The sequence below is a fragment of the Marinomonas sp. genome (assembly GCF_965225885.1).
Classification (GTDB): Bacteria; Pseudomonadota; Gammaproteobacteria; order Pseudomonadales; family Marinomonadaceae; genus Marinomonas.
Window position 1 is genome coordinate 57,672 of sequence record NZ_OZ245329.1, and the last position, 57,671, is coordinate 115,342.

The following is a 57,671-nucleotide window of genomic DNA, read 5'->3' on the forward strand; positions in this document are numbered from 1 at the left end:
ACATTATTCAAGATATTATCGTAATCAATGACATGAACGCCCAAGTCGCAACCGCAACGGAAGAACAAAGCTCTGTTGCTTCTGAAGTCAGCGATAAGGTACTTATCATCAATAATGCCACCATCGTTATCACTGATAACGCGGCGAACATCGAACAATTGAGTGATCAGCTCGACTCTCTTAGCTCTAGCATTAACAATGATTTATCGAACTTTAAGCTTTAAACCATCTAAGTAAAAAAACACAGCAAGAACCGCCACGATAAATAGCGGTTCTTGCTTGCATCTGTATTTTTCCCAATCTTCCCCTGTGCTATCCTTACCCCACTAATTGCATTTGGCTCTCCATCGACTTGCTAGAGTTCTTTTGGCAACTCCGTGGAGCGTTTTAACGAAATTTATGCACGACATTAATAGTGCATGGATCTCCAATCATAGGATAAGTTGATTCTTTATGGCTCAGTTTGTATACAGCATGAACCGCGTTGGGAAAGTCGTTCCTCCAAAACGCGAGATTCTAAAAGACATTTCTCTTTCATTCTTCCCTGGCGCTAAGATCGGTGTATTGGGTCTTAACGGTTCTGGTAAATCGACACTTCTACGCATCATGGCGGGTGTTGATACCGAGCATAATGGTGAAGCACGTCCAATGCCGGGCATCAAAATCGGCTATTTGGAGCAAGAACCGCATCTTGATCCAGAAAAAAATGTCCGTGGTATTGTTGAAGAAGCCTTCACTGACGTTATCGAAGCGATGGCACGTTTGGATGCAGTTTACGCTGAATACGCTGAACCTGATGCTGACTTTGATGCGCTAGCAAAAGAACAAGGCCAGCTTGAAGCCTTGATCGAAGCGAAAGAAGGCCACAACCTAGAGCGCGCCCTTGAAGTTGCAGCCGATGCACTACGTCTGCCTCATTGGGATGCGAAAGTAGAACATCTTTCTGGTGGTGAGCGTCGTCGTGTTGCCTTGTGTCGTTTGTTGTTGAACAAGCCAGACATGATCCTACTGGACGAGCCAACCAACCATTTGGATGCGGAATCCGTTGCTTGGCTAGAGCGCTTCCTAAAAGATTACCCAGGCACTGTTGTGGCGATTACCCATGACCGTTACTTCCTAGATAACGCCGCTGGCTGGATTCTGGAACTTGACCGTGGCCATGGTATTCCATACGAAGGCAACTACTCTTCTTGGTTAGAGCAAAAAGACGCTCGACTACAAACCGAAGCGAAACAACAAGCCTCTCACCAAAAAGCCATTAAGTCGGAACTTGAGTGGGTTCGCCAAAACGCCAAAGGCCGTCAGTCTAAATCCAAAGCTCGTTTGGCTCGCTTTGAAGAAATGAACTCACAAGAGTTCCAAGATCGTAACGAAACCAACGAATTGTACATTCCACCAGGACCACGTCTTGGTAACAAAGTCATCGAAATCGAAGGCGTTAGCAAAAGCTTCGAACACAAGATGCTACTAGAAGACTTCAACATGGTCGTACCACAAGGTGCAATCGTCGGGGTTGTTGGTGGTAACGGTGCAGGTAAATCTACCCTATTCAAAATGATCGCCGGCATCGAGCAACCTGATTCAGGTACCGTCACCATAGGCGAAACCGTTCAGCTTGCTTACGTAGACCAAATGCGTGAACTAGACGGCGACAAAACTGTATTTGAAGAAATCGCTGATGGCCAAGACATGATCACGGTGCACAACTACAAAGTGCCGTCTCGCGCCTACATTGGTCGCTTTAACTTCAAAGGGTCGGATCAACAAAAATTGGTTAAGCATTTGTCTGGTGGTGAGCGTAACCGTTTACACCTTGCCAAGCTGCTTAAAGAAGGTGGCAACGTATTGCTACTGGATGAGCCAACCAACGACCTTGACGTAGAAACCTTACGAGCACTGGAAGACGCCCTACTGGCCTTCCCAGGCGCAGCGATTGTTATTTCCCATGACCGTTGGTTCCTAGACCGTATCGCGACACACATCCTAGCGTACGAAGGCGATTCTAAAGCCGTCTTCTTCGAAGGTAACTACGCAGAATACGAAGCCGACTACAAACAACGCACCGGCAACGAAGCGACACCAACACGTATCAAATACAAACGTATTGATGCGTAATTCTATTTAGTAGGATTGGTTGGTAAAGAATGGAAAGCCGCTGAATCGAAGCGGCTTTTTTATTTCGACACATCTATCTCTTTAAATGATGCTAAGTTATCTTTTAGTTGCCCCATTTGGCGTCCACTTAATGTATAAATTTGTGACAATAACTGATATTTAGCCATCTCATCATAGTAATAAAGATTTAGGCTTTCCCGTTGGTTTCTAGCTCGAGATTGCCTTCCTATAGCTAAATCTTGAAAGCATTTGAAGTACATATGGTCTGACTCACCTAGAGAGTGCCCAAATATTGACAAGCTTTCAAAATCCTTAAGCGCTTGCATAACTTGCTCACCATCATAAAGCGAACTACTGGTTTTTCTTAAAAATGAGTGTTCGTTATTTATACAAGCATCATCATCGACTCCGAAAATAATGTCGTCCTGTTTAACACTTCCATGCACATGAATAATTGATTTATCAATCTTGTACTTAGGCACACCTAAGTTATTCAAAATAACTTCAACTGAATTTGTATAGTTGAAATTAAGTATCAAGAACTGCTCTCCTTTAATATTATCTAGTAACCGATACGCATGTGAGCTTTGATCCACATCTTCAAGTTTAATAGATTTTATATAGGATTTAAGCTCTTCACATAGCTTCTTGTACTCCAATAAAAAAGCATAAGTCTCAACTTCACTCTTAGAATAACTTTCCAACTCTTTCTCTATATCAATCCAGTTGGTTTTATCCACTTTTTCCAAGTGTTTAAACAACGGCAGACTACTATCCACTAAGTTTCTAGTAAAAAACGTAGAACCGATGAAATCTCGATAACTGGTTTTCAACCTTAAATTTAAATCAAACCCATTACCTATAATCAGAACATGACTCACTTCTGTTGATCTCCTTTTAGTCATTTAACTTAGCTGTAAAATTTTCTTAGACGCTTCTGCCAAGAACCCAGAACGGGATTTGTATTTTGGATTCGCAGCTACCATTTTGTCGATTTTGGTAATGAGTAAATGTGGCAAGGTCACATTAATTTTCTCGCTTTTACCAAGTAAGGGTGTGATATCTATATTCACCACCGCCCATACACCATTGGCGTAGTCTGGGTTGTCTTTGTGAACAGAGATCGGGCTTGCGGTTGGAATGTCTTCACTGTCTTCCAACAAAAGCTCAAGATGAGAAAAGATTGCTTCTTCAGCCATTTCCAGTGCTTCATCAAATGTATCGCCAGCCGAAAAGCAGCCGGGCACATCTGGCACAGTCACGCCGTAGCTAACGCCATTATCGGTATGTAATACAATTGGGTATTTCATGGTTCACACCTCTGCTAAAGCTATTAATAAAGCTGAGCTTGTTTCTTTATGCTGTTAAAAGTACCAATCGGTAAATCTCTCTTTGGATGGGGAACGGTCACTGTGCCTTTTTTATTAGGATGCTTAAACTGCACATGACTGCCTTTTACTCTAACTTCATACCATCCGTCTTCGACTAGCATCTGGATTACCTCTCGGCTTTTCATATCAATCCTTTTCGCCATTCCTTTCCTTAGGAAAAATTATAATAACCCCAACAACCCTTAAAAACTCATTGCTTTTATATATAACTCCAATAACCCTAAAAACCAATCACTATGATACTAGAAACAAAAAAGCCGCATACCTTTCAGCAAACGGCTTTAAAAACAGAGTTAGACGCTACACAATATCCACACTAATTAACGTGCCATTTGATGCAACGACTTCGTTTTTACCCAAACAAATATCAGTTTCAATAAGGCCATTTAGGCTGCCAGTCATGAAAAAGAAATCATCAATATAACCTCGACGAACACACTCTTGTACGCCCTTCAACAGCACAGCCTTTTTCTGTTCGAAAAAATCGGGAGCGCCAGTTGAGTAATCATAGGTTTGTCCGCTTTTGAGAGAAAAGTCACTTGCGATAGGTTGGCTCGAAACCAAAATGCCGAAGTTGTAATAAAAGTCACAAGATTGATAGCTCTTGTCATTAATTTTTGGACGCAAGACTTCAAGAGCAACCAGTGGCTGGGCGCTGCTAACCGCGTATCCAATATCATTTGCTAAAAGCGGAACACTGCACTGATAGCATATTTCCACTTCGATGCCAGATAATTCATCCTTAGGTAACTGAACGCCCTTATTCTCAAAGATTTGAAAATCAAAAATAGGAGACAGTATAAAAACACCGGAATCCTCAACGACTTTCCAGCCTTTGATGACGGCACCTTTGCTGGTAAGTTCAGCGATCAACTGATCTTGTGCATGACAAATATCGTCGTAACTGTCTAGGATAGAAGTAAATACACCCTCCTTAAAAGCACTAAGGATGGCGGAGTATTCTGTAAAATTCATCAATGATCCCTTACAAAAGTTTCGCTATCAGACAACATCGCCTGAAGCCTGAGGACGTGCTCCACGGGTATTCAAACGAATACGATATATAGAAGTAGAAGCGGTAATATACAAAGTTTCCCCTTGATGTTCAGAGAAATAATCTACTGCAAAGGTACAGTTAGAGACTTTTTCTGGAACAAATATTTTGCCTAACAAGGTGCCGTCATCGTGATAAACTTGGATACTGTCTTCCGACGAAGTGTAGATCCAACCTTGTTGATCCACTCGAAAGCCATCGGCTAAACCTGGTGACACCACGGCAAACAACCTTTCGTTACTTAACTTCCGCCCCAGTTCGACATCAAACACTTTAATATGATGATTTCCCGAACCGTCTTCTCTTAGCGCCGCAGAAGTGTCGGCGATATAGAGTTTTGATTCATCTGGTGAAAAAGCCAAGCCATTTGGTTCTTCAATAGTATGACAAACAACGGATAGCTCACTGGTAATAGGATCGAAACGATATACGAAATTACCCTCTTGTTCAGGCTCTGCTTTATAGCCTTCAACATTAGATAAAATGCCGTAAGGTGGGTCAGAAAACCAGATGGTTCCGTCAGATTTCACAACCAAATCATTTGGTGAGTTCAAACGCTTACCAAGATATCGGTCAACTAAAGTAGTCGTTTCACCTGTTTTTAAATCCGTTCTCTCAATTGATCTACCACCGTGACTGCAATGTAATAGATGATCCTGAAGATCTAAGTAATGACCGTTAGTAAAATTGGCAGGAGATCTCCAAACACTTACTCCTTTTTCACTATTCCAACTTAATATTCTGTTATTGGGAATATCACTCCACAACAAAGTTTGAGAAGCTTCTAACCAGACAGGACCTTCACTCCATGTCGCGCCTGTACAAACTTTTTCTAGAACAGAATCTGTTAATAAAATACGCTCAATTCTATTATCAAATTTTTCGACAGCTAACATATTCAATATCCAAAACAGCATAAAAACTGAAATAAAGAGCCCCTTTTTTTAACATCTAAATAGAAAAAGGGGCTTTATTACTTATCAGAGACTATTTCCAAATCGCTTTATAATGTTCGCGATAATTATTGTCAGGATCGAAAATATCGTTTTGACCGCCATCAAACTGAATATTCTCCGGGGTAACCAAATGTACTGGGGTCGCAAAGCCGCTATCAGCAACGCCCGCAAAGGCTCGGTTTAGTTCATCAACAACTTGCCAACCGTGCATATTAAGTGGCTCTGGTACTGTCCCTATTTGGTTGAAGTTAGAACGAATGCGTGAATAAGCCGATTGACTTCCATCGCCAGCCGAGATGTTACGAGGAAGTTTATCTGCAGGTAGACCAGAGGCATTTAATGCAGAACCTATGTAATCAAAATAAAGGTCATTAATTCCCAAGGAGTAGGTCCACTTACCTTGATAGCGCTGCAACAAAGATGTTGTTAACTGAGGCATACGTGTAGAAGTATCTGATAACGGTGTATCCTCAACGGATATTAGAGTACAGCCACTACATTGCTTGATGACTTTAGCCATAGCATCCGATTTGGCAATCGCAACAGCATAAGCAGAATCAGTAAAGATAACGACTCCAGCTTTACCATCAGAACCTGCCACTGCAGCTAATGCTGCAATTTCAGCGACGTCATCAGCGCTAGTCGTAATGTTTGAGAATAAGTTCTTACTTGGAATAGGACCTGGATTTGGTGCAGAGTGCCACCCTACGACTTTAATACCCTGCTTCGTGGCTGTTTCAAGTGCGACAGCTTGTTCATTAACATCAAAGCCCCCTACTACAATACCATCTGGCTTTAACGCTATCGCCTGATTAAACGCTGCGGTACGGCCAGATACTGTTCCTTGACCATCCAGCACACGAACCTTCCATTTTGTCCAAACTGCAGCTTCTTCTACGCCATTACTTACACCAAGCACACCACCATTTCGCATATCAGAAGCCAAAAAGACAATCGTTTTTCCAGACACAGCTTTTGGACCCGAGGTTGGACCGTCCCACTTATTATAAGGTGCTGTTGCTGCTTGAACCTTCGCTTTAGCTATATCTAAAAAATCATCTGCTTTAGCACTGCCTGTTCCTATGGCTAGCAATATAGATAAGCTTAAAGAACTATATTTTAAGATAGATTTATATTTTTTCATGGTAACCTCATCTGTGTTTTTTGTTTTTATATCTCGAAGTTAAATTACAAACTCATTCACTCATTTCAATTGGCTTGCTACTCACTCTTTTTCATAATTCGTTTTATGCGGCCACCTCGACGCTGGGCATAACCTGCAATACCTATGGATATCAATAAGGTTGCGCCATTGAACAATGGCTCAATGTAAAATGCCCCGCCTAACTGCTGAATACCTGAAATACCCACGGCCAGAATAGACACACCAATAATGGTGCCAAGCACATTGACTCGTCCGGGACGGATGGTCGTAGATCCTAGAAAAGCCCCAACCAAAGCAGGTAATAAAAACTCCAGACCAACATTTGCCTGACCAATTCGTAATTTTGCTGCTAAAAGCACGCCTGCAAAAGCAGTCAATAAACCAGAGGTAACAAACGCACCAATAACATACTTGCGTGCTGGAATACCATTCAGCGCAGCTGCTCTAGGGTTAGCGCCAATAGCATATAAGCACCGCCCCAAAGGCAAACGCTCAGTGATAATCCACAACAAAATAGCAATCCCCAACACGTAAAATGCAGGCGCAGGCAAACCAAAGAAAAATGCATTCGAGAGTGAGTAGAAATCAGCATCTAGAGAGCCAATTACTTGACGCCCTCCGGTATACCAAAGTGCAACGGAATAGATAACAGTGCCAGTACCTAACGTAGCAATGAAAGAATCAATTTTAGCCATCTCAACTAAAAGACCATTAAGAAGGCCAAACAACATGCCACATACTAAAACGACGAATACCGCCATTTGCCAACTCATACCAAATTTAGTTTGAAGGCTGATTGCTAAAATATGCCAAAGTACAATGCCATAACCAACTGTCAGATCCATCTTGCCTGTTAACATAGGAACCATGGCAGCAAGCGCTAAAATCGCGATGATGGATTTATCGCTTAAAATAGAGCGTAAATTCAGCATGGTTGGAAAAGTATCCGGTAATAAAACAGAAAAGAACATGATCAATAGTAGGGTTAAAATAGGTAGACCATAAACTGGAAGATAGCGACCAACATGGGAAAAAAGCCCCTCGTTGGATGAATTTTTATCATTGTGATCCGGCTCTAATGCCGTGGATTTAATAGAAGTTGTCATTGTCTGCTACTCTCTATAATTTTTATTTTAGCTATTCAATAGGAAACACATTTTCATTCGTTACGAACGAGCAACTCGGTAACTATTCACCATCCGCCGAAGCGACTTTCAGCATATTGGCAAAGGTCATTTCCTCCTCTGCTAACTCTTTATGAATATGCCCTTTGCTGAATACATAACAGCGATTACAAATCTTCTCTATCTCTTCAAAGTCAGTAGAAACTACTATTACTGTGAGCCCATTGCTCACTGACGTTTTGAGCAAATTGTATATTTCAGCCTTAGCACCTACATCTACCCCCGCTGTAGGTTCATCTAGAATCAAAACGCGCTTTTTCAAATTTAGCCAACGAGCCATAATGACTTTTTGCTGATTACCACCACTTAAGTTCTCAATAGTCTGATTAGGATCTCTAGGGCGAACGTCAAAGCGATCAATCAAGTCACTCGCTATATCTTGCTCTTTAGACAGAGCATTGAGCGACAAGAAAGGCGTTTCACCTAATAAAGGATTAATAAAAAGATTGTCTTGAACAGACATAGACATTGCGAGATTCTCCGCCCTCTCGCCCGCTACATAACCAATACCAGCATTAATGGCAGCAGAAGTAGAATCTAAGTGAAGCAATTGACCATCCAGTCGGACTTGGCCACTAAATATTGGATAGTCACCAAACAAAGCACGCCCCACTTCACCTTGACCGCCGCCACGTAAGCCAATTAGACCAAGGATTTCACCTTGTTTTACATGAAAGGAAACGGGTCCCACATTTCCGGCTTCAAAATCCGAGACATCAAGTACAGTAGGAGAGCTAGGAGCAACATTAAGTCGATGGAAGTCTTTTTGAGCATTACCAACGATAAGCTCAACAAGCTCTTTAGATTTCATACCTTCTGTTAGACATTCAGCAACCAACAAACCGTCTCGCATAATGACCATGCTGTCGGATATTTCCATTACTTCATCTAAACGGTGGGAAACATAAATCATGCCCACGCCTTTTTTACGAAGATCGCGAATGACTTCAAATAATCGTTCGACATCGGCAGCAGGTAAACTCGCAGTAGGTTCATCTAAAACAAGAATTTTGGCTTTGCAATAAACGGCACGAGCAATGGCAATCAAGGATTGTTCTGCGCGAGATAAGCGGAATACTCGAGTACGTGGGTCTATATCTGCATTGACGCTAGCGAGTGCGTCTGCGGCTCGAGCATCAGTCGCTGGCCAGTCGATTAAACCAAATTTCTTACAGTACCCCATAGCTAACGCCATGTTTTCTGACACTGTCATCCAATCAACTAGACCTAAATCCTGATGGATAAAGGCAATTTCATCATGATGTCTATTCTTCTGATCTAACGGTACACCTTGATAAATAATCTCACCTTGATCTTCTTGGTAAATACCCGCCAAAGTTTTGATCAAAGTCGATTTTCCAGCACCGTTCTCTCCCAATAAGGCCACCACAGAATGTGAACCTACATTAAAAGACACATCGTTCACTGCGATGCTATTACCAAATCTTTTAGTAATATTCTTAAACTGCAAAAGTGACGTTTCTGACTTTTTCAGCTCACTGGTTTCCAACATACCTCACCCCACTTACATTATTTTTATTGTTAAGTAATTGATGTCTATTAACGCTGGTATCTCTTAATACTACTGAGCAAGTTGTTGGATCTGACTCCAGATTTCAGGGTGAATATCGATACCGCCGGCTTTTTCATGCTTGTCGATAAAGGCTTGTATTCTTGATCCCGCGATCGACACTTCACCACTTTCAGCAGGCTCTGACGCCAGAACATAATCGCGAATACGCTGCATTTCGGTTGCAAACTGAGCTTTTTCTATGGTTTTGCTTAGATCAATAGCAATGAGAAATTGCGACACACCAAATTCACCGTCTTGGTCTTCTGTAATGGCAGGAACAGAGCGTCCACCAGTAATAGCGGTCAGCATCATATCGAGAATAATAGACATGGAAGAACCTTTCCAGAAGCCCATTGGTAAGACACGCTTGTTTTCCCAAAGAATATGAGGGTCCTTGGTCAAATTACCTTCATCATCATAACCACCCACTACAGGTAATTCTTTATCGGCTAGAACGTGATTTTGTAACTGACCATAAGAAAATTGAGACATTGAGCAGTCAACCAATACTGGTGGATCACCTGCTATCGCCATAATTAACGGATTGGTTCCAATACGGTGATCTTTCCCCCCCCAAGCAGGCATCACAGCAATAGAGTTGGTCGCCGCAATACCAGCAAAGCCTTGGCGAGCCATTTCTAATACGTAAGCTCCACCACGCATCCAATGATTTGAATTGCGCATACCGACCATGCCAATGCCATACTCACGCGCCAATTCCATCGCTCGATCCGCGCAAATCAACCCGTTCAAAACACCTGGACCATAATGACAATCCCACTGTTCTAAGGCGCCCATCTTATTAACACATTCTGGGATAGCATTGAGCTGAATCTGCCCCTTGTCTACTTGACCAATAAAGACCGGAAAACGATTGATACCATGAGAGTAAACCCCTTCGTTCGCCATATCAGCAAACCCAATAGCTAAACGCTTAGCCATTTCTGGCGACATGTCACGAGCAAACAAAGCTTTTTCGTACGTGTTTTGAAGTAATTCTAAAGAAATGATGGGCATAATAAGTCAAACCTTAAATTCCATAATACGGAATATGTCATTATTCTATTTCCGTATAATGACACAAAGATAAGATATGTGAAGTTTTTTTGATCAGTTTTTTAATTTTTTTATTCTGAAGGAGTAAAAAGCAAAGTTAATCGTTTAACTTATAAGGAAAAAAACGCTGCTATGGCTATTTATAAAAATAAGATTTACAGATCAAGACAGAAGAAAAATAAAGAGTATTACAGTAGGTGGTTTGGATAGATGGCAGGCAGCACTTCCGTCGAAGCAACCGCCTGCACCAGAATACCCAGTAATATCATCACGAATATACGCAGGTTTTATTGTAACCAGAGATAAGTGAATTTTTAACGAGGCATTAAAGCGCTAAGCCGGACTCATGAGCTATGCGTTCAAGTGTCGCTTTGGCCTGAACAATGTCTTCGTACCAATTGTCATTCTGCGCCCACATTTCAATCACAAATGGCGCAGCGTAATCTATCTCGACAAGGGTTTTAAAAATGGCATGAAAATCAACTTCACCTTCGCCAATAACCAGATCTCGAAACTGTCCTTTACTATCTGGAGATACTCGCAATGTATCCTTTAAATGGATCTGCACAATATGGTCTTGTCCTAACTTTAACTCAGTAGGTACATGATGATTCCAACCAGAGATATTGCCAACATCTGGATAAGCCATGAAATATGGCGACGGAATTTCTCGCTTTAGTACCTCAAACTTGCTCAAAGAATTCAAGTAAGGAGTATCCATGATTTCTACACCAAGTAGAACGCCTGCACGCTCGGCCATTTTGGTAGCTCGCTGCATACCTGCAACAAAACGCTGGTGTGTTTCTTCTGACTGGGACTCGTAATACACATCATAACCCGCCATTTGAATACAACGGATACCGAGCTTGTAAGCGAGTGCTATGGCTTTCTCCATAATGTCAAAGGCTCGCTCTCTAACTTTGTCATCCATGGAACCAAAAGGATATTTACGATGCGCGCTCAGACACATTGACTGCAATGGCATATCAAGTTCTATGCAAAGATTTCTCAGGGTGTAAATTTCGTCATCAGACCAATCAAGGCGAGCTTGACGATCTTCAGTTTCATCAACGGATATTTCTAGAAAATCAAACCCCAGCGCCTTGGCATTTTCTAGACGCTCACGCCAACTCAAGTCAGCTGGCAATGCCTTTTCATAAATACCTAAACGAAACGTCTTTGCAAAATGAATCATTACTTCACCTCAAAACAACTTTTCCTCAATTAGCTTGGCAGTCTTTGTAATTGTGCCAGCTAGGGAATCAAAGCCTAATCGAGCCATCTTGGGCGTCAATGAAGACACACTAATGGCATAAATGGGCATTCCGTCTTTATTAAAAACAGGAATGGCTACACAGGATATACCTGCTTCGTTTTCTTCATCGTCAATAGCATAGCCACGCTCTTTTACCCGCTCTAGTTCCTTAAAAAAGGCGCCTTTATCCAAAATAGTATTTTCAGTTAGCTGCCGCATAATATTGTTATTACGTTGCCAATAGGCTTCACGTATCTGATCTGAGGCGAACGCTAAAAAACATTTTCCGGCGGCTGAACAATAGGCAGGTGAATGCAGTCCAACATAGGTTCGAGTACGAAACGAAGCATTGCTCGGCTCCAACTTATCTTTAAAAAGGATATTGTCCCCATCAAAAGCCAAGAAGTTCACCGTTTCATTAATGCTACCTAACAGCTGAGTTAAATAAGGTTTCACAAAACCAGTCACATCTGAATTTAGCGCTACCTGGCCTACATGTAACAATTTCATCGTCAGTCGATAATCACGACCACTAGATAGTTGAGTTACATAACCCGCGCTTTCATAAGTAGAAAGAATGCGGTGAGCTGAGGACTTGGTCATTCCTGTTTGCTGTGCAATGGTCTGTAATGACGCCCCATTAGGAAATTGACCTAGAAACTCCAATACACTTAACGATTTCAGAAGTGACTTTATTTGTTCACTCATTAATACCTACCAATATTTTTCAATTTCATTATGGAAGGATTCAGCAATCGAACGTCCCTCAGCACTCACCAATGCACGGCCAGCAATAAAAGACTTTACTTTAAGATCTTTAAACAAATGTAGATCTTCGGGCACAATTCCACCCGTGATAGATAATTCGATTCCTAAATCAGATAACGCCTTCATTTTTGTTAGATCTTCTTCTGTCCACGTCACACCCGCTAATTCAGCATCTCTTGAGCGATGATAAATAGCTTGTGTAATGCCTATATCAAACCAATCCTTAGCATCCTCTAATGTCCAATGACCATAGAGTTCAATTTGAATCTCTCCGGAGAATTCCTCAGCCACTTGATAAGCAGCACGAATCGTCTCAATGTGTGCAGCAGCACTTACCGTCACCCAATTCGCCCCTTCTGCCAATGCAATTTTAGTTAAAATAGCACTAGCATCAGTAATTTTCATGTCGCAAACAATAACATGTCGAGGGTATTTTTCGCGCAGCAAACTGACACTTTTCACCCCATGAGCGAAAGCTAAGATAGTACCTATCTCGATAACGTCAACATAATCCGCAATATTCTCTACAGATGCTATTGCTGCCTGTATATCGGTTGCATCTAACGCAATTTGTAATAAAGGTTTGGTCATAACGCTTCCTTAAATATTTAAAGTTAAAACTCTGTCCCTTCAAAGTTTTTGCTCTCAAATTCTTTGAATAGGTTCACCAATTTCAAATAACGTCGATACTTACGCTGGTAAGCATGATAATGAGCAGGATTCGGCTCAATGCGTTTCGCATCAATCGCCATAGCAGCGAGACCGGACTCAATACTTTCATATTGCCCAACGCCCACCATGGCAACTAAAGCAGCACCAAGAGACCCAGTTTCATCAAGACTAGGTATATCAACTGACATGCCTGTTAAATCAGCGAGCATCTGCATCCAGACTTCAGAAGTAGTTGTACCTCCTGTTACCCTCAGAACAGAAGCATTAGGGAAACGAGTACGCATTCGATCCAAATGAACATTATGACAAAATAGAATGCCTTCCCAAATCGCTTGAATTAGATGACCTTTAGTGTGATGGGACTGCATGCCATAAAAGCCGGCCTTAATACCCAACCCCATGTTGGAACCATAAAGGAAAGGTACAAAAAATAACTCGCTAGCTGCAGTGGGCAACTCAGAGACCAGCTGTTGATTAGTCTGATGATCTATTTCACCATTCTTGCCCAAATAATCATGAAACCATTCGTAGTTACTAGCCGATGTAGGACTGGCATCATGAATGATATATTGCTTATCCAAAACATAATGACCATATACGTAATTGTAATTCGACTCATTTATGTCTGACTCAGAAGGAATACCAGTCGCAATACCTGAGGTCACTGCCCAAGTACCTGTCACATAATTAAGAGTATCCTCATTAGCATTAATACCAGAACAAATCGCGGTAGAAACCACATCAAATAAGCCGCCAAACACTGGCGTTCCTGCTTCTAACCCTGTTTCTTCAGCAACTTTTTGGGTGACATAGCCCGCAAGCTCATCTGGTTTAATAATCGGGGGTAGCGCAGAGAAAACCTCTTCGATACCAAACACTCTCAGCAATTCGGGATCATATTCACCGCTAGTAGCATTAAAGAAGTTGCTCTCTGAAATGTTGGTTAACTCCGCAGCAATGTTACCAGTCAAGCGATAACGCAAATAATCATGCGCCATTAAAATTGACCCGATCTGTTGGTAATTTTTCGGCTCGTGATCTTTTAGCCAACGAACAATGGAAACAGGATGCCCTGTCCACAAGGTCTGTAAAGTAATTGGATAAATAGCTTCGGGGATTTTTTCTTCTTGCCATCTTTTAACGATGCTTAGTGAGCGGGAGTCTGAGGAGATAATTCCATTACGTAAGTTTTCTCCCTTTTTATCTAACAGATACACCCCTTTGCCTTGTGCTGAAATACTTAAACCTTTTATATCTGCCGCATCAATATCAACGGATTTAAGTAGCTTAATAAGCGCTGATTTCGCATCGTTCCATAAGTCATCTAGCTCGCGTTCCACCCAGCCCTGTTGCTCGTTTAGCACTTTGGCCGACACTTTTGTAATCGCTATTTGCTTACCATTACTGTCTAGCAAAGCGGCCTTCATGAAGGTGCCGCCTGAGTCTAAACCAATAAAATAATTCATTTGCTTTCTCCCTCGGTCAGAAAAAGCTGATCAATTAAGTCTGCTAAGGCAAAATCATCGTCATTAGTAGCTGTTGTCACCCTATCTGCCAGTCGTTGAATATTTTCATCAGCATTAAGCATAGCGACGCCCATTCCAGCTAACGTCAGCATAGAGATATCATTATGGTGATCCCCTACCGCAACAATACGATCAGCACTAATACCTATTTTTTCGAGGTATTCTGTCAGCGCTGCGCCCTTAGTGTTCCCAATACGAGCAAAGTCGATGCGATTCGTCCAAGAATACTCCCCATTAAAGTGCTGCTGAATAAAAGGCGATGCAGCAAAGTGATCTACTTCTCTTCCCTCTAAAACAAATTTCCAAACGAAGGAGTGACGCTCAATCTCTTGATGAAAATTATCGACCTTATATATCTGTGGACGACTCCCTATTGGGAAGGTACTTGCCCATTCAGACAAAGCTTCAACATAAGGTAAAGGGCGATGTTTTGAATGCAACATGGCATTAGTGACATACATAACAGCAGTCACATCGTGCTTTTCTGCTAGCGAAACAAACTGTTTAGCAACATCTTTTGACAAAGCGTTATGCTGGAGTACTTGCTCATTTTGATAGTCATAAACGTAAGCACCATTGCAGCAAATAATTGGTGTTTTCAAGCCAAGCTCTAAATAGTAAGGACGCGCCGTCGTATGATGGCGTCCAGTTACTATCATCACTGGAATACGTTCAGAAAGTTCGCGGATTTTGGCGATCAGAGTAGGACTAATAGTACGATCTGATTTGAGTACAGTGCCGTCCAAATCGAGTGCTAATAATTCATACATAGAATTGCCTTATTTCTTCTGACCGTAGTACGCATTATCACCATGCTTACGCATATAGTGTTTATCCAGCAATTCATCCTGTACTTTGATCTGCTGATTCAAAGCTCGAGTTCCAATTGCCATCGCGGATATTTCTTCCAATACAACCGCATTGTGTACCGCATCAAAGGCATCTTTTCCCCAAGAAAAAGGCGCATGACCAGAAATAATAGTCCCTGGCACCGCTGTCTCACTGATTCCTCGCTTGCGAAATTCTTCAATAATCACTATGCCTGTGTTCTTCTCGTAATCTTTAGAGATTTCATCCGCACTCAACATTCTGGTGCAAGGAATATCACCATAAAAATAATCGGCATGGGTGGTTCCTAATGCAGGAATATCTAAACCAGCTTGAGCCCATATCGTGGCATGGCGGGAGTGCGTATGCACAATGCCTCCGATACTTGGAAAGGCTTTATAGAGTTCAATATGAGTTGCTGTATCACTAGAAGGGTTTAGCTTTCCTTCTACACAATTCCCATCAAAATCAATGACAACAATGTCATCTACTGTCATATCGGTGTATTTCACACCAGAAGGTTTAATGGCTATCACCTTTCTGTCACGATCAATTTCTGACACATTGCCCCATGTAAAGGTCACCAGACCATATTCAGGCAACTGCAAATTGGCCTTCAATACTCTTTCTTTTAATGTCTGATACATGATAATTCTCGACTAGTAATATCTGCTTATCATGGCTTTAACATGATAAGCAGATGAACAAAAAGTAATTTAAAAATAAAAACTGACACTCACTAATTACCGATAAGGCTCGAGTGCTAGAACTATTTAGAAGCCGCTAAAATGTCGTTCACCATCTTGTCACCATGCTCTTTGATAAATGCTTCCCAAACTGGTTTAACTGCTTCTTGAAATGCTGCGCCATCAACATCACGATTGACTTTCATGCCATCTTTTTCCAAGTCTGCAATCATTGAATCTTCTTTCTCTATACTCAGTTTACGCTGCATATCTACCGCATCTTTTGCTACCTGAGTAATAATTTCCTGATTAGCAGGACTCAATTTATTGAAAGATTTAAGATTCATCGTGAACGCAAGAGGAGAATAAGCATGCTGAGTTAAACTCAGGTATTTTTGCACCTCGTAAAATTTGAACGACAAGGTTACGCCAATAGGATGATCTTGAGCATCTACCACACCAGTTTCCAAGGCGGTATAAAGCTCTGAAACAGGAATCTGTGTTGGATTAGCACCTAAAAGGTTGAACATATCATTCAACGCTTTAGAGCCATTCACTCTCATACGCAGACCTTTCACATCGGCTGGCGTTCGAATTGGACCTCGACTATTGGTCATATTACGATAGCCATTTTCTGGATAACCTAGACCTTTTAGATCAAAGGCCTCCATTTGTTTAGATACTGACTGCCCCACCTCGCCATCAAGCACTTTGTAAGCAGCACTGCGATTTGGGAACATAAAAGGTAGGGTAAAAGCAGCAGATTCAGGTAAAAGACCAGAGTAGTTATTCAGCCCAACAATAGAAAAATCAACTAAGCCGAAACGAGTACTCTGGATCATCTGTTGGTCGTTACCAAGCTGACCTTGAGGAAAAATATTCACCTTAATATCACCATTGCTTCGAGCTTCCACTTCTTTTTTAAAGAACAAAGACATATCCTGCTGCAAATCAGATTCTGGGGCAGCATGAGCTAGCTTCAAAGTTGTTGCTGCTTGTGCCAAATTTGATAACACGGCACAAGACACTACAGACACAAGACCTACTTGCTTAAATAACCTTGTTATTTTTTTCATTATTTTTCTCCTTGGGTTATCCAATAATAAATTTCATCGGGACAGTAATAATGCTGGGGAATACTATGAAGAGTATTAACAGAGCGACATAGGCTCCTATAAAAGGCAGAATTCCTTTCACAGAAGTAGAAATAGAAACTCGGGATACACCACACACAACGTTTAAAACCGTGCCAACAGGTGGTGTAATCAAACCAATAGACGTGTTGATAACAAACATCAAACCAAAATAAACAGGGTCGATTCCTGCCATTTTGACGATGGGCATTAACAAAGGAACCAGAATCAAAATGGTAGGGCTTAAATCCATCACCATTCCGACTAGAAACACCAAGAGCATAATGATGGCCATCAGCAAACGAGGGCTGTCTATCATAGGCGCTAAAATCTCTGCCAATTGCTGAGGCAACTGAGCCACTGTAATCAGCCAAGCAGCAACCATGGCACACCCCACCAAAAACATGACCATCGCTGTGGAACGCCCAGCACGACCAAGCACATAGTACAAACGTTTGAAATTCAGTTCTTTATAGATAAAAGACGACACAAGAATGGCGTACACTGCAGCGACAACTGCTGCTTCAGTTGGCGTAAATATGCCAAAACGAATCCCCCCTAAAATGATAATGGGTAAAAACAACGCCCAAATACCATCTTTTAACGCGACCATTTTTTCCGAAAAAGTCGCTTTTTTCTCAATATCTAATTTTTCTTTTCGAACAATAAAGCCCCACATGAACACCAACGTCATGCCCATTAACAAACCTGGCACAATACCGCCAATGAATAGGTTCTTAATGGAAATACCACCAGCAACACCAATCAAAATTAGAGGAATAGAAGGCGGTATAACTGGAGCAATAATCCCACCAGACGCCAGTAAACCTATAGACGAACCCTCCGGATACTTAGCGTTTTTCATCATTGGATAAAGGATACTGACCAAGGCTGCAGCATCGGCCACTGCTGAGCCAGACAAGCCAGCCAATAAAATAGAAGTAAAAATAGCAACATAACCTAGCCCACCTTTTCGGTGACCTACAAAAGTATTAGCAAGACGAACAATGCGTTCAGACAATCCACCTGTTGCCATCACCTCACCAGCAATCAAAAAGAAAGGAATCGCTAATAAAGTAAAACTATCAACACCACCGATCAGTGCTTGAGACAAAATGTCTGCACTAAACAAATCCATATGAAGCATCAACGCCATGGAAGACAACAATAAAGCAAAAGAAACCGGTAACCCAAGCAGAATAGAGGCGATCAATACCCCAAGAAAAATCGTCAGAGTCATTCGTCATTCTCCTGTTCCAATAACCAACTGGGATTAAATATTCGAACCAAAGAAATCAGCCCAATAAGCAGACCTGAAATCACACCTGCCAATGCAAATAGCGCTGTAGGAAGACCAGTTAAAGGAGAAATGTTATGCCAGTTTGCCAGGGTTTGATTCAACGCCCCAACAAACAACATGCTTGACGAGATGAGAATAACCAACCAAATAAATCGATTTAAAATAGGCACAGCCGAAGGAAAAAAACGTTCGGAAAATTCTGTCACCACAAGATGTTCGCCTCGACGTAGTACCACAGCAGCACCCAGCAAAACAATCCATACCAGACCTAAACGAGACAGTTCAACAGAAGAGCGTATTCCAGAAGAAAAACCATATCGTAGAACGACATTGGTAAATACCAATACAACCATTACGGCAAGAATAACGGTGATCAACACATCAATACCCTGCCACATCCATTTTATTATTTTTTTCATGCTCTAAAACCTCTGTAAACTCTTTGGGAAAGCCCAATGGTTTCACTTTTTTATATTTATAAATGTCACTTCCTTGCGCTTTAAGATCACTCAAAAAAAGAGATATTAAAAACACAACATTCCGTAATACGAAATATTAATAAACACTATTCCCGCATAATGACATAAAAATAAATAAAATGAAGCTTTTTTGCACAGTTTTTTTTAGAAAGTTATTTCACCTGTAAATCTGAGTAAAAAAAACCGCCGACCTTCGAATCGAAGATAGGCGGTTAGATAAAACACACTACAATATTTACATCAGCAGCCGCTATTCAAAGCAATAAACCAACAAAACTACCGCTTTTTAAAGATCCCGCTGGCGATAACGACACCAACACTAACGAAGATTAGCCCCGCGATGGAGTAACCTTCTAGGTGTTCGCCAAGTACGGGGATGGCGATGAGCGCGGCGAGTACTGGGGTAAAGGCGCCGATGGCGGCCATGTTTTCAGCGCCCAGCTTTTGGATGGCATAGCCGTAGGAAAAACCCGTCATCAAGCCGACGAGTAGACTTTGCACGAGAATTTGACCTGCCAGCATATCCCAAGAGGCATCCGCTAAACCGCTAGAAGCCAGTCCCGTTGCCCATAAGAAAGCCAGTGCGATCAGTGAAACTAAACCCATCAATGCCGTTGATACCAAAGGCGGTAAGCCTGCAATCCGTAAACTGACGGTATACACCGCCCAGAAGAAACTCGCAGCTAGCAGTAATAGATCACCTTTCCAGGTGTTTTCTGGCGCGGTTAGTAATGACAAACTGAGCAGAACAATCACGCCAATACTGACTAAGCTCAAACCAATCTTGCGTTCGCGGCTGACTTTTTCTTGATAGAAAAGCACAGCCAACAAGGTCACAAAGAAGGGAAAGGCACCAAGAATCAATAAACCTGCGTGAGACGCTGGTGCATATTTCAAACCTGTCGCACTTAGGTAGAAAAATGGCAAGCCTGCACCACAGATGATACCTAACAAAAGTATGGGAGAAACCGCTTTTACTTGTGCTCTGGCTCGCCACAAGAAAGGAAACAGCAATAATGCTGGCGGAGAAAAACGTAAAATCCCCAAGTCGAAAGCAGTCAAAGTATTGGTCATTCCGGCACGCATACTGACTAGCCAAGAAGCCCAAATCAAGATACTCACAAAAGCAGCTAATAAACCAAGACGAAAGCCCCAGCCAGTGGCATATTGTTTGTATTTTGGTGGCTCTTGAGCCGACATTGATACTGTCTGTTGTGTGACTGTTTGGGGCATAACCACCTCGCGGGAAATCGATAGCTTTATTATCTGCTCTCATCCGCGAGCATGTCCTTGCTATTTACCCTCAAGAAAGGCTAATTTTTAGCATATAACACTCAATTCGACTCTATAAATTACTAAGTATGCCAATATGGATAAAACAGACCTAGATATTCTCTCTCATCTGCAATCAGACGGACGTCTGACTAACGTGGCATTGGCGGAGGAAATCCACTTATCGCCCTCGCCTTGTTTACGCCGCGTTAAGCAATTAGAAGACTCTGGTGTGATCGAGGGTTATCACGCTCGCATTGATCGTCAAAAGGCAGGATTTTCCATGACAGTATTTGTGGAAGTGCGTTTGAAGAGCCATGCAGGCGACAAGCACATTGTGTTTGAGAATGCGATTTTAGAGATGGAAGACATCATCAGCGCCCATCTTGTCTCCGGCATTGCAGATTATCGTCTAGAAGTAGTCGCGGTGGATTTGCAGGACTACGAGCGTATTCTAAAAGCCTTACAGTCCTTACCTCATGTAAAAGACATTCAAAGCCATTTTGCTATTCGCTCGGTCAAAACGGCGGCGCCATTGCCATTAAAAAGAATGTCTTAAGCGACTTATCTCAGACTATAAATGAAAAAACCGCTTATCTTTCGATAAACGGTTTTAGTTTACGTTACGCGGTAGACCTAAACTTTAAAACTTCCAACTTGCTGATCAAGGTTTTTATACAGCTTAGTAATGTCTTTGGACTGCTGTTGGATAAGATCCGATACAGACTGAACAGAATCAGTTTGGTCTTTCAACGACACCATGTTTTGGTTGATGTCATTAGCAACAATGGATTGCTCTTCTGTCGCTTGAGCCGTTTGTGCCGCCATCTCCTGAACTTTTGCGAAAGATTCCTGCAAACTATTGAACACCTTGGTTACTTCGTCAAAATTCTCCACAGTAAACCCAGCGTTATCACGGCTGTTCTGTATCGCTTTAGACGATTCTGCTACGTTGATTTTTAGTTTCTCAATCATAGACTCAATTTCATTGGTGCTGTCTTGAGTTCGTGTTGCTAAGGTACGAACCTCATCGGCGACCACTGCGAAACCACGACCTTGCTCGCCAGCACGCGCGGCTTCAATTGCGGCGTTCAATGCTAGCAAGTTGGTTTGTTCTGCAATGTTGCGAATCACTTCTAAGACAGAGGCTATGTTCTCAGAACTCTTTTGTAGTTCATCAGAGCGGCCTAATGCCAACTCTATATCAGAAACCAGTTCAGTAATCGCGTGCTGTGATTTATTGACTGCAGTCATACCATTTTGCGTCAAACTATTAGAAGTCTTCGCTTCTTCTGCAGTATCACGTGCTACCGTCGCCATTTGTTGGTTAGACATGTCCATTTCATGACCAGCGCTAACAATAGAGGCAGAGGCATTCGCTAATGCGGTCGTAATTCCAGAAGTTTTCATTGCGACGCTATTTAACTGACCTGTCATTTCTCCCAACGCGTCAGACTGTTTATGAATATTAGCAATAATAACTCTTAGGCGACCGACAAAATCGTTAAATTCATTAGCAAGATCCCCCAATTCATCTTTAGTAGAAAATTCGATACGTTGAGTTAAATCGCCATCGCCTTCAGAAATTTCACGAATACGTTGTCCCAAGTAACGCACTTGATTAGTAAGTGTTTTCGGTGTTGTGTAGCTGAACCAAGCGGCAATCAGCAAACCGATAAGCACAATAACAATCGCCACTTTTTCAAACGCTTTTTCTTCTTCAATAATGCGCTTTTTAGATTCTTCCGCATGGTTATTTACCGCCTCACCCGCTTTATCAAGAATGCCTCTAAGAGCACTAAAATCTGCGTTAGCTTTTTTCTCTGCAGCGGCGAAGGTCGGCGCATTCTTATCTAACGTCACAAAGGCATTGGAAGCGTTCAACCAAGTCGTAAAGGCTTTATCAAAGTCACCCAGTGAATTATAAATCTGAGGTTCGGCGGATAAGTACTGACGAAATAAATTAAAACGATCTTTTACTTGTTGAGCATTTTCAACACGATCCTTTTCTTCATCATCAAGCTTGCCAACACCAACGACAATACGTTGCTCAGCAAGCTTAGCTTGGTAAAGATCTCGATCAGCATTCAGGATAACAGCAGAGGCTTTCCCATATGAATCTACTTGCGCGTCTAAGGCAGCACTTAATTGATTAACAATGTATCCCATTGCCGTCATGGCAATGGCAAAAGTGATACTCATGACAACAACAGGTAACGAACTTTTTACCCTAATGGAATTTAAACGCATAATTTTGCCTCCTAACAAAAACCACCGTGTCTACGGCATATAAGATGATAGTAGAGTGGCTTAACGCAATGAATCAATCTGCATTAACAATTACCTACATTTATACTGCACTTCATAACCTATAAACACTGTCTTCTTGATATAGCGCAATAAAACAAAACATGATCCTAACTGATTGATGAGACTCTGTTTTTAAATACAAGTATAAAAATATTCGAGAAACACCTCGTGGCTTTTGCCTTTACTGGCAACATCAAGTAAAACAAAGTAATAAAGAGGACAATGGAGTGCATACGAATCTATGAAAAGAGCAACGCGATAACATGACTTTCCCAACATTCAAAGCCAAACTTGCCCTAGCAGCTTGGTTAGAAACGCATACCGAGTTTCGACTGTCAGCTCACGCAAACGATCTACCTAGTGCGCTAAAAGAACTAGAAACATCACCTAAATCCACCAGCTACCTAGCTCAATTTACACAGCTAAAGCGTTACTTTAATCGTGGAATTTTAGGGTTGCTGATCGTTTCTTTGTTGCTGGGTTTTATGGCTGTGCCACCCGCTTTTGCGACAGGCCAATCCAATCAGGTGAATATTTTTTGGTTGTTCATTATCTTGCTGGGATTTCATGCGCTAAATTTTGTCGTTTGGTTTGTTACCATGATAGCCACCATGAAACAACACACAGAAAGCAAAGGTATATTGTTAAGCCTGCTGATTTTTCTGAATCGTAAGATAAGTAAGCACTCACATATCAACACAGACGTGAGTGCGGCTTACATCCATTGGCAATGCCCTGCTCATTCGAATAAATGGTTAATCAGCAGTCTTTCTCATGGTGCATGGGGCTGTTATTTATTGGCAGGTTGGGTCATGACTCTGCTTTTGCTACTGACCAATCAAGTCAACTTTGTCTGGGAAACCACGCTATTAAGCGACGATGCTTTTATTCAACTGACGCAAACGCTCAGCGCTATTCCACAGTGGTTTGGTATTGCTCTTCCTAACCAATTAGACATTCTCGCCAGTCGCGTCGACCTTATTTCACAAACCGCTGCCACCAGACAGCATTGGGCGAACTTTCTACTCGCAAGTATTTTTATATACGGCGTGCTGCCGAGGCTAATTTTTACCGTCATCTGTTTGGGGATGTACCACTTTAAGCGAGCCATTCAGCCACTCAGTACGCAAGAAAAAATCATTCAGAATCGTTATCGCCAACAGGAAAGCCAGAGCCGCAATATCTTAGATGCAGACCATCATAAAACCTCTCGCTCGCCGATGAATTCGGACGGTACAAATAATGATTCTCTTGCAAACGGCGCCTTTTCTCAACGTTGGGCTTTGTTTGAATGGAGCGGTGCTAAGCCTGATTATTTACACTCTGCAAGCTCTCTATCTTTACTAAACAGCCGAGAAGAACAAGATCAGTTTTTGGCATCGTCCAGCGACGATCCTATTTATATTCTGGTCAATGCTGAACAGAGCCCAGATCGAGGCACAAGACGCTTTTTCTCCCGAGCAGGTATGACGTATCCTTCATTAGTGATGGTGATATCGGGTAATGAAAACGCTAGATTCATTGAGGATTGGCAGCGACTTGCCAGAGAAACACGTCTTCACTCTACTCAACTCAAACAAAAGGACTAAACCGTGTCGATTTCCCTTTTGGTCGTTGGCCACGCAAACACTGGCAAAACCTCGCTTATCCGCACCTTGTTGCGTAGGCAGGATTTTGGTGACGTCAGCGACCGAGCCGGAACCACTCGGCACGTTGAAAGTGTAAAGATCAAAATCGGCCAACAATCAGTCATCACCTTAACCGACACACCAGGGTTTGAAGATTCCATTGGCCTTTGGCAAATCCGCCATTCAGAAGCATTCCGATCTTACCAAGGCGCAGACTGGTTACAGCCATTTTGTGAAAGCCACTTTGCACAAGACGAGTTTGAGCAAGAAGCGAAGATTCTTAAGCAATTAACCAAGGCAGATATCATCTTATACGTGATTGATATTCGCCAGGCACCTCTCGGCAAGTATCTAGATGAACTGGCGTTATTGGCCAGCGCGAATAAACCCATTGTTCCTATCTTAAATTTCAGTGCCTCCCCTAGCGCTCACTTAGAAGCTTGGCGAAAAGTCTTGGCAGAGCGTCATTTACACGCGGTGATAAAATACGACACGGTGGCGTTTTATTTTGAAGACGAAAAACGCTTATACCAAAGCATTCAGAGCCTGATGCCGGAAGATTATGACGCCATCAAGCATCTTATTGAATCCCGAGAAGAAGCCGCGCAATTACGCCGTACCATGGCGGCGAATCAATTAGCCGAATTAATACTAAAAGCCGCCAGCACTCGTATTGAATGCTCAAGCTATCCGCCAAAGGCCAGCGAATCTTCTGCTTTCGAAGACAAAATACGTACATTGGAAAGTCGATATATCGCAGGACTATTACGTCTTTATGAGTTCCAAGAAGACGATTTGAAAGCCACGCCACTGGCGATTAAAAATGATCGCTGGCAACAGGATATTTTTGATGCCGATACATTAAAAGAATGGGGAATAGAAACGGGAACAAGCGCATTAACGGGCGCAGCGATTGGCGCTGGCATTGATGTGATGTCGGCAGGCTTAACATTAGGCACTGCGACGACGATTGGAGCGATTTTGGGTGCCACCTGGAAAACGGGCCAACATTATAAAGACACCCTAAAAAGCAAATTCACTAAGCGTTATTATTTGTGTCTTGATAAAGCCACATTGACGCTTTTATGTCTTCGAGGTTTAACTGCCATCCGGCATTTACATCAGCGTGGACATGCATCCCAGCAAGCATACGAGCTGGCGAATCAAGCACAAGACGATGAGCTTATTGATCAGATCAAACCTTACTGGAAACAAGCCCAGCAACATCCAGAATGGAAAAAACAAGCTTTGCCAGATTCTCATCCAAGCAAACTGGGCTTGCAGAAAGTGTTAAAAAAAGCATTTAGCTCAGACAAGAGGTCTGATAAAAACTCAGACTAACCTTGCTTATTCAATAGTTCCTGATCCAAGCGCCGCTGAGTTTCATGCATCTGCTCTTCACAGGACTTTAATAAACTCACCACGTCGGTTTCATGTAACCCGGCTGTGTCGATTGGCGGCAACATCTCAACAATCACTTTACCATTATTCCAGCGATTCAAGTCCACTTGTCCATGAGTACTACTGCAAACAATGGGTACAATGGGAACACCTGCTTGAACGGCAGCGTGGAAAGCACCGCGTTTAAATGGCAACCAGCCTCGTCCGCGACTTCGTGTGCCTTCAGGAAACATCCAAATAGATAAACCGGTTTTTTTCATGCTAGAAACGATTTGCTCAATGGTCGCAATGGCTTGTTTACGGTCTTCTCTATTGATCAAAAAGTTACCACTTGCCCAATATAAAGCACCAAAGAAAGGAATCCAGCGCAAGCTAGTTTTACCAACCGTCACCACGCCTTTGGGAACCACTGCCGCTAACGTGAATAGATCGAAATTATTTTGATGATTCGCCACGTAAACGGCTTGGGGAATTTGTTTTGCAGATTCAGCGACTCGACCTTCGACCGATAAGCCAAACAAAGGAGCAACTTTGGCAAACACGCGACCTAAGTAGTACACGCGGTTTTTTGACCATAAGGTAAGCAGACAAAACACAATACCCAGAAGTGTTACGCCTACCACCAGCAATAATAGCAATGTCATCCGTATCAAAAGCAACATATTGGAATAAACCTCACATTAACAACCTGTAAGATTGATCTATCATGGTCATTTAGAACTTATTCTTTATGAAAAGTCTCACGCCACTTAAAAAACTCTTCTGCAACCAACGGTTTAGAGAAAAAATAGCCCTGTATTTTATCACAATGATACTGTCTTAAAAGCGCCACACCGGCGGCATTTTCAGCACCTTCTGCGGTCACTTTAAAACCTAAGCTCTGAGACAGCTCAATGGTCGCCTTAGTAATAAATTCGTCACCTTTATTGGTATCAATAAATTGAATAAAGGCTCGGTCTATTTTCACTTCATTAACGGGTAACTCACGCAAATAAGCCAATGAAGATTGACCTGTACCGAAGTCATCGATAGCAAGGTGAATGCCCATTTCCTGAAGCGCTTTTAGCACATTAATCACTTTCACTCGGTCTTTCATCACCGCACTTTCTGTCACCTCTAGTGCAAGCGCACGAGTCGGTAAACGATTCGCTTGCAACGCCTCGGAGACAATAAAAGGCAACTGTTCATCTAACAGATCATGCGCCGATAAATTCACCGCGACGCGTATTTCATGGCCTTGCGCCCACCACTTGCTCAGTTGAGACAAGACAGTATTCAATACCCATTTCGTTAATTGTTGAATGCTACCAGCGTGTTCTAATAAAGAAATAAATTCATCTGGTGGAAGGAAGCCAAGCTCTGGATGAATCCAGCGAATCAGCGCCTCGGCTTCATGACAATCGTCGCCCGCCAAACCAACCTTAGGCTGATAAACAACAAACAACTGACCGCCTTCTAGTGCGGTCGGTAAATCGCGAATAATCGTCAACTGACGGCGGTGATTTTCATCCTGACCGACTTCATAAAAAACACATAATTCACTTGATTCTCGTGCTTCATCGGCAACAATATCCAAGCGACGCATAGCACTATTAACACTCGCCGTGGCGTGTTCAAATGGCAGTACAGCAATACTAATATCAAGACGAATACCAGAGCCTGTTTCTACTTCAAATTCCTCACTGAACAGATACTTTAAATTGCTACAATCTTGCTGTGTGATGGGGCGGTCAAAAATTAATAAAAACTTATCGCCGCTTAATCGGGCCAACATATTGGCATCATGTCCCCATGTTTGAAGACGTCCCGCTACTTTTGATAGCAATATATTTCCAACATCAAAGCCCAACATATTGTTGATATCTTTAAAATGACGAATATTAACAAGCACCAAACCACCCTGCTCTTTGGGTAATTTATCACTCAAATACTGCTCTACCGCACTCTGATTAAACAAGCCTGTCAGCTGATCATGGGAAGCACGATAAGTCAGCTCTTCTTCCCTATTAATAATAGAATCTTGCATTGTCTTCATGGTATTGGATAAAACGCCAAATTCGCCCACCATATCCGGCGCACTAATCTTTTCTTTGTTGCCACCCAGACCAATTTGCTTCGCATAATCCACCAAGCGGCTAATTGGCTGAGTCATATTACGAGCAAGGGCCACACCAAATAACAACGCCAGCGCCAGTGCGCCAGTAAAAATCAACACCAACTGATTACGGGTGTTATTGTAACTCTGCAACCAAGGCCCATAAGGCAAATGAATAATGCCCCATTGATTTGGCATGCCAAGATCTACGCCAAGCGATAGATACTTTTCATCATTGGAAAAAGCTGGGGATTTAAGAATACTTTCAATGCTGCCAATATCTTTAAACAGCGTTTCTTTTTCTGCTAGCGGCAACGTCGATCCGCCGGCAAGAGTATGTGCATCATCCACTTCATAGACAAAACTGATGTCTAATCCCGTGACATTTTTAATCTGTTCGGCCAAGGCTTGGTCTAACAAAAAAGCCATACCCACCCATGCCACCACGTTGGGTGCTTTAATGGGAACTAAAACCAATTGATAAGCTTGATTATCAAAGGCAATCATAGTGCTAATGGATGAGCCTCCTGAACGACGTGCAGCAAAGACTAGCTCTGCAATGGTATTGCTAATATTCAGTTCTTGAGTAGCTGTAATTAATTCGCCTTGAGGGGAAACAAGAAGTGAGATATCCGCGTTAATTCGCGCACCGTGGTTTTGCAAAACAGAACGGATCGTGCCAGTTTCTCTGGTCGCTACCGCTTGCTTAAAACCAAAGTCAGAGGTCAAAATTTCAACGCCCTTGGTTAGCTGTTCGGCGCGTGCTTCTAAAAATAAATCGAAGACATTGCGTGACACATCGATGGAGTGAACACCTTGCTTGTAATTATCTTCTTTTAAAGATGACAATACAGCCAGTGCCGTTCCTAACTGAACCAACGCAAGCAACACTAAGACAAACAGAATGAGTCGTGCTTGAAAGCTTTTTAACACCTTAAAACCTCTTTAATGCTAATTCCCCAGGCGGCTTAACTTAAATCCCAAAAACACAACGATGATCAAGAATAATAGGGCTTATGCTGTTTTTATACCATATCCAACAATACACCTAATTTTGCCAGTAATTATCTTTCCAATAGTCGATTTGATCGTCACCGAGGAAACTCCACGCAACAAACCGACTGATTTTCTGGCCTTGCGCCATTTCAATCGTTTTCACTTGGCGAGCACCGACTTCTTTTAATGTCCGATAAATCGCCTCTAAATTGCCCTGACGCGCCACTAAAGAGGTAAACCAAAAACAACGATCTGCGTACTGCACACTTTCTTTTACCATGCGCGAGACAAAACCTGCCTCGCCACCATCACACCATAATTCTGCTGCAGTGCCGCCAAAGTTCAGCACTGGCTTTTCCGTTGACGTTTTACCTTTTACGCCACGCCATTTACGCTGAGATTCGTCTATCATCGCCGACTCGCTGGTATGAAAAGGTGGGTTACATAAGGTCAAATCGAAGCGATCTTTTTCCTTCCACACACCCTCAAAAAGCTTAGCAGGTTGAGTTTGTAAACGGGCACTAATCGCCCCTTTTAAACAAGCGTTGGATTTAACAATGGTGTCGCACGTCGCCACAGCAACGGGATTCACATCGGAACCAACAAACTGCCAGCCATATTCTTGATGACCAATAATCGGATACACGCAGTTCGCGCCAACTCCCACATCCAAAACTTTTACGCCTTTGCCACGAGGAATCACGCCAGCATTGCTGGCTGCTAATAAATCGGCTAAATAGTGAATGTAATCCGCTCGTCCAGGAATCGGCGGGCAAAGATAGCCGGGGGGAATATCCCAAAAGGCAACACCATAGAAATGACTAAGCAAGGCACGATTTAAAGTTTTCACTGCGTCAGGGTTAGCAAAGTCCACTGACTCATTACCGTATTGATTCAGTTGGATAAAACCAGACAATTCAGGGCAAGAATCCGCCAATAAAGCAAAATCATAACGCGCACGATGCGGGTTACGAGGATGAAGTTCTAATTTATTGGTGCGTTTGCTTTTCGTATTCTTGCTTTTTAAGACCACTGTAATGCCATTGTTTTAAACCAAAACGCGAGTATAACCGAATTCCTCTGCTTGGACTAAATACGCTGAAATATCACCAATCTGGAAAGCTGGAAGGTCACGGTTCAGGGTACGGAATGAGGCCTTTTGCCACTTCTTCCGTGAGCTTTCTAAACCATTCAACGGCTGGGTCTCGTTCAATACTTTTAGGCCAACTTAAAAAATATTTTGAGTCGGGAAACTCAACGGGAAGCGGCTTCATAGTGAGGTTAAATTGCGCACAAAATCGTTCCGCCAATAAACCGCTGGTACTGATTAGCAACGAAGTTCGTCCTACCGTTTCTAGCGCAGATAAAAAATACGGTGTACGAAACGCAAAGCGTCGCTCATGCGCCCTGTCTGCCAACACAAAATCACTTACCACACGTCGAGTTCCACCCATGCTAACCAGCACATGTGAAAAGCTTAAATACTCATCCAGGCTAATCTTGTCTTGTTTAGCAAGCGGATGATTATTCGACATGATGCAGCGGAACTTCTCACGCCCCAACAAAACTTTGCGGTATGTATTGGGAATTTCAATGTATTCGCTGCATAACACCACATCGACAGAATGCTCGGTTTGACTGACTAAGCTGGTTTCAGTAATGGTCGTCGTTTCTAAAGAGGCAAATGGTGCTTCTTGATAAAAGCGCTCGGCTATCGCCGGCACATACGCTTGAGCCTGGTAATGCGTGGTTTGTAAACGAAACACTCGACGACTACTTTGCGGTTGAAAATCAGGAGGTGACTCCAGTCCCGCCATTTGCTCCAGCATAAGCTTTAATGGCGCTTCTAATGCTAAGGCTTTCGACGTTGGCACCATGCCTTTTGAGGTACGAATAAACAAAGGATCATCAAAGGCATCACGTAATCGATTAAGCAACCGACTCATAGCAGATTGACTCAAATACAGACGATCCGCCGCCCGCCCAACATTACGCTCTTCCAATAAATATAAGAGGCCAGTCAGGGATTTAAGGTCCAAATGTTGTAGCGAGCTTGGGATCATGACTAAATCTCGATTTATGCATAATGATTAGAACTATTATGCATTGGATTTAATGAAGAGAGAAAGCCATTATGACCTTTCTGATTCACTTAATTTTAAAAGGTCACTGCCATGCCAACCGCAAAACAGACTTTCTTGTACGGCCTATTTTTTAGTTCTGTTACCGTGCTGTTTTGGGGAATGCTGCCCATTGCCCTCAAACTGTCTGGCGGGTTTTCCGATCCTATTACTCTGACTTGGCTACGCTTTTCGGTGGCTGGGATCATTTTGGGTTTATGGCAATGGCAACGCGGCAAACTGGGCGAGTTCAAATCCCTGTCAAAAAATGACTGGCTGAGACTTTTCGCCGCAGGAACGTTTTTGATTGTTAACTACACAAGCTTCGCATGGAGCTTGAACTTTTTATTACCAGGTTCGGCGCAATTAAGCTTTCAAATCGCACCGCTGTTTCTCGCCTTAGGCGGCTTATTCTTTTTGAAAGAGAAAATTAACTGGCAGCAATGGTTATGCTTTGTAGGAATCGGTTTGGGTATGCTGGTATTTTTTCATCCTATTTTTGGACAAGGCGGTCAAGGGTCAATCTGGATTGGTTTCGCTATTGTTCAGATGTCTGCGGCGGCATGGTCTATGTATGCGTTACTGCAGAAGTCTTTGTTCAAACACCTAGCGCCGTCAAACATCTTACTAGCAATTTATATCTATGCTTTAGTCGTTATGCTGCCGTTTTCATCGCCAAGCGAGCTACTGAAGATGTCACCTGATGATGCTTTGATTGCGGCATTTTGCTGCCTAAATACACTTATCGCTTATGGTGCTTTCGCACAAGCCATGCGCTATTGGCAAACTGTTCAAGTCAGTGCTTCAATCGCGTTAACACCTGTGATGGCCTTCATATTGACCGAGTTTTGTGTCACTTTTGGCTGGTGGTCAGGCAGCATCAGTTCGTCACATGCGGATTTGTTAAGTTTGTTTGGCATGCTGATTGTCATTGTTAGCGCGATTAACGTGCAATTAATTAGCGCCAGAGTACAGCGTAAAGCCGCCTTACTGACAAAGTCATTAAGTGAAGCGGCTTAAATTGACTATCGAAGCTTTAGACCGTTAAAGCCATAATGTGAATGGGATGATTGAAATACTTAAAATAAGCAGCACAGCGATTAGCGTAAAAATAGCTTCCGTCGGGTTTTGACGAGCATGCTGTAAGTAACCCAATATCCACTGCCCAAAAGTTATCGGGCGCATGGTTTGAGCACGAGCTATTTGATCTTCGCGAATCAATTCCCGCGCTCTTATCGCTTGCTCTTTATCTTTTACCCAAAGCCCTGCCATGGAAATTTGCCAGCGCCCTGCGGTGGTTTCGTAGAAGGCAATATCATGATCGGCTAATAATTGACGAATATCATCCGCTTCCTCTTCAGGAACGTATTTCAGCCGAAAAACCAGAGTTGCCATATTGTAAAAACCTTGAGCTTAGAAATTGAGCGGTAGAGAGTAAGAGAAGCCAGCCAAGAATACAATCTTGTCGCGTAAATGGCTTTTTAAGGAAAAGCGTTTTCTTCAAACCAAGCAATCACTTGCTCTTTTGGTAAAGGCCGACAGAAGTAATAACCTTGCACTCTGTCAACGCCAAGCTCTCGAACCGCATTTAATTGATCTTCGCGCTCAACACCTTCAGCCACCAACTCCATATTTAGCTCTTTTGCCAATTTGGTAACCGACGTTAAGATTTGGCGAGTAAATTGGTCATCTCTCAAGCTGGCAATAAAAATTTGATCCAGCTTCAATGTGTCGTATGGGAAACGACGAAGAAAATCCAAGCCCGCATAGCCAGTACCAAAATCATCAACAGACAAACCAACACCTAACGCTTTAATGTGTTCAAAACGACTCACCATCAAAGGCAACTCAGCAGAATCTAATACACTGGTTTCTGTCACTTCCAGACCGAGTCGACCCTTTAATTCAGGATACTCTTCAAGGATATCAGCCAATCTTGGCGCAAAACATTCTTTAAGTAGGCTATGCCTGTCCACGTTCACGGATATTTTAATGTGTCTTAGTTGCTCAGGATATTCTCGATAAAAATCCCCAACCTTACGGATCACCATCCAAGTCAGATCATCAATCAAACCCAATCGGTCTGCCATGTCTACAATCACCAGTGGCGAGACTTGGCCATGGCGAAATGATCGCCACCGAATAAGCGCTTCCATTTCATGAAATCCGCCCTCTTTTAAGGAAACAATCGGCTGAAAATGCACGTCCATGGCATTATTTTTAATCGCTCGTTTGATACAGTGGCGCAACGAGCGACGGTAATAAATCAGCACTAAATGCCCAATGTAAAATGCTAAAAACAAAAGTACCCAACTAGCCACAATAAAAGGTGAAAGCGTCCCTAAATGACGCCAGTATAAACTAGAGGGTAAAAACACAGCCAATGACATTGACCAATCCGCTAAAGACACTTCTTGCTCAGCTAATACATTCGAATCAATATTTTCTCTATTTGAAGAAAAGATTTGCTTTCCAATCGTCAATTCATAGAAATAATCAGGCAATAAAATTTGATCGACACTGACAGCAATTCTTTCTGGTGACGCTAATCCATTTATACCAAGGCCATCTGGTCTTTGATAAAACGCAAAGAAAGTCGATTCACCCAACGTATTAGAATCCACTAAAGAGACTGTTTTGCGATCCGCACTATGGGTAATTCTTGATGCTATCGAATTATAGATTTTAAAATTAGTTGGACCTAAACTTGAGCAATAAACGATAAAATCTGAGTTGAACAAGCCCATTTCTTTCAACGTCGGAGAGTAAAAGGTTGCGCGTCTTAAACGCTTCAAATCAGGCTTTTCACAAGCCAGACTACTTTCATCAGCAACCTGTTTTAACTCAGTAAAAATACCATTCATTCGATCGGATAAAGCGTTTTTGGCAGCATCAGTGCGCTTATCTAAGTCATTCAATAAAGAAAAATAAAGGCCGAGGGTAAAAATAGCGGAGGTGATAAACAAAGAAAGGAAGCTATAAAAAAAGATGACTCTTTTTCTCGAAGTCACTATTCCTGTGATATTTTCAAACACTAAACGACCTCCTTTGTGTTTAACCTCAGACAAAAAGCACTTTGTGCAAAAATATCGCATATAATATTGATAATTACATAGATATCAAAATGTACCAATAAAAAAGACCACCCGAGGACAGCCTTTTATATATAACATAAGTAATAAGTACTTTACTCGATATATCTATCCAACTAAATCATAAAGCATCGCGAGCTATATCGCTTTTCAAAACACAATAAATCAACTCTTTATTATTGAGAGGCTTTTTGAATGACTATCGACAAGTAACCGACTTCGAAACCAAATTTTGTCATAATGGATTCGTTCATCACCACGCCGTCTTTCACCATGTACATTCGGTCATCTACATTAACTTCAATCAAATCGTCGTCGTAAGGCACTTCTAGAACATACTTCATAAACAAGGCATTACCGGCAATATTAATCTCACCCGTTCCGATTACATCATTTGCCGTTGCGGTGTACTTACCTTGTGTGTCCGGTGTCATTATCCAAGTTCTTTTTTGTACTTCACCATCATCGAATACAAAGACTTCAGCAAGGGTTCCAACACCCTTATCCCAGCTTCCCTCTAAGGTTGCATTGAAATAGCGAATCACTTCACCACTGCGATTTTTCAAGGTACCGTGAGCCGTTAAAGAACCCGAAAAGAACGTCTGTAAATCAAACTTAGGTTCATTCTTGGCGTATAAAGACACATCAGGTGTCGAACAAGCTGTGAGTAATATAAGGCACAATAAGATAGAAATTTTGCCTGAAATAGATCGCCATAAATGACTCATATTATTTCCCCTAAAACCAAAAAACGACTACATGTAATGGTATTGAATATCGACCGTTTGATATTTACCTTGTTCGTCACAAATATTAGCTCGGCCGGTAAAGCGCAATAACCTTTTATCAGCTGGATCATACGCAACCACAATAGGATCTACTGCCAAGCTAACAAACCAAGAAACAGGTTTAAGCGCAAAACACATAGCACCCTCTTTTGTGCCATCAACACAGGTGACTTGACTAAAACGAAAGCTAAATGTTGATTGCTTACTTGGTACCAGATACTCAATATCCATCTCTTTTCCAGAGATCAAGGTATCCCAATACTGTTTTACAAAAGCATCAAAGCCCGCATCGACAACCATGCCAGCTTCTAGCTTCACTGATTCTTTTTCGACTTTTGCAGCGCTATTTTCTTGATAGTTTACTTGGAGTTGGTCACCGGTCTGAGTGACATCAATTTTTTCACCGTTACGTTCATTAAGTTGGGAAAAGCTTGGCGTAATTCGTGACTGGGATAGGTCGATGGTTTTATTGGCAAAAATACGTCCATCAGGTTCTGAGTACTCAACTTTATAAACGTCTTCGCTGATTTTTTGATGGGTTTCTCGGTATAACAAAGTTCCTGTTTCTATACTGTAGGCACTACCGACAATTTTAGAAAAAGAAGTATCGGCCATACTAAAGGAACTACATATAAGAGCCAAAACAGCGATGACAAGAAGTCGCTTTTTCGCTGACAAAACAAGAAAATCTTTCATAACCTTATCTACCTTTATTCTGAAAATAATGCCCATTTTTGACAAAGCCATACGCCCAACGGTAACACCATAGACCAAATAATAGCGACCGTTAACAAACTCAAAACAATCGGTTCAGCTAACGTAATCCCTGCCAACTTCGCCCCTGCAAAATAACTCATGGTTGGACCAATCGCACCCAGTAGAGCACAGAAGACATAACGAGAACGCAAAAAAACCAGACTATGAGCAAACAAGGTACCAACACAAATCCAAAGACAAAGCAGCCAAACCGGTGGAAATTTAGTATCGCCTAAGGTATCAGTATTAGTCGAGAAAATACCGATTTGAAACAGGGCTCCGTCAACAACTAAACCAAGAACAAGAAAGGCAAACAGCAAACGCCACTCGCGTCGAGACGTCATAAAGTAGCGATCATGCAAAAACAAGTACAAAACCGTCGCAATTAACGCCCAAGTGCTGCCAGCCAATAAACAGATAAACCAAACAGTCTGAAATAAAATGGCATTTATCAATGATTTCATGCCATCCACTCCTTTTATCTCTGCTCAATCGATAGACGATGATCGGGCTTGGCAAACACAAACTGCCCAGTACTTATTGCACGTTCTTTAAAACCACCTTCACAATAGGCGAGATAAAAATCCCACATACGGCAAAATACATCATCAAACCCCATCTCAGTGACTTCACGACGAGCGGCATGAAAACGCGTTCGCCAATCAGCAAGGGTTTTCGCGTAATGTTCTGTGATGTCCTCTAAACCAACAATTTGCATATCGGTTTTCGACGCTATTTTATGAGCTATCACTTGGTTAGAGGGCAAACATCCACCGGGAAAAATGTAACGCTGAATAAAATCCACAGAGCTGCGTGCATAATCATAGCGTTGATCAGCAATGGTTATGGCTTGAATCACCATAACACCGTGCGGTTTCAATAGCGCACTGCACTTAGAAAAATAACTGTCGTAGTATTCGTGTCCCACCGCTTCGATCATTTCGATCGACACCAGCTTGTCATATTGACCTTGAAGATCACGATAATCCTCAAGCAATAAAGTGATTTTGTCTTGTAAGCCTTCGGCTTCGACCCGCGTTTTGGCAAATTCGTACTGCTCTTTTGAGATAGTCGTCGTGGTCACTTGGCAACCATAATGCTTAGCAGCATGAATCGCCATGCCGCCCCAACCAGTACCAATTTCTAGCAAATGATCGTCTTTGCTTAGCTGTAGCTTTTGACAAATTCGATCTAATTTATTCACCGACGCCTCTTCCAAAGAAGAATCAATCTGAGGGTAAACCGCAGAGGAATACATCATGGTCGGATCTAAAAACAAAGAGAAGAAATCATTACCCAAATCATAATGAGCAGAAATATTGTCCTTTGAGCCCTTTTTAGTATTGGCGTTTAGCTTATGAATAATCTTGGCACCAATACGACTCCAAATCGGACGTTTCGCGTCCATTTTGTTAATCAGGTTCAAATTAGCAACCATCAAGCGGATAACACCAACAACGTCTGATGAAGACCACCAGCCTTTCATATAGGCTTCGCCCGCACCAATACTACTGTTTAAGAACACATCGCGGTAGGCATGAATATCGTGAACATGAATGTGAGCAATATATTGAGTATTATCTTTCGCTTCACCAAAAGAATAGATTTCGCCATCCTCTTCCAACGTAAGGTGCCCCACTTCCAATTTACCTAGCATGGTAAAAACCATTTTGCGGGCGACATTATCAAACCATGTTGTTGTACGTTTTTTTCTCACTTTTTGATTATCCATACTGACGGAGTTCATACTTGTTAGTCTCCTAATGCGTTTTGCTACTTAATTTACTACTGACTACTTATTACTCTTTTTAGTAGCAGCGGTAGACGATGAATTCGGATGTGAATAAAAAGGGACCCTCTTCATCCAAAGCTTAAGTGCTTGCCAATAAATACCGAATGCGACTTGCATCGTCATGACCGGATAACCAAACAGTACCCTAGCCATAGAACTTGATGTCAGTGTCATTCGAGTCAGTGATAATGTGGCGTCAAACACACACTGTTCCCCCTCTAACTCTTTGTTCTGCATGTGTACCGTTAACTTCTTATTCGGAACATTGCTGCGCCAATCATAAAAATGTTCCATCGGATGAAAAGGCGACACATGCATTGCCTTATTGAATTGAATACGCTGCATTTGATTGCTTGGATCACATTTTAAAACGTAAGGTATTTTCTCGTTCCAAGGGGTATTAGTAACTTCAAGCAACATGGCTTGCAGCTGCTCATTTTCATCAAAGCAGTAATAGATGGTAATGGGGTTAATGATGAAGCCAAAGTAGCGGCAATTGGTCAGCATGCGCACAGAGCCTGATAACTTCAGCCCCAGACGATCATTCACTTCCGACAACACCGCTTGTTTAATGGAAAGAGATTGGTTCCCGAAATAATCCTTCCGAGAGAATCGAGCGAGAGACCAATTCTTCATTGACCACCAAGGACTCATCGCCAACACATCGTCCAACTCGTCTAAGTCGAAATACATCATAAAGACGCGATAACGAAAGACATGCGAACGCGGTGTAAAACGACGATGCCGCACCATGCCGTGATAAATAGCACTGTGCTTAGGAACAAAATCTACCATGAAATACCAAGTCCATTAGCGACACGAACACCGCTCCAGCAACCATCTTCATGGAATCCGTTGCGCCAGTAGGCACCACAGAACCATGTTTTGTTCACACCATTTATATCAGACCAACGATCTTGAGCCTTGATGCCTTCCAAGGTAAAGGTAGGATGAGAATACAGAAATCGCCCAACTATTTTGTCTTCTGCGATCATCTCGGTCTGATTCAAAGTGACCACATAAGTCGTATCACTGGAAAAATGCTGCAGAATATTCATATTATAGCTAAGCGTCGCAGGCTTGGTTCGATCCGCACCTAAATGATAATTCCAGCTCGACCAAGCTAATTTTTTCTTTGGTAACAATCGTGTGTCAGTGTGAAGCACCACATCGTTATTTCGATACGGAATTGCTCCCAATATTGATTGTTCGTCTAAAGAAGGATCCGCCAGCAAAGCCAAGGCTTCATCACTATGGCAAGCGAACACCACTTGATCGAAAGTTTGCGTAGAGCCATCAGCAAAGTGAATCACGACCTCGTCTTCAGCACGATGAATTTTTGCGATATCAGCCCCGAGCACAATTCGATCTTCGAACTTTTCCACCAATGGTTTCAAATACGCCGACGAACCACCTTCGATCACTCGCCATTGTGGACGATCATTCACGCTCAACAAACCGTGATTTTTAAAGAAGCGAACGAAAAACACCAATGGAAAGTCCATCATTTCATCCAAGGTAGACGACCAAATCGCGCTCCCCATAGGAATCAGGTAATGGCTCGCAAAGCGACTGCCGTAGCCTTTTTCTTTCAGATATTCGCCAAGCGTCACACCTTCTTTTAACTGACCGCTTTCTAGGTCCAAAATGGCTTCTTTATTAAAACGTAAGATGTCTTTTAACATACCAATAAAAGAGAAGTTCAATAGGTTTCGACGCTGAGCAAACAAGGTGTTTAAGTTGTTTCCGCCATACTCTAATCCGCTACGCTGACAGCTCACGCTAAAGCTCATTTCTGTTGCTTTAGACTTCACTCCCAGCTCGTCCATCAAGCGAATGAAGTTCGGATAAGTCCAATCATTAAACACAATAAAACCAGTATCAATTGCCCGAGTTCCGCCAGCTTCCTCTACTTGTACCGTCGCAGTATGACCACCAATACGCTCTGCAGATTCAAATACCGTCACATCATGCTGTTGCTGCAAAAGATACGCACTGGTGAGACCGGAAATCCCTGATCCAATAATGGCAATTTTCACTCACTGTCCCCCTTAAAACATATTTTTTATGACCAGCCAAACTGGTGTTTTTATTTGATTTTTATCGCTATTTCTTTGGCGCTAATTTGGAAAGCCATAACTTCGGAAAATGTCGCCCAACCCATAACATGGCGGTTAAACGCTTAGGAAAAGCGAATTCATACGGACGGGATGCCAATGCCTCAAACATGCGTTTTGCAGCGTCTTCCGGCGACATTAGAAATGGCATATCAAAAGTATTTTTCTGTGTTAATGGCGTGTCGACAAAACCCGGTAATAGACAGGTAACATCAACATTGAACTGTTTCAGATCCATCCGTAAAGAAGATAAGAAATATCGAATCGCGGCTTTACTTGCGCCATAGGCTTCGGCTTGAGGAAAAGCAGCTTGCACGGCTTGTGAACTCACTCCCACCAAATGCGGACGTGGTGCTTTTTTTAGCAAAGGTAAACACACTTCAACACTGTTAACTAAGCCAAAAAAATTAACCGACATAATGCGATCCATCATTTTCCAATTTGGCTCATTAATATCTAAATATTCACAGGTTCCTGCATTCAATACAGCACAATCTAAATGAGCAGAATAGGAACTTAATATGTTGTGGATAGCATCAATCTGGCTGTCATCTGTCATATCAAAAGGCACAAACGTTAAGCTATCAAACGCTTCCATTAGACCATCAAGTTCACCAGAGGTTCTCGCACTGGCCAAAACTCGCCAGCCGTCCTCTAGATAGCGCTTAGTCAAAGCAAGGCCAATTCCTGAACTCGCTCCGGTTATCCAAACGACTTTTTGATTTACCGCCTGACTCATAAAATTCTCCCTTACGTTAATTCGCTAGGCGCTTTTTTAAACCTTTCACCACAGCGCCCAACAAAGGCACATGTTCATAAATCAACTGGCCAAGGTCATAAACATCTTCATGGAAATAGATACGCTCGTTAAATTGCACCTGACTGATACCACGCACCGTGATGGTTTGATTGCCTAGTTTTGGATGCTTAAAATGCATGTTCCATTTTATGTACGCCGTATTCTCGGACACAATTTGATCCAAATATTCAAAACGGCCACTGTGAACGTTGACACACATTTCAGACAGATAAGCGTGCAAGTTTTCCGCACCACGTAACTCATGGACAGGATCTTTGAACAATACATCTTCTGTATATACGTCATCTATTTTGTCGAGCTGTGGATGTTTCACATCAAGATAAAACGCTTTAAAACGCTCTATTAACAAAGAGTTGGGATCCATTTTAGAGTCCGCCATGCTCATCACTTACCTTAAATACTTATATAGGAGGAATTGATCGTAAATCGATTCGTTTCATTTATTACCATTAAACGCAATTAACCAGATTCTGGATCACTCTTTCTTACTATTTAAGCCCGCGGCTTTTTTACTGTTAAAAAAATCAAATGTGATCCATCCTTCTAATCAGCACGTATATTTGAAAAAAGACATGTCAGCTTTCCTTTTTGGAGCAATAAATGGAACGCGCAACACAAATAGAACCAGATGAACAACGCGTAGCGGATATGCTTGCTATTGCGGAGCAAAGAGATCAAGCGGCACTCGTTCGACTGTTTGATCACTATGTTCCGAAAGTAAGAGCTTTCTGTCTCGCCGCACAACCTGGCGCGAATTTAATGGCCGATGACATAGCTCAAGAAGTGATGATTCGCATCTGGAACAAGGCTCATACTTACAAACCTGAGTCCGCGTCTCTCAACACTTGGGTTTTTACTCTAGCAAGAAACGCACGTATTGATTATTTGCGTAAAAACAGTCGCCATCAATCAGATATTGATCCTGAATATCTTTGGCAAAATGTGGTCGACGAGAATGCAGACCCGTTTAAAGACGCACAACAAAAAAGAGATCAGGAACGGATTCAACAAGGCTTAGATAAATTACCTGCGGATCAAAAACAGGTTTTAGCTAAAGTTTATTTAGAAGGCAAAACCCATAAAGAAGCAGCAGAAGAGTTATCTCTTCCTCTCGGAACAATAAAGTCTCGAGTTCGCCTTGCTTTGCACAAACTCACTATTTACGTTAAGAGGTAGTATCGATGATTAACTACCATCCATCGATTGAAATACTGACCGACTACGCTGCCGGCTCATTACCATTAGCTCACTCTTTATGTGTGTCTACACATTTAGAGCGTTGCCAAGAATGCCAACAGCAAATCCGCAAGCTGGAAATGCTTGGCTCGCACCTTTTTGATCAGACTAAAACCGATAGTCGTCAGCTGAGCAATTTAAAAGATAGCTTTTTTGAAAAGCTAAACCGACAAGTCGAGCAAGAAAGCGATGATCTGAAGGCTGAAGAAGAGCCAGCAGTGATTGATTGGGATAACTACGCTATACCTAAGAGCCTTCGTCAATTTATTAAAAAAAGTTACGATGACCTCAATTGGATGCGTTTATCCCCCTCGTTTAAGATCGCTACGCTTTATAACGAAGAAGGCGGTGCACAAATTGCTTTAACAAGAGTAAAAGCTGGCGCTCACATGCCAACTCACACTCATACCGGCGATGAAATCACCTTGGTATTAGAAGGCGCTTTTTCTGATGAAAGCGGTGTTTATCGACAAGGCGACTTTATCAATCGTGACGCCAGCCACAAACATAAGCCAATCGTCACCAAAGACGCGGAATGCATCTGTTTGACAGTATTAGACGCTCCGATTGAATTTACCGGCTGGTTAACGCGATTATTGAATCCAATCATGCGTCGCTACCATCCACATTCGAGTTAATAAAAGCGGCTGTGCCTATCAGCAGAGCCAACGATAGGCACACGATTGCAGACGTTAGCCAATAACAAGCAAATTTTGTGAAAATCTGATATAGTCGTTGTTCAAACTAAAAACAAGGACTATTTATCATGGCAACTAAGAAGAAACAGCCAGCAGCTTCGGAGACGTCTGAATCCATTGAAAAGCAAATGCAAGAGTTTCTAGCTCGCGGTGGACACATAGATAAAATCGATTCAGGAGTTAGTGGGCAATCTCAGCTAACAGGATCACGCCACATTTCCCTAGGAAATAGCAAAACGAAAGCACAATAAGCTTTAGGGATACTTACTACTAGTAAATATCCCTCGCTATTTTCGTTTGTACGCCAACTCTATAGACGCTGTTTTAAGATTACCTTATTAACGCAAATTAGGTTGGCGAATCAAATAGTTACCTGATATTTTTCTATTTATACATAAAGCCTAAAATAATAATCTAACTTTATATAGATGCAGGAACATTATGCTTACCGAATCAGATCGCGCTTTTTTCCGTCCTAAATGGCGTCGAGTTGCCGTCACACTATTCTGTGTGGCATGGGCAATTCTGGAATGGGTATCAAATGAACCTATCTGGGCCATGGTTGCAGCGGGCATCACGCTATATTGTTTGTGGAACTTCTTCTATAAATTTGAAGAACCAACAGACGAAGACAATACACCAACCAGCTAACCAACAAAGCAAACCTCTAGGCCATTTACCTTATTTACTGTTTTCCTCATACACATTGACGAATAAAATAGTTGTGAAAGTTCTTTACTAACTGGTCATATTTTCGCCACACAAACGTCACGACCCTGTCATATTGACGCTCTAACCTCTGTAATAAGATACATAAAAACTTATTAGAGCGGAGCACCACTGTGATACAAGTCGAGCAAATGATTGCCAGTAAATCCCCTCAATTTTTCGACAAAAGCCCATTTATCACTCGCCCGACGTTAAGCGTGTTAAAACGCTTATTCCACGAAAGTGAAGTAAACCAATTCCTGGAAAAAAACAACGGCTGTGTCGGCTTCGAATTTATTGATCGCGTTCTGGATCACTTCAACTTTAGTTATCAAGTGAGTCAAGTGGACCGTCGAAATATTCCCGCTAGCGGACGAGTGATGATCATCGCCAATCACCCTCTTGGTGCCTTAGATGGTCTCGCTTTACTTCGATTGATCGGTGAAATCCGTCCAGACGTAAAAATCGTCGCCAATGATTTATTAATGGGATTTGACGGTTTAAAACAACTCGTACTTCCCGTCGATAATCTCGGTGGAAAAACCGGACGCCAGCAACTAAAAGCCATCATGAGCTGCTTACATAATGAAGAAGCGGTGATTATTTTCCCTGCTGGCGAGGTATCTCGTATGTCGCCAAGCGGCGTAAAAGACCAGCATTGGAATCAAAACTATCTAAAACTGGCGCAAAAAACCAACAGTCCGTTATTGCCAGTTCACATTGGCGGCCGAAATTCCATGCTGTTTTATACCAGCTCTCTTTTGTATCGCCCACTCTCTACCTTGCAGCTTGCTAACGAAATGTTCCGCCAGCGTAATCGTAAAATTCCGATGCAAGTTGGCCAAGCTATTCCGATTCAAGAGCTGGCACAGTTGCCTTTAAGCGATAAAGAGAAAAACAAACTGGTGAAGCGCCATTTGTATCGTATTGCTAAAGGCAAAAAACCGCTGCTTAAAACAGAAAAAACCGTTGAGCATCCGCAAAATAGACAGATGATCAAACAAGAGCTCAAAATTGCCGAGCATCTTGGCAGCACCAAAGACAACAAACAAATTTACCTATTTGATTACGATCCGATGTCGGTGACGATGAAAGAAATCGGGCGCTTGCGTGAAATCGCCTTTCGTAAAGTCGGTGAAGGCACAGGCGAGCGCTCTGATTTAGACAAATTCGATCAATACTATCGCCATTTGATCTTATGGGATGAGGAAGAGCTAGAAATCGTTGGCGCTTATCGCATCGGTGAAGTTGCACGCTACATGAAATCAGACACACCAAATCGTATCTACAGCGCCGAGTTGTTCCAATACTCTTGCGATATGGAACCTTATTTCGAACAAGGCATCGAGCTAGGACGTAGCTTTATCCAGCCAAAATATTGGGGCAAACGCAGCCTAGATTATTTGTGGTACGGCATTGGAGCGTATTTAGATAAACATCCTGAAATTCGCTATATGTTTGGTCCAGTGAGCCTAAGCAACAGCTACCCACAAATAGCGAAAGATTTTATTGTTTCTTTCTACAAGCTTTATTATGCCGACAAAGAACACTTGGCGCGTTCTTTCACGCCTTATCAAGTCAACGCTGAACATGCTGACATCATATCTGGCATGTTCAGTGGTGATGATTATGAAGAAGATTTTAGAGTGCTAAAAGAACAGCTTAGCCACTTTGGTGCCAGCGTACCAACACTGTTCAAGCAGTACAGTGAATTGTGTGAACCGGGCGGGGTTCGCTTCTTAGACTTTGGTGTCGATGCCGACTTTGGCTACTGTGTGGACGGTTTGGTCCTAGTAGACCTAAATACAGTCAAAGAAGCGAAAAACAAACGTTACCGCGGTCATAACGATGGCACTCAGCCATAACTAGCGATCACGAATCGTGGTGATGTCGGCGATAGTGACGGCCGTGAGCATGACGAACATGAGAGTGATGGCTATGGGAATGGTCATCATCTTGTTGTTCTGGGCGCTTAAAGACAACCAGATACACAATCTTAATGATCAGCATAATACTTAACACAATAAGAACGATCATTTGAATATCCATAGAAACACCTCGTTATTTTTGTTGGTGTCATTTGAGTATAGGACATGAAAGCGGTCTACAATGTGAATTTACTGTTTAAAATACAGACAAAAATCGTAAGCTCTGAAATGACGCATTAAGCGTCGCTTTAAACAATAAAACGGATCAAAAAAATACACCCGAAAAAGATCTTAGCGCTTTTTTTCTTTTGGATTAATCAGTTAAAAAATATGGCGTAAGCTTTGCTTCACCTTTTAAAGAATCTTTTTCGAGAGCATATTTAAAGAATATGTTTTATCTACCCTCGGGCTTTTGCAGTAGCCTTACACATTTGTCTATCGCTAGACCATGGAGCTGGAAATGATTGAGAAAACCTATTTGAAAACCAAACCAGAATGCAAAGTAAAATTCGCCTTGCCTGCTGAAGTGATCGGTGATGCAAAAAGCGTCGCTGTCGTTGGTGATTTTAATAATTGGGACAGCACAGCCAACCCGATGAAAAAACAGAAGTCTGGCATTTTTGTGTCGACTCTTAATTTGGATATCGAAACCTCGTACCAATTTCGTTATGTTCTGGACGGCACAGAATGGCTAAACGATGACATGGCTGATGCCTATGTTCCAAGCCCAATAAGCTACGACACCAACGGCGTGATCAGCTTGTAATAGCGCTTCTTAGCCTTTACTTCCACAAACAGCGCGTCTCACTTTTAGACTTTGAGTTGAGACGCTCGCCTCTCTCAATGCCTTGTTTGAGGGATCTTTTACATACAATCATCCTGTAATCAATTTCCTTAAATAACCTCGTTCCATAGCGTCATCTTTTTGCCCCAAACGACTAATTCATGGATTCGAGCTGCAATTTATAGTCAAAATATGTACAATTGTTTTTATTAAACGCGCGTTTAATAAAAACTCAAATATCTCAATGCCCTCCAAACAGAGCATTGAAACAGACATAAAGAGGCACATCATGGCACATCAGCAGCAATACATTCATGGCCGCTACCATGCATCCACCAGCGGTGAACACTTTGAGACAATCAACCCAGCCACAGGCGAAGTGATTGCAACAGTCGAGCACGCAGGACAAGCTGAACTAGATGCTGCTATCGAGTCTGCCAAACAAGGTCAAAAAGTGTGGGCCGCAATGAGCCCTGTAGAACGCGGCCGTATTCTAAAAAGAGCAGCGGAACTATTACGTGAAAACAACGAAGAACTTGCTCGTCTAGAAGTATTAGACACAGGCAAGCCACTTCAAGAAGCTATTTGCGTAGACATTCAAACAGGCGCTGACGTGATCGAATATTACGCAGGTCTAACCGACAAGATCCAAGGCGATTACCAAGACCTTGGCAATGGCAACTTCTTCTACACTCGTCGCGAGCCACTTGGCATTTGCGCTGGCATCGGCGCGTGGAACTACCCGATTCAAATCGCTATGTGGAAATCTGGTCCTGCGCTGGCTGCCGGTAACGCGATGATCTTCAAACCTTCAGAAGAAACACCGCTTACAGCGCTTAAACTGGCGGAAATATACACCCAAGCGGGCTTGCCCGATGGTGTTTTCAACGTCATTCAAGGGGACGGTCGCACAGGTCAAATGATCACCAACCACCCAGACATCGACAAAGTCTCTTTCACTGGCGAAGTGGGAACAGGCAAAAAAGTCATGGCCGCTTCTGCACAATCTTTGAAGCAGGTAACCATGGAACTTGGTGGTAAATCACCAATGATCATCTTCCCAGACATGCCTGTCGATCAGGCTGTTTCTGCGGCGATGCTAGCCAACTTCTATACACAAGGCGAAGTTTGCACCAACGGTACTCGTGTATTCGTGCACGCTGACATGTTGGACGCTTTCACCAAAGAATTAAAACAACGTACTGAAGCCATGATTATTGGTGATCCAATGGATATGAACACGCAAGTCGGCGCGTTGATTTCCAAAGATCACATGCAGAAAGTCTTGGGCTACATTCAAGCGGCCAAAGACGCTGGTGCGACCTTGTTATGCGGCGGTTACCAAATTACTGAAAACGGCTTAGACAAAGGTGCCTTTGTTGCTCCAACTGTTTTCACTGATTGCACCGACGACATGCCACAAGTACGTGATGAAATCTTCGGCCCAGTCATGTCTGTGCTTAGCTTCACCGACGAAGACGAAGTGATTGCTCGCGCTAACGATACTAAACTTGGCTTAGCCGCTGGCGTATTCACCAAAGACTTTGCTCGTGCACATCGCATTATTGGTCAAATGCAGGCCGGTATTTGCTGGATCAACGCATGGGGCTCTTCTCCGGCCGAAATGCCAGTGGGCGGTTACAAAGAGTCTGGTATCGGTCGTGAAAACGGCATCGAAACCTTGTACCACTACACACAAACAAAAAGTGTTTTTGTCGATCTAAACGACATTCAAAGCCCTTACTAGTCGGCTCAACACTTTACTTTAACGAGCCTCTTTTATTAAACGAGGCTCTTATTAAACGAGATAAGCATGGCAAACGAAACGTACGATTACATCATCGTCGGTGCTGGCTCCGCAGGGTGTGTGCTAGCAGACCGACTGACAGAAAGTGGCGAACACAAGGTGTTGCTATTGGAAATGGGCGGCTCAGATAAAAGCGTCTTTATCCAAATGCCAACGGCCTTGTCTTACCCAATGAACACGACAAAATACGCGTGGCAATTCCACACGGACAAAGAGCCTGGTCTTGATGGCCGTGAAATGCATTGCCCACGCGGCAAAGTACTAGGCGGTTCATCGTCTATTAACGGCATGGTTTATGTGCGTGGTCATGCGTGTGATTTCGACCAATGGGAAGAAAACGGCGCCAAAGGTTGGAACTACCAAACTTGCCTGCCTTACTTTAAAAAAGCCGAAACATGGAAAGGCGGCGCGGACTTATACCGTGGCGGCGACGGCCCATTGTCGACCAACAACGGCAACGACATGACCTACAACCCGCTTTACCAAGCCTTTATCGATGCAGGCGAAGAAGCCGGTTACGGCAAAACTGACGACTACAACGCGTTTCGTCAGGAAGGTTTTGGACCAATGCACATGACAGTAAAAAATGGCGTGCGTGCTTCTACGTCTAACGCCTATTTACGTCGTGCTATGCAACGCCCTAACCTAACACTCAAAACAGGCGTTCTAAGCCACAAAGTGTTATTTGAAAATAAAAAAGCCACAGGCATTGAGTTCAGCAAAAACGGCCAAACTCAACACGCCACTGCCAGCAAAGAAGTCATTCTGTCAGCTGGCTCGGTTGGTTCACCACAGTTGTTACAACTGTCTGGCGTAGGTCCAAAAGACGTACTAGAAAAAGCCGGCGTTCCTATGGTTCACGAACTGCCAGGCGTTGGTGAAAACCTGCAAGACCATTTGGAAGTCTACTTCCAGTACTACTGCAAACAACCTGTGACGCTAAACAGTAAGCTTGGCTTGATCAGCAAAGGTTTGATCGGTACTCGCTGGATGTTGTTTAAAGCCGGACTAGGCGCAACTAACCACTTTGAATCTTGTGGTTTCATTCGCTCTCGTGCAGGTCTTAAATGGCCAAACATTCAATATCACTTCTTGCCAGCGGCCATGCGTTACGACGGCCAAGCAGCGGTTGAAGGCCATGGTTTCCAAGTACACGTTGGCCCAAACAAGCCAGAAAGCCGTGGTAAGTTATGGATAGAATCCGCTAATCCAGCGGCGAAACCACGTATCTTGTTTAACTACATATCGACGGAACAAGACAAGCAAGACTGGCGCGACACCATTCGCCTAACCCGCGAAGTACTTCAACAATCGGCGCTAGACGATTACCGTGGAGATGAAATTCAGCCCGGGATGAACATCCAGAGCGATGAAGAAATCGACCAATGGGTAAAAGATAACGTGGAGAGTGCTTATCATCCATCTTGTACTTGTAAGATGGGCGACGACAACGACCCGATGGCCGTGCTGAACGAGCAATGCCAAGTCCGCGGAATCGAAAGCCTACGCGTGGTGGATTCGTCTATCTTCCCGACCATCACCAACGGCAACTTAAACGCACCAACTATCATGGTAGCGGAAAAAGCCGCCGACATGATTCTTGGCAAAGCCGCCTTGCCGAGCCTAGATGCACCCGTTTGGATTCATCCAGAGTTTGAAACCAAACAGCGTTAATAAAAGGCAAAAAAGCTCACAAAAAACGCCTGCTAAATCCTAGCAGGCGTTTTTTTGTTTAGGCGCTTCGTTCTATTTCAATAGCCGTTATTGCAACTCAGCTATTTCAACTCAAAGACGGCAAAACCATTTTCATCTAAAGACTGATAAACCATGTTTTTACCAGCGGCTTCTTTTGCTTTCGGCGAGCTTGTAAACAAGACTTTTGCTTTACCAAACTCGGTAAACGACCAATTGCCGTCAGCCGCTGGATTTATGGTTGTTTGGCTCAGTAGGTAATTCGCCACTACATCACGGTTCTTATCTGGCGCATCAATCACGATGGTTTCGCCATTCAGGTTAGGGAAATGACCGCCGCCGCCAGCGCGATAGTTATTGGTTGCTACCAAGAACTCATCTTTCATTCTTAATGGTTCGCCGTTAAACATCGCCTTGGTAATACGATGCGCGTCTTTATTCACCACTTCCCCATCTCCGTTGTAGCGAGCAGGCTGGGTGACATCGATACGGTACGAAATACCGTCGATCACATCAAAGTTATAAGTTGGGAAAGACGCATTCACCAATTCTTGTGGCTTAGCAGATGTCGTATCGATTTGATTAAACTGCCCTGCCGCGGCTTCTAACCACTCAACCACTTGTTCGCCACTTAACTTCACGACTTTTAAATCGTTTGGATAAATGTACAAATCACTGACGTTTTTCAGCGCGATATCGCCTTTTGGCACATCAGTATAATATTCTGGGCCACCGCGACCACCAGCCTTGAACGGCGCTGCCGCAGACAAGATTGGCAAACCTTCATAAGATGTACCACGAACGATATTTTCCACATACCAAATCTGCGCATTGTTCACGATCTGAATGGATGGATCATCTTGCACGAGTGCAAAGAAACTATTGATGTCCGCCGTAGATTCACCGACTTTACGACGCATGTAGGCCAAAGTACCTTCGTGCTCGGTTTCTACCGCGTCATTGATACTCGCATCGGCTTCAACCAAAGCTACAGTAGTTCGGCCTTCACGGCGAGAAATAGCACGCACTTCGGCTTTGCCATCAGCGACTTTCCAACCATTGCCAGCTGGCTCAAGTTTCAGGTCAATTACCCCAAGGTGAGAACCCCAAAAGCCGGGCATAGTTGCTGGTTTTCCAAATACCGTGCCTTTTTCGCCATCCACACCTTCAAAGGCGTCTAATGCTTTGTCGCCAGGAAAAATGCGATGAGAGTGACCAAATAAAATCGCATCAATGCCGTCTACTTTTGCAAGATGATAAGACGCGTTTTCTTCGCCTTTCATGTAAGGCGAGTTCATCATGCCACTGTGCGGAATCGCGATAATCACATCCGCGCCTTTGGCTTTCATTTCAGGAATGTATTTATTGGCTGTTTCGATAATGTCTTTGGCAATAACTTTATGAGTTAAATTGTCTTTATCCCAGGTCATAATTTGCGGTGGTACAAAACCAATGTAACCGATTTTGACCGTTTGTTTTTTGCCGTCAGAATCGACGAAAGTTTTGTCTTTGATGATATAAGGTTGGAAATAAGGCTGATCGTTAGACGCATCGTTGTCGCCATCGTCCACATACACGTTAGAGTTAACGTAAGGGAAATTAGCGCCACTTAAACTCTTCATTAAAAAGTCTAAGCCGTAGTTAAACTCGTGGTTACCGATATTACCCACATCGTAATCTAATAAGTTCATCGCTTTAAATGCAGGATGCGTCTCACCAAAGCGCAGCACTCGACCCTTGGCAACATAATCGCCCAACGGTGTGCCCTGTAATAAGTCACCGTTATCCACCAACACAGAGTTGGTTACTTCAGCACGCGCCGCTTTGATCAAAGTCGCCACACGAGACAAGCCCACCGCATCACTTTGCTTATCGCCGTAGTAATCGTAATCCACCAAATTCATGTGAATATCCGTGGTTTCCATGACCCGCAAGTCAATGGTAGAAGCCTGCGCCATCGCAGCAAACAACAAAGAAGAGGCGAAAAGCGTCGCGCCCTTAGGAACAAAAAACGTCATGCAAAAACTCCATTCATACAATCATCTTGCGTATCAAAAATACTAACCAAAAAGTCAGCTTTCATGGTAAGACGATTTTATGCGAAGTTCATGCCTTTTTTGTGACGATTTCTTTATGGATTTTGTTAAATTGCTTATTATTCACCAGCACGCTAAAACATATAAAAACATACAGGAAATTTGGGAGTCATCATGGATGCAATAAGCTTCACCGCCGCCAAGGCAAACTTAGCTGAGACAATGGAGAAAGTGTGTAATGACCACATGCCAAATCATAACAATCAAGCACCAATGTTGATGATGTCTTAAGAAAGCTATCAATAACAGACATACCTGATAGATTTTTAAAGAAATCTGCATATTAAAACAAGATTCTGATACAATTTTTCTTTTTTAAAAAGAGAAGAATTTTCAAATTCTACTAATAAAAAATGTGTAACTGAAAATAACAAATACCAGCTAAAGTTGCGGGAATCTATAAAAAATATCACTTTAATGAAAGATAATAGGTATCAATAAAATTATTGAAAATAAATATTAGAACGGCTTATTGAATTAAAAAAATTTGGACGATTTATGAAAATACTCTATATAAACACATCGTCTGCTGATTATGTTCAGGATTTGACATATAGCGGATTAGTAAAAAAATTCGGAATGGAGAATATTTTAGACTACAGGTGGAATCTAAAATATCATATTCCTTACAAAAAATACCCTAAAAACCTTGGTTACGTGAGCGGTTCGTTTTTTAGTTTTTTTCGCTTTGTGGATTTTAAAAAAATTGATTATGTATTTTTAGCTTCAACAAAAATAAAGAGCTTTGAAACATACATAGAGATAGCTAAAAAAATACCAAATAATGTGCCTATCATTTTTATTGATGGTGGTGATAGAGAAGGAATAGGCCAAGACCTTGAGGGATATGGAAATGCCAATCTTTATAATGAAGCCTTATCTATCAGACCTTTTGATTTTATCTTTAAAAGAGAGTTTTTTGAGGACAAGGTATATGATAAAAATGTAGCTCCTCTACCAATGTCATTTAACTTTGATAGACTACCAAAAATTTCGAAGAATTATAAATATGATGTCTCTTTCTGGGCCGTAGAATCACATCCTTTTAGAACTGAAGTACTAAAGAATATTGAAGATAAATATGACTGCAGTCGAAACGGAACAACACGAAACCAAAAATTCAGCAAATATAAAAGGAAGGGGGATTTTTATCTACAAGAGTTAGCTAATTGTAAAATAACTATCAATGTAAGGGGTGGCGGATGGGATACTATGCGCTACTGGGAAGTACCTGCAGTCGGTGGTTTTATGTTAAGCCAAAAACCAAAAATTGTCATTCCAAATAATTTCGAAGATAAAAAAGAAATAGTATTTTTTAAAGATGATTTGACAGATTTTAATGATTTATGTGAATACTATTTAAAAAATGACTCCAAAAGAGAAGCTATTGCCAAAGCAGGGCTTAGAAAAATAAGAGAATACCATACAGATGAAAAAAGAGTAGATTATATATTTGAAAAAATAAGTAAAAGGAATTAAAAAACATCAAAAATAACTACTTCTACGTATAAAATCGAGAAGTTTATTTACCCCTGAATTATGGCGTTTCATGCATGAAGCGCCATAATTTTTCTCTGACTTTCCTGTGAAAAACGCATTTGAAGCAACATCAGCTTTAAAATGGCTCAAAATATTAGGTGTAATAAAGCGTAGGCGTCCGGCAACCCACTCGTTCTCATCCTTCAAATCCTCTAAAGCTTTTTGTTTTCTCCTACAGGAACAACAAACCTATGCTTACCGCGTATTCCCAACTTAACCTAACGTCACGCTCACTTGAGGCCCTCACAGACAAACGTAAAGCGGTTGAAAAAAATGGCCAAAAATTTACGCCGTTTGGTTCGAGTCTTGTGTGCACGTGACTTTTCGGCCTGAAGGCGCGACTTACATCAACACGTCGGATTACGGTCGTGCCTCCCTCATCCGACCTACGAGGCGGAGTAAAGAAGGGAGTTAGCGTTTAAACCATCGCCACACGAAGAGTACTTTGATTAACGCAGCAGCGACGTAGGTCATGGCGCAGGCGGTTAAGATGCGTTTCACTTTGGGTAGATCTTCCTGTGGGATGTAGTTGCCTTCTCTCAATATGGGTAGTGCTTTGTTGAAGCTGGCGTCCCATTCTTCCGGCAGTATTGCCAGTTGCACGATAACCGCAAGTAAGCCGGACAAGCCAACCACCAGCGCATGAAGCGCCACGGCGTAAGGCAAATGCAGTAGCACCGAAATCAGCGGCCAGCCGACTAATAAACCTGCGGTAATCTTTCTTGCGCCATGAGCAAAAGGTAAATAACGTGAACTTAAATGAGAGATCTTTTGTTTCTTCTCGTGAGCAATGGCGTGCCCTACTTCGTGAGCCGCCACGGCGACAGCGGTTAATGAGCGACCATTAAGCACACTCGGGCTCAGACGAACCGCATGTTGTCCAAAGTCGAAATGGTCTTGGCCTTCTTGTGCCGCTTCTACTTTTACGTCTTTCAGCTCAAAGCGTTTCACCAAGTGGGTCGCTAGCTCGCCACCTGTTCCCGCTAAATCGTCACGATCCGTGGCGTAGCGTTTTAAGGTAAATTTTACCCACGCGCTTGGTCCAACAAATAATAAAAGAGCAATGACAATACCAACAATCCATAACATAACGTTGTCTTTCTACTATTCAAGTTAACAAAAAATATCCAGCTCAACTTTGACCCTTTTTAGGTTCATCACATACACTGTAATAAATACCTAAAGTATACGAGCTAGATATGAAAAACCCTTTAGTTGGTCCGATTCTCGCGATCCTAAAAAACCACCCAAATGGTATGAGTGAGTTTGACATACTAAAAGCGTTAAAAGATCAGCTACCAGAATTTAGCAAGCTTGCCGACGATGCGAATTTGCAGCTGTTTCGTCAGCATTTTCTTATTATGAATGCTTTGTATCAATTACAAAGCAGCCTTTGGCAAGAAGAAAACCTGATGTTAAACATCAGTGCACTTCGAATCTATCTTGTTAGTGCAGCAGACATCCAATTGTCTGCTAGTACCAGTTTAAACGACAGCGTCGATGCAAAATTAGCGGCTTACTACCTAGACTGGGAAGAATACGAAAAAACCGATGAAGATGAAGTTTCTCGCCTTCTCAATAGCTTCTACAAAGGCATCAGTTTATCAGGTAACCGAGATTCCGCTTTAAAAACGCTGCAAATCGACAACAGTAATCCGACCAAGGCGACCATCAAACAGCAATACCGCAAGCTCGCCCAGAAGCATCACCCAGACCGAGGCGGTGATCAGGAAGTCTTCATTGGACTCAGGCAAGCCTATGAATATCTCATGTTCTGATCTCTGAGGCGTTGGTAAAGTGTAAAACCCTTCTTCCAACGTTGCTTTCATTTCTATAAAAACTCAAGATGAACCTCGCTCGCTATTCATGGTCAAAATAGGCGTGGTCAGAACTCGACCTTTTATTACTTTACCGATTCATTTTATAGAAATAGGGCTTATGATTTTTTCTTCTTTTTTACGACACCTTTTACCGACAAAAAACCATCGCCGTTTCCTAATTCGTCCACTTTGCCTCATTTCTTTTACCCTGCTTAGCAGCTGCAGTGTAAACGAGATCGATAGCTCCAATGACTTCGAAAACAATGGCCGAGATACAGCCGCACTGAAACGTGAGACATTGTATTTAAAAGAAAGTCTACCACCGGGCTTACCCATGCCCGACGCAAGTTTCGAAAGTGGCTTACAGCAACAACTAAAGTACTTGAACCGCATTGGCGATAAAGATTTTGTACTTGAGAATACACAAACCAGCGTCGCAGATTTGAAAATCGTTGCGCAAGAGATTGGTAAATGGCTGCACAATCCCGCACAACAGCCGCAATTAATTGCTCACCAATTGTCTGGCCAAGACCAAAGAGGCAACGTACAAATCACCGGTTATTACGTGCCTGTTTTGCCTGTTCGACACTTACCAGATGAAGTGTATCGTTACCCACTGTATCGTAAACCAACACAACGTAAACTTGATGGAACCTACCCATCTCGGGAAGAAATAGATTTTGAAAATGCGCTGGCGGGACAAGGCTTAGAAATTGCCTACACATCCAGTTTAGTCGACAATTTTTTCTTGCACGTACAAGGTTCCGGCGTGGTTGAATATGAAGATGGCGAGCAGAAGCTCTTATCTTGGGGCGGTGTAAACGGTCATGCTTACCGCAGTTTAGGAAAAGAACTTATCGAGCGAGGTGAGATTAATCGAGCCGATATTTCGGCGCAAAGCATTCGTCAGTGGCTAAGCGATCACCCAGAGCGTAATCGGGAAATTTTATCCACCAACCCAAGTTATTTATTTTTCAGCGAAGGACCACAAAGCCCAGTTGGTGCAGCCAACGTACCATTAACGCCTTTGTATTCAGCCGCCGTCGATCCTAACGTCATTCCACTTGGCTCCATTTTATTGGCACAAGTTCCTAAATTAGACTCTTATGGTAACTTAGTCGGTCATGAGTTCCGTCTGCTATTAGCCCAAGACAAAGGTGGTGCCATTAAAGGACCGGGACATATCGATTGGTACCAAGGCATAGGCGAAGAAGCGCACTTCCATGCAGGTCAGCTAAAGCATTTTGGCAAGGTTTGGTTACTGCTACCGCAAAACCCAACCCCAAAAATACTTATTGCTCAATAAGCCCTTTTTGAAACAAAAATGCTATGTAATGCCTATGCTCTATAGGCATTACATTATTTGCGGAAAAACATATTCCTCAACGGCTGTAGTGCTGCACCTAATACGGCTGAGTCATCTTCCAATTCACTGACTATCATCTTCGGCCAAACCGAAATATCTTGTGGCGATTTCACCCCTTGTTGCTCTAAAGCAGCCAATAACATACGTGCTAATGGCTTAGGGATTTGTCCTCCTAGAACGATAGCACTAGGATCAATAACACTTCGAAGAGCATTAATAGCGCGTAACAAATGGGGCGTAGTCAGTTGAATCCATTCAGCCAATACGGGCCAATCGGAATCAAATTCATCATTCAACCTAGCAACTGATGGCACATGAACACCACGACTCGCAAGCATCTCCAACAAGATAGCCAAAGCAGGACGTTTTGGTATTTCGTCCGTCGTGTAGATACGCCCTATTTCTCCGGCGTTCCCAAAAGCCCCAAAGAAAGGCTCTCCATCAATAACAATGCCTCCGCCAAAACCAAAATCAAATGACAAATAGCCAAACGTCTGATATTTCAAACCCGCGCCATGAAAAGCCTCACCAATCGCACCAGTCGTGGCATTATTTAACAAGATCACAGGCATATTAAGTAAGTGACTCAGCTCATGTTCTAGGTCAATCCCAGCCCAATCTAGCAATGGGTCTGGCGGACGTATGTGTCCTTTTTGTTTGACAAAATACCCAGTCATTGCAAAGCCTAAACCAATAATACGTCCTTCAATAAAAGGGTAGTCTTGCCGCCATTTGACGACTAATGCTCTTAACCATGTTTGTGTTTCCCGACGATTAACTGGCGCAAAAGGGATGTTTTCTTGCACCAGTATTTTGCCATTAAAATTCACCAAACATACCAACATAACATCGGTATTTAATGACACTCCTAGGCTAAAAAAAGCATTAGGAGCTAGGTTCACCGCTCGACTTGGTTGACCGCGTCCTTGGACGACAGAATCTCCCAATTGCAAATATTCGAGCTCCAACAAACGATCAACAATTCGATGCACCGATTGCTGGGTCAAATTGGTTTGTCTTGTGATAGCCGAACGAGCAAGGCCTTTTGAGCGCCTCACTATATCTAAAATCATGCGCTCATTCGCCGTTACTTTCATAGATTCCATTACATCATTAATCATTCAAATATTCCGGCCTTTCCCTATTTTCTCTCTGCGTTAATTTACCGACTATCAGATAAAAAAACAAATATTAAACATAAAGTGTAATATTATTGTTACATTAATACTCTATAAGTGTATTAATGTTGTGTTGGAAATTTAATCAACACAGAACGAATACCCATAATTATAAAGAGAAAGAAAGTCATGACTAGCGTACTTATTGACTCGATTAAAGTGAGATTTGGAGATTTTGAAGCATTACATAATGTATCTCTAAACATTGAAAGTGGCTCATTTGTTACCCTACTTGGACCCTCTGGATGTGGTAAAACAACGCTATTGAAAACCATTGCGGGGTTTACCTCTCCTACCTCAGGTAGAATCGTTATTGGTGACAAAGAGGTCCACAACCTACCGCCAGAAAAAAGAGACACGGCCATGTGTTTCCAATCTTATGCCTTGTTTCCACACCTGAGCGTAGCAAATAATCTCTTATTTGGTCCTAAGCAAAAAAACCTACCAAAAGACGAACAAAGAGTGCTTCTTAATGAAGTGGCAGAGCAAGT

Annotated in this window: 56 protein-coding genes (2 of these 56 cut by a window edge); 18 read left to right on the forward strand and 38 right to left on the reverse strand. The window is 42.5% G+C overall.

The window, feature by feature from the left end; translation table 11 throughout:
• On the forward strand, window positions 1-224 hold the 3' end of the coding sequence (locus tag ACO05V_RS00260; protein ID WP_421846390.1) for a methyl-accepting chemotaxis protein. The gene continues 1,273 nt to the left of window position 1, outside the view; the window shows 224 of its 1,497 coding nt (coding positions 1,274-1,497); its start codon lies beyond the left edge, outside the window; the stop codon is at window positions 222-224.
• 229 nt (window positions 225-453) lie between these two features.
• Entirely contained in the window at window positions 454-2,115 is a 1,662-nt protein-coding gene (gene ettA / locus ACO05V_RS00265) for an energy-dependent translational throttle protein EttA (RefSeq protein WP_421846392.1), read from the forward strand.
• A 59-nt stretch (window positions 2,116-2,174) separates the two neighbouring features.
• Here the strand turns inward: ettA and ACO05V_RS00270 are convergent, their stop codons facing one another.
• The 19 genes from ACO05V_RS00270 to ACO05V_RS00360 all read right to left on the reverse strand — a co-directional run bounded on the left by ACO05V_RS00270 (window position 2,175) and on the right by ACO05V_RS00360 (window position 20,374).
• A complete protein-coding gene (locus tag ACO05V_RS00270) occupies window positions 2,175-2,996 on the reverse strand; it encodes an AbiH family protein (protein WP_421846394.1) in 822 nt (273 codons plus the stop codon).
• A 24-nt stretch (window positions 2,997-3,020) separates the two neighbouring features.
• A complete protein-coding gene (locus tag ACO05V_RS00275; protein ID WP_421846396.1) occupies window positions 3,021-3,425 on the reverse strand; it encodes a type II toxin-antitoxin system HicB family antitoxin in 405 nt (134 codons plus the stop codon).
• A 23-nt stretch (window positions 3,426-3,448) separates the two neighbouring features.
• Complete coding sequence (locus ACO05V_RS00280; RefSeq protein WP_421846398.1) at window positions 3,449-3,649, reverse strand: type II toxin-antitoxin system HicA family toxin; 201 nt, start codon at window positions 3,647-3,649, stop codon at window positions 3,449-3,451.
• A 157-nt stretch (window positions 3,650-3,806) separates the two neighbouring features.
• Window positions 3,807-4,481: a hypothetical protein gene (locus ACO05V_RS00285; RefSeq protein ID WP_421846400.1), complete on the reverse strand. Its 675-nt coding sequence runs from the start codon at window positions 4,479-4,481 to the stop codon at window positions 3,807-3,809.
• Window positions 4,482-4,508: 27 nt separating this feature from the next.
• Complete coding sequence (locus ACO05V_RS00290; RefSeq protein WP_421846402.1) at window positions 4,509-5,456, reverse strand: SMP-30/gluconolactonase/LRE family protein; 948 nt, start codon at window positions 5,454-5,456, stop codon at window positions 4,509-4,511.
• A 91-nt stretch (window positions 5,457-5,547) separates the two neighbouring features.
• A complete protein-coding gene (locus ACO05V_RS00295; RefSeq protein ID WP_421846404.1) occupies window positions 5,548-6,609 on the reverse strand; it encodes a substrate-binding domain-containing protein in 1,062 nt (353 codons plus the stop codon).
• Window positions 6,610-6,737: 128 nt separating this feature from the next.
• A complete protein-coding gene (locus ACO05V_RS00300) occupies window positions 6,738-7,787 on the reverse strand; it encodes an ABC transporter permease (RefSeq protein ID WP_212916720.1) in 1,050 nt (349 codons plus the stop codon).
• Between the two features lie 82 nt (window positions 7,788-7,869).
• The gene (locus ACO05V_RS00305; RefSeq protein WP_421846406.1) at window positions 7,870-9,378 is read right to left on the reverse strand and encodes a sugar ABC transporter ATP-binding protein; all 1,509 of its coding nucleotides are present in this window, start codon (window positions 9,376-9,378) and stop codon (window positions 7,870-7,872) included.
• 69 nt (window positions 9,379-9,447) lie between these two features.
• On the reverse strand, window positions 9,448-10,455 hold the full coding sequence (yiaK, locus tag ACO05V_RS00310) for a 3-dehydro-L-gulonate 2-dehydrogenase (RefSeq protein ID WP_421846408.1): 1,008 nt from the start codon (window positions 10,453-10,455) through the stop codon (window positions 9,448-9,450).
• A gap of 364 nt (window positions 10,456-10,819) precedes the next feature.
• Window positions 10,820-11,689 carry an L-ribulose-5-phosphate 3-epimerase gene (locus ACO05V_RS00315; protein WP_421846410.1) on the reverse strand — a complete coding sequence of 290 codons (870 nt, stop codon included), beginning with the start codon at window positions 11,687-11,689 and terminating at the stop codon, window positions 10,820-10,822.
• A gap of 9 nt (window positions 11,690-11,698) precedes the next feature.
• Entirely contained in the window at window positions 11,699-12,457 is a 759-nt protein-coding gene (locus ACO05V_RS00320) for an IclR family transcriptional regulator (protein ID WP_421846412.1), read from the reverse strand.
• A gap of 6 nt (window positions 12,458-12,463) precedes the next feature.
• Window positions 12,464-13,108, reverse strand: coding sequence for a 3-keto-L-gulonate-6-phosphate decarboxylase UlaD (locus tag ACO05V_RS00325; RefSeq protein ID WP_421846414.1), 645 nt, complete (start codon window positions 13,106-13,108; stop codon window positions 12,464-12,466).
• Between the two features lie 23 nt (window positions 13,109-13,131).
• Window positions 13,132-14,655, reverse strand: coding sequence for an FGGY-family carbohydrate kinase (locus ACO05V_RS00330; protein ID WP_421846416.1), 1,524 nt, complete (start codon window positions 14,653-14,655; stop codon window positions 13,132-13,134).
• Window positions 14,652-15,485 carry a Cof-type HAD-IIB family hydrolase gene (locus ACO05V_RS00335; protein WP_421846418.1) on the reverse strand — a complete coding sequence of 278 codons (834 nt, stop codon included), beginning with the start codon at window positions 15,483-15,485 and terminating at the stop codon, window positions 14,652-14,654. Before ACO05V_RS00335 ends, ACO05V_RS00330 begins: the two co-directional genes overlap by 4 nt.
• 9 nt (window positions 15,486-15,494) lie before the next feature.
• Window positions 15,495-16,190, reverse strand: coding sequence for an L-ribulose-5-phosphate 4-epimerase (locus ACO05V_RS00340; protein ID WP_421846420.1), 696 nt, complete (start codon window positions 16,188-16,190; stop codon window positions 15,495-15,497).
• Window positions 16,191-16,312: 122 nt separating this feature from the next.
• Complete coding sequence (locus ACO05V_RS00345; RefSeq protein WP_421846422.1) at window positions 16,313-17,305, reverse strand: DctP family TRAP transporter solute-binding subunit; 993 nt, start codon at window positions 17,303-17,305, stop codon at window positions 16,313-16,315.
• A 16-nt stretch (window positions 17,306-17,321) separates the two neighbouring features.
• Window positions 17,322-18,602 (reverse strand): TRAP transporter large permease subunit, encoded by a 1,281-nt coding sequence (locus tag ACO05V_RS00350; protein ID WP_421846424.1) that lies wholly within the window; start codon window positions 18,600-18,602, stop codon window positions 17,322-17,324.
• Entirely contained in the window at window positions 18,599-19,081 is a 483-nt protein-coding gene (locus tag ACO05V_RS00355) for a TRAP transporter small permease (RefSeq protein WP_212916731.1), read from the reverse strand. Before ACO05V_RS00355 ends, ACO05V_RS00350 begins: the two co-directional genes overlap by 4 nt.
• A 336-nt stretch (window positions 19,082-19,417) precedes the next feature.
• A complete protein-coding gene (locus ACO05V_RS00360; protein WP_421846426.1) occupies window positions 19,418-20,374 on the reverse strand; it encodes a DMT family transporter in 957 nt (318 codons plus the stop codon).
• 136 nt (window positions 20,375-20,510) lie between these two features.
• Here ACO05V_RS00360 and ACO05V_RS00365 point away from each other — a divergent pair, with 136 nt between their 5' ends.
• Window positions 20,511-20,972, forward strand: coding sequence for an Lrp/AsnC family transcriptional regulator (locus tag ACO05V_RS00365; RefSeq protein WP_012071717.1), 462 nt, complete (start codon window positions 20,511-20,513; stop codon window positions 20,970-20,972).
• A gap of 77 nt (window positions 20,973-21,049) precedes the next feature.
• Here ACO05V_RS00365 and ACO05V_RS00370 read toward each other — a convergent pair whose 3' ends face one another.
• Window positions 21,050-22,663, reverse strand: coding sequence for a methyl-accepting chemotaxis protein (locus ACO05V_RS00370; protein WP_421846429.1), 1,614 nt, complete (start codon window positions 22,661-22,663; stop codon window positions 21,050-21,052).
• A gap of 323 nt (window positions 22,664-22,986) precedes the next feature.
• Here ACO05V_RS00370 and ACO05V_RS00375 point away from each other — a divergent pair, with 323 nt between their 5' ends.
• Together ACO05V_RS00375 and ACO05V_RS00380 are read left to right on the forward strand one after the other, a co-directional pair.
• Window positions 22,987-24,312 carry a DUF2868 domain-containing protein gene (locus tag ACO05V_RS00375; RefSeq protein ID WP_421846431.1) on the forward strand — a complete coding sequence of 442 codons (1,326 nt, stop codon included), beginning with the start codon at window positions 22,987-22,989 and terminating at the stop codon, window positions 24,310-24,312.
• 3 nt (window positions 24,313-24,315) lie between these two features.
• Window positions 24,316-25,692, forward strand: coding sequence for a DUF3482 domain-containing protein (locus ACO05V_RS00380; protein ID WP_421846433.1), 1,377 nt, complete (start codon window positions 24,316-24,318; stop codon window positions 25,690-25,692).
• On the opposite strand, the gene ACO05V_RS00385 is transcribed toward ACO05V_RS00380, so the two are convergent.
• The 4 genes from ACO05V_RS00385 to ACO05V_RS00400 form a co-directional block, all read right to left on the reverse strand.
• Window positions 25,689-26,414: a 1-acylglycerol-3-phosphate O-acyltransferase gene (locus ACO05V_RS00385; RefSeq protein WP_421846435.1), complete on the reverse strand. Its 726-nt coding sequence runs from the start codon at window positions 26,412-26,414 to the stop codon at window positions 25,689-25,691. The two genes, ACO05V_RS00380 and ACO05V_RS00385, sit on opposite strands and share 4 nt — an antisense overlap.
• A 59-nt stretch (window positions 26,415-26,473) precedes the next feature.
• Window positions 26,474-28,780 (reverse strand): EAL domain-containing protein, encoded by a 2,307-nt coding sequence (locus ACO05V_RS00390; RefSeq protein ID WP_421846437.1) that lies wholly within the window; start codon window positions 28,778-28,780, stop codon window positions 26,474-26,476.
• Window positions 28,781-28,895: 115 nt separating this feature from the next.
• Complete coding sequence (rlmF, locus tag ACO05V_RS00395; protein ID WP_421846439.1) at window positions 28,896-29,876, reverse strand: 23S rRNA (adenine(1618)-N(6))-methyltransferase RlmF; 981 nt, start codon at window positions 29,874-29,876, stop codon at window positions 28,896-28,898.
• Between the two features lie 97 nt (window positions 29,877-29,973).
• Window positions 29,974-30,906, reverse strand: a complete 933-nt coding sequence (locus ACO05V_RS00400) for a LysR family transcriptional regulator (RefSeq protein WP_421846441.1) — start codon at window positions 30,904-30,906, stop codon at window positions 29,974-29,976.
• A 111-nt stretch (window positions 30,907-31,017) separates the two neighbouring features.
• Between ACO05V_RS00400 and ACO05V_RS00405 the strand changes: the two genes are divergently transcribed.
• Window positions 31,018-31,983 carry a DMT family transporter gene (locus tag ACO05V_RS00405; protein WP_421846443.1) on the forward strand — a complete coding sequence of 322 codons (966 nt, stop codon included), beginning with the start codon at window positions 31,018-31,020 and terminating at the stop codon, window positions 31,981-31,983.
• A 24-nt stretch (window positions 31,984-32,007) separates the two neighbouring features.
• Here the strand turns inward: ACO05V_RS00405 and ACO05V_RS00410 are convergent, their stop codons facing one another.
• The 10 genes from ACO05V_RS00410 to ACO05V_RS00455 form a co-directional block, all read right to left on the reverse strand.
• The gene (locus ACO05V_RS00410; protein WP_421846445.1) at window positions 32,008-32,358 is read right to left on the reverse strand and encodes a DUF6164 family protein; all 351 of its coding nucleotides are present in this window, start codon (window positions 32,356-32,358) and stop codon (window positions 32,008-32,010) included.
• 86 nt (window positions 32,359-32,444) lie between these two features.
• Window positions 32,445-33,998 (reverse strand): EAL domain-containing protein, encoded by a 1,554-nt coding sequence (locus ACO05V_RS00415; protein WP_421846447.1) that lies wholly within the window; start codon window positions 33,996-33,998, stop codon window positions 32,445-32,447.
• A 233-nt stretch (window positions 33,999-34,231) separates the two neighbouring features.
• Window positions 34,232-34,783 (reverse strand): DUF3833 domain-containing protein, encoded by a 552-nt coding sequence (locus ACO05V_RS00420; RefSeq protein WP_421846449.1) that lies wholly within the window; start codon window positions 34,781-34,783, stop codon window positions 34,232-34,234.
• A 27-nt stretch (window positions 34,784-34,810) separates the two neighbouring features.
• Window positions 34,811-35,539 (reverse strand): hypothetical protein, encoded by a 729-nt coding sequence (locus ACO05V_RS00425; RefSeq protein ID WP_421846451.1) that lies wholly within the window; start codon window positions 35,537-35,539, stop codon window positions 34,811-34,813.
• Between the two features lie 14 nt (window positions 35,540-35,553).
• Complete coding sequence (locus ACO05V_RS00430; RefSeq protein ID WP_421846453.1) at window positions 35,554-36,063, reverse strand: DUF2878 domain-containing protein; 510 nt, start codon at window positions 36,061-36,063, stop codon at window positions 35,554-35,556.
• Between the two features lie 14 nt (window positions 36,064-36,077).
• Window positions 36,078-37,346: a class I SAM-dependent methyltransferase gene (locus ACO05V_RS00435; protein ID WP_421846455.1), complete on the reverse strand. Its 1,269-nt coding sequence runs from the start codon at window positions 37,344-37,346 to the stop codon at window positions 36,078-36,080.
• Window positions 37,347-37,391: 45 nt separating this feature from the next.
• Window positions 37,392-38,186: a DUF1365 domain-containing protein gene (locus ACO05V_RS00440; protein WP_421846457.1), complete on the reverse strand. Its 795-nt coding sequence runs from the start codon at window positions 38,184-38,186 to the stop codon at window positions 37,392-37,394.
• Window positions 38,180-39,430: an NAD(P)/FAD-dependent oxidoreductase gene (locus ACO05V_RS00445; RefSeq protein ID WP_421846459.1), complete on the reverse strand. Its 1,251-nt coding sequence runs from the start codon at window positions 39,428-39,430 to the stop codon at window positions 38,180-38,182. The genes ACO05V_RS00440 and ACO05V_RS00445 overlap by 7 nt, the downstream gene beginning before the upstream one ends.
• A gap of 67 nt (window positions 39,431-39,497) precedes the next feature.
• Window positions 39,498-40,247 carry an SDR family NAD(P)-dependent oxidoreductase gene (locus ACO05V_RS00450; protein WP_421846461.1) on the reverse strand — a complete coding sequence of 250 codons (750 nt, stop codon included), beginning with the start codon at window positions 40,245-40,247 and terminating at the stop codon, window positions 39,498-39,500.
• A 16-nt stretch (window positions 40,248-40,263) separates the two neighbouring features.
• A complete protein-coding gene (locus ACO05V_RS00455) occupies window positions 40,264-40,707 on the reverse strand; it encodes a nuclear transport factor 2 family protein (RefSeq protein WP_421846463.1) in 444 nt (147 codons plus the stop codon).
• Window positions 40,708-40,928: 221 nt separating this feature from the next.
• On the opposite strand from ACO05V_RS00455, the gene ACO05V_RS00460 reads away from it, so the two are divergent.
• The 5 genes from ACO05V_RS00460 (at window position 40,929) to ACO05V_RS00480 (ending at window position 44,835) form a co-directional block, all read left to right on the forward strand.
• Entirely contained in the window at window positions 40,929-41,504 is a 576-nt protein-coding gene (locus tag ACO05V_RS00460) for an RNA polymerase sigma factor (RefSeq protein WP_421846465.1), read from the forward strand.
• A 5-nt stretch (window positions 41,505-41,509) separates the two neighbouring features.
• Window positions 41,510-42,202, forward strand: coding sequence for a ChrR family anti-sigma-E factor (locus ACO05V_RS00465; RefSeq protein WP_421846467.1), 693 nt, complete (start codon window positions 41,510-41,512; stop codon window positions 42,200-42,202).
• Between the two features lie 128 nt (window positions 42,203-42,330).
• Entirely contained in the window at window positions 42,331-42,513 is a 183-nt protein-coding gene (locus ACO05V_RS00470; protein ID WP_048814147.1) for a hypothetical protein, read from the forward strand.
• 190 nt (window positions 42,514-42,703) lie between these two features.
• Window positions 42,704-42,913 carry a hypothetical protein gene (locus tag ACO05V_RS00475; protein ID WP_421846469.1) on the forward strand — a complete coding sequence of 70 codons (210 nt, stop codon included), beginning with the start codon at window positions 42,704-42,706 and terminating at the stop codon, window positions 42,911-42,913.
• 191 nt (window positions 42,914-43,104) lie between these two features.
• Window positions 43,105-44,835 (forward strand): GNAT family N-acyltransferase, encoded by a 1,731-nt coding sequence (locus tag ACO05V_RS00480; protein WP_421846471.1) that lies wholly within the window; start codon window positions 43,105-43,107, stop codon window positions 44,833-44,835.
• A 7-nt stretch (window positions 44,836-44,842) separates the two neighbouring features.
• Here the strand turns inward: ACO05V_RS00480 and ACO05V_RS00485 are convergent, their stop codons facing one another.
• Window positions 44,843-45,019 (reverse strand): hypothetical protein, encoded by a 177-nt coding sequence (locus ACO05V_RS00485; RefSeq protein ID WP_421846473.1) that lies wholly within the window; start codon window positions 45,017-45,019, stop codon window positions 44,843-44,845.
• A 339-nt stretch (window positions 45,020-45,358) separates the two neighbouring features.
• On the opposite strand from ACO05V_RS00485, the gene ACO05V_RS00490 reads away from it, so the two are divergent.
• From ACO05V_RS00490 to betA, 3 genes are all read left to right on the forward strand, one after another.
• A complete protein-coding gene (locus ACO05V_RS00490; RefSeq protein WP_421846475.1) occupies window positions 45,359-45,664 on the forward strand; it encodes an isoamylase early set domain-containing protein in 306 nt (101 codons plus the stop codon).
• 307 nt (window positions 45,665-45,971) lie between these two features.
• Entirely contained in the window at window positions 45,972-47,429 is a 1,458-nt protein-coding gene (gene betB / locus ACO05V_RS00495) for a betaine-aldehyde dehydrogenase (protein ID WP_421846477.1), read from the forward strand.
• A gap of 66 nt (window positions 47,430-47,495) precedes the next feature.
• Window positions 47,496-49,163, forward strand: a complete 1,668-nt coding sequence (gene betA, locus ACO05V_RS00500) for a choline dehydrogenase (protein WP_421846479.1) — start codon at window positions 47,496-47,498, stop codon at window positions 49,161-49,163.
• Between the two features lie 101 nt (window positions 49,164-49,264).
• Here betA and ACO05V_RS00505 read toward each other — a convergent pair whose 3' ends face one another.
• Window positions 49,265-51,199 carry a bifunctional 2',3'-cyclic-nucleotide 2'-phosphodiesterase/3'-nucleotidase gene (locus ACO05V_RS00505; RefSeq protein ID WP_421846481.1) on the reverse strand — a complete coding sequence of 645 codons (1,935 nt, stop codon included), beginning with the start codon at window positions 51,197-51,199 and terminating at the stop codon, window positions 49,265-49,267.
• A gap of 576 nt (window positions 51,200-51,775) precedes the next feature.
• Here ACO05V_RS00505 and ACO05V_RS00510 point away from each other — a divergent pair.
• Window positions 51,776-52,756 carry a glycosyltransferase family protein gene (locus ACO05V_RS00510; RefSeq protein ID WP_421846483.1) on the forward strand — a complete coding sequence of 327 codons (981 nt, stop codon included), beginning with the start codon at window positions 51,776-51,778 and terminating at the stop codon, window positions 52,754-52,756.
• 471 nt (window positions 52,757-53,227) lie between these two features.
• Here ACO05V_RS00510 and ACO05V_RS00515 read toward each other — a convergent pair whose 3' ends face one another.
• Window positions 53,228-53,905 carry a zinc metallopeptidase gene (locus tag ACO05V_RS00515; protein WP_421846485.1) on the reverse strand — a complete coding sequence of 226 codons (678 nt, stop codon included), beginning with the start codon at window positions 53,903-53,905 and terminating at the stop codon, window positions 53,228-53,230.
• Between the two features lie 110 nt (window positions 53,906-54,015).
• On the opposite strand from ACO05V_RS00515, the gene ACO05V_RS00520 reads away from it, so the two are divergent.
• Window positions 54,016-54,594: a DNA-J related domain-containing protein gene (locus tag ACO05V_RS00520; protein WP_421846487.1), complete on the forward strand. Its 579-nt coding sequence runs from the start codon at window positions 54,016-54,018 to the stop codon at window positions 54,592-54,594.
• Window positions 54,595-54,754: 160 nt separating this feature from the next.
• Window positions 54,755-55,942 carry a murein transglycosylase A gene (gene mltA / locus ACO05V_RS00525; protein ID WP_421846489.1) on the forward strand — a complete coding sequence of 396 codons (1,188 nt, stop codon included), beginning with the start codon at window positions 54,755-54,757 and terminating at the stop codon, window positions 55,940-55,942.
• 53 nt (window positions 55,943-55,995) lie between these two features.
• Here mltA and ACO05V_RS00530 read toward each other — a convergent pair whose 3' ends face one another.
• Window positions 55,996-57,123 carry an ROK family transcriptional regulator gene (locus tag ACO05V_RS00530; protein ID WP_421846491.1) on the reverse strand — a complete coding sequence of 376 codons (1,128 nt, stop codon included), beginning with the start codon at window positions 57,121-57,123 and terminating at the stop codon, window positions 55,996-55,998.
• 186 nt (window positions 57,124-57,309) lie between these two features.
• Between ACO05V_RS00530 and ACO05V_RS00535 the strand changes: the two genes are divergently transcribed.
• Window positions 57,310-57,671 carry the 5' portion of an ABC transporter ATP-binding protein gene (locus ACO05V_RS00535; RefSeq protein ID WP_421846493.1) on the forward strand. The gene runs 700 nt beyond the window's last position, so 362 of the gene's 1,062 nt are visible here — the first part of the coding sequence; it begins with the start codon at window positions 57,310-57,312; the stop codon falls past the right edge of the window.

What these genes read in the sequence shown, in the direction of transcription:
- ettA (WP_421846392.1), top strand. Translation starts at nt 454, where the DNA reads ATGGCTCAGTTTGTATACAGCATGAACCGCGTTGGGAAAGTCGTTCCT.
- ACO05V_RS00275 (WP_421846396.1), bottom strand. Translation starts at nt 3,425, where the DNA reads ATGAAATACCCAATTGTATTACATACCGATAATGGCGTTAGCTACGGC.
- ACO05V_RS00280 (WP_421846398.1), bottom strand. Translation starts at nt 3,649, where the DNA reads ATGGCGAAAAGGATTGATATGAAAAGCCGAGAGGTAATCCAGATGCTA.
- ACO05V_RS00285 (WP_421846400.1), bottom strand. Translation starts at nt 4,481, where the DNA reads ATGAATTTTACAGAATACTCCGCCATCCTTAGTGCTTTTAAGGAGGGT.
- ACO05V_RS00290 (WP_421846402.1), bottom strand. Translation starts at nt 5,456, where the DNA reads ATGTTAGCTGTCGAAAAATTTGATAATAGAATTGAGCGTATTTTATTA.
- ACO05V_RS00300 (WP_212916720.1), bottom strand. Translation starts at nt 7,787, where the DNA reads ATGACAACTTCTATTAAATCCACGGCATTAGAGCCGGATCACAATGAT.
- ACO05V_RS00305 (WP_421846406.1), bottom strand. Translation starts at nt 9,378, where the DNA reads ATGTTGGAAACCAGTGAGCTGAAAAAGTCAGAAACGTCACTTTTGCAG.
- yiaK (WP_421846408.1), bottom strand. Translation starts at nt 10,455, where the DNA reads ATGCCCATCATTTCTTTAGAATTACTTCAAAACACGTACGAAAAAGCT.
- ACO05V_RS00315 (WP_421846410.1), bottom strand. Translation starts at nt 11,689, where the DNA reads ATGATTCATTTTGCAAAGACGTTTCGTTTAGGTATTTATGAAAAGGCA.
- ACO05V_RS00320 (WP_421846412.1), bottom strand. Translation starts at nt 12,457, where the DNA reads ATGAGTGAACAAATAAAGTCACTTCTGAAATCGTTAAGTGTATTGGAG.
- ACO05V_RS00325 (WP_421846414.1), bottom strand. Translation starts at nt 13,108, where the DNA reads ATGACCAAACCTTTATTACAAATTGCGTTAGATGCAACCGATATACAG.
- ACO05V_RS00330 (WP_421846416.1), bottom strand. Translation starts at nt 14,655, where the DNA reads ATGAATTATTTTATTGGTTTAGACTCAGGCGGCACCTTCATGAAGGCC.
- ACO05V_RS00335 (WP_421846418.1), bottom strand. Translation starts at nt 15,485, where the DNA reads ATGTATGAATTATTAGCACTCGATTTGGACGGCACTGTACTCAAATCA.
- ACO05V_RS00340 (WP_421846420.1), bottom strand. Translation starts at nt 16,190, where the DNA reads ATGTATCAGACATTAAAAGAAAGAGTATTGAAGGCCAATTTGCAGTTG.
- ACO05V_RS00345 (WP_421846422.1), bottom strand. Translation starts at nt 17,305, where the DNA reads ATGAAAAAAATAACAAGGTTATTTAAGCAAGTAGGTCTTGTGTCTGTA.
- ACO05V_RS00350 (WP_421846424.1), bottom strand. Translation starts at nt 18,602, where the DNA reads ATGACTCTGACGATTTTTCTTGGGGTATTGATCGCCTCTATTCTGCTT.
- ACO05V_RS00355 (WP_212916731.1), bottom strand. Translation starts at nt 19,081, where the DNA reads ATGAAAAAAATAATAAAATGGATGTGGCAGGGTATTGATGTGTTGATC.
- ACO05V_RS00360 (WP_421846426.1), bottom strand. Translation starts at nt 20,374, where the DNA reads ATGCCCCAAACAGTCACACAACAGACAGTATCAATGTCGGCTCAAGAG.
- ACO05V_RS00365 (WP_012071717.1), top strand. Translation starts at nt 20,511, where the DNA reads ATGGATAAAACAGACCTAGATATTCTCTCTCATCTGCAATCAGACGGA.
- ACO05V_RS00370 (WP_421846429.1), bottom strand. Translation starts at nt 22,663, where the DNA reads ATGCGTTTAAATTCCATTAGGGTAAAAAGTTCGTTACCTGTTGTTGTC.
- ACO05V_RS00375 (WP_421846431.1), top strand. Translation starts at nt 22,987, where the DNA reads ATGACTTTCCCAACATTCAAAGCCAAACTTGCCCTAGCAGCTTGGTTA.
- ACO05V_RS00385 (WP_421846435.1), bottom strand. Translation starts at nt 26,414, where the DNA reads ATGTTGCTTTTGATACGGATGACATTGCTATTATTGCTGGTGGTAGGC.
- ACO05V_RS00400 (WP_421846441.1), bottom strand. Translation starts at nt 30,906, where the DNA reads ATGATCCCAAGCTCGCTACAACATTTGGACCTTAAATCCCTGACTGGC.
- ACO05V_RS00405 (WP_421846443.1), top strand. Translation starts at nt 31,018, where the DNA reads ATGCCAACCGCAAAACAGACTTTCTTGTACGGCCTATTTTTTAGTTCT.
- ACO05V_RS00410 (WP_421846445.1), bottom strand. Translation starts at nt 32,358, where the DNA reads ATGGCAACTCTGGTTTTTCGGCTGAAATACGTTCCTGAAGAGGAAGCG.
- ACO05V_RS00420 (WP_421846449.1), bottom strand. Translation starts at nt 34,783, where the DNA reads ATGAGTCATTTATGGCGATCTATTTCAGGCAAAATTTCTATCTTATTG.
- ACO05V_RS00425 (WP_421846451.1), bottom strand. Translation starts at nt 35,539, where the DNA reads ATGAAAGATTTTCTTGTTTTGTCAGCGAAAAAGCGACTTCTTGTCATC.
- ACO05V_RS00430 (WP_421846453.1), bottom strand. Translation starts at nt 36,063, where the DNA reads ATGAAATCATTGATAAATGCCATTTTATTTCAGACTGTTTGGTTTATC.
- ACO05V_RS00435 (WP_421846455.1), bottom strand. Translation starts at nt 37,346, where the DNA reads ATGAACTCCGTCAGTATGGATAATCAAAAAGTGAGAAAAAAACGTACA.
- ACO05V_RS00440 (WP_421846457.1), bottom strand. Translation starts at nt 38,186, where the DNA reads ATGGTAGATTTTGTTCCTAAGCACAGTGCTATTTATCACGGCATGGTG.
- ACO05V_RS00450 (WP_421846461.1), bottom strand. Translation starts at nt 40,247, where the DNA reads ATGAGTCAGGCGGTAAATCAAAAAGTCGTTTGGATAACCGGAGCGAGT.
- ACO05V_RS00455 (WP_421846463.1), bottom strand. Translation starts at nt 40,707, where the DNA reads ATGGCGGACTCTAAAATGGATCCCAACTCTTTGTTAATAGAGCGTTTT.
- ACO05V_RS00460 (WP_421846465.1), top strand. Translation starts at nt 40,929, where the DNA reads ATGGAACGCGCAACACAAATAGAACCAGATGAACAACGCGTAGCGGAT.
- ACO05V_RS00465 (WP_421846467.1), top strand. Translation starts at nt 41,510, where the DNA reads ATGATTAACTACCATCCATCGATTGAAATACTGACCGACTACGCTGCC.
- ACO05V_RS00470 (WP_048814147.1), top strand. Translation starts at nt 42,331, where the DNA reads ATGGCAACTAAGAAGAAACAGCCAGCAGCTTCGGAGACGTCTGAATCC.
- ACO05V_RS00475 (WP_421846469.1), top strand. Translation starts at nt 42,704, where the DNA reads ATGCTTACCGAATCAGATCGCGCTTTTTTCCGTCCTAAATGGCGTCGA.
- ACO05V_RS00485 (WP_421846473.1), bottom strand. Translation starts at nt 45,019, where the DNA reads ATGGATATTCAAATGATCGTTCTTATTGTGTTAAGTATTATGCTGATC.
- ACO05V_RS00490 (WP_421846475.1), top strand. Translation starts at nt 45,359, where the DNA reads ATGATTGAGAAAACCTATTTGAAAACCAAACCAGAATGCAAAGTAAAA.
- betB (WP_421846477.1), top strand. Translation starts at nt 45,972, where the DNA reads ATGGCACATCAGCAGCAATACATTCATGGCCGCTACCATGCATCCACC.
- betA (WP_421846479.1), top strand. Translation starts at nt 47,496, where the DNA reads ATGGCAAACGAAACGTACGATTACATCATCGTCGGTGCTGGCTCCGCA.
- ACO05V_RS00505 (WP_421846481.1), bottom strand. Translation starts at nt 51,199, where the DNA reads ATGACGTTTTTTGTTCCTAAGGGCGCGACGCTTTTCGCCTCTTCTTTG.
- ACO05V_RS00510 (WP_421846483.1), top strand. Translation starts at nt 51,776, where the DNA reads ATGAAAATACTCTATATAAACACATCGTCTGCTGATTATGTTCAGGAT.
- ACO05V_RS00515 (WP_421846485.1), bottom strand. Translation starts at nt 53,905, where the DNA reads ATGTTATGGATTGTTGGTATTGTCATTGCTCTTTTATTATTTGTTGGA.
- ACO05V_RS00520 (WP_421846487.1), top strand. Translation starts at nt 54,016, where the DNA reads ATGAAAAACCCTTTAGTTGGTCCGATTCTCGCGATCCTAAAAAACCAC.
- mltA (WP_421846489.1), top strand. Translation starts at nt 54,755, where the DNA reads ATGATTTTTTCTTCTTTTTTACGACACCTTTTACCGACAAAAAACCAT.
- ACO05V_RS00530 (WP_421846491.1), bottom strand. Translation starts at nt 57,123, where the DNA reads ATGATTAATGATGTAATGGAATCTATGAAAGTAACGGCGAATGAGCGC.